Raw genomic sequence first — 57,671 nt, 5'->3', positions numbered from 1 at the left:
TCGATACGTCCAATGTCCTATTCATTTGTGGTGGAGCATTCGACGGAATTGAACAAATCATCAAGCGCCGTTTAGGTCAAAAGGTCATCGGATTTGGTTCTGATCCTAAAAACGCTGATGTGAAAGAGGATAAATCCCTACTTTCTAAAGTTGTTCCTGAAGACTTATTGAGATTCGGATTGATCCCGGAATTCATCGGTCGTTTACCGGTCATTTCAAGCCTTGAGCCTCTTGATGAAGAAGCACTGGTTGAAATCCTGACTAAACCTAAAAACGCATTGGTAAAACAATACCAAAAAATGCTTGAACTGGATGATGTCGAGCTTGAGTTCACAGAAGATGCCCTGCTTGAAATCTCTAAAAAAGCAATTGAGCGTAAAACAGGTGCACGTGGACTGCGTTCCATCATCGAAACCATGATGCTCGATGTGATGTTCGATCTTCCTTCACGTGATGATATTAAAAAATGTATCATTACGAAAGAGACGATCCTTGAAGATGCAGCTCCTCACTTAATGCTTGAGGATGGCACCATGATCGATCCGAACGAAGAAAAGACATCAGCTTAATAGCTTAACGTAAAGCCGGGAATGATCCTTCATTCCCGGCTTTTTTTACGACTGAAGTGATAGAAAGGAGATGGGACGGTTGGACAATAAGAAAACCAAGGTGGCCATTAGCTGGAGTGGCGGGAAAGACGGGTGTCTGGCTTTGTATCGTACTTTAAAAGCCGGCAAAAAAGTAGAGTGTCTTGTTTCTATGGTTTCAGAAAAATATGAACGGAATCATGCTCACGGTCTCAGATTGGATATTCTCGAGCATCAGGCAAAAGCCTTGGGTATTCCGCTGGTACTTGTGAATTCCGGAGATGATTATGAGCGTTCCCTCATCGGGGCATTATCAGATTTAAAGCAGGATAGGGGTGTGGATGAAATCGTCTTTGGAAGCTTATATGCAGAAGAAGATCGAAAGTGGAATGAAGAAGTGGCAATGAAAGCGGGTTTGAATCCCTCATTTCCCGTATGGATATCGGAGGGAGAAAGCAGTCGATTACTGAAAGAATTCATCACACTAGGATTCTCTTCAGTCATATGCAGGGCTTCAGACAAAGTATTCGATCCATCATGGGCCGGCAGAATGCTCGATTGGGAATTTTATGAGGACATTCACAACAAGCAAGACTGCTGCGTCATGGGAGAAGCGGGTGAATACCACACCTTCGTCCTGAACGGTCCAATCTTCTCAAAAAAAATTCACCTAGTAAAATCAGGAGTAGTCTTAAACTCAGGACTCTGGTCTTTGGATATAGAAGATTGTCAATTATTAGAGAAAAAAGGTGGAATTGACTGTATTAGTTAATGAAATATCCCTTTTTGAACCATCTCATCACCGAATTTTTTTGTTTATTCCCACAAGGTCAAGGAGATACTAACCGATAACAACTTGTATCTACTTGGAGGGAGACGAATGAGCTTTACAAGCATCGCTTTATTCATCCAATTATTCTTCGGAATCATCATTGGATTGTACTTCTGGAATTTGTTGAAAAACCAGCGAACGCAAAAAGTTTCCATTGACCGTGAATCAAAAAAGGAGATGGAAGAACTCCGAAAGATGAGGTCCATTTCACTGACTGAACCCCTTGCCGAAAAAGTAAGACCCTCAAGCTTTGAAGATATTGTCGGACAGGAAGATGGCATCAAAGCATTAAAAGCAGCGATATGCAGTCCGAATCCACAGCATGTCATCATTTACGGACCTCCCGGTGTCGGAAAAACGGCAGCAGCCCGTTTGGTACTGGAAGAAGCAAAGAAAAATATGAAATCCCCATTCAGATCTTCTGCCGTTTTTGTTGAATTGGATGCCACCACGGCACGATTCGATGAACGGGGGATTGCCGATCCGCTGATTGGTTCAGTCCATGATCCCATCTATCAAGGGGCAGGAGCCATGGGACAAGCCGGGATCCCGCAGCCGAAACAAGGGGCTGTGACGAATGCCCATGGAGGCGTATTGTTCATTGATGAAATCGGGGAATTGCACCCCATTCAATTGAATAAGCTCTTAAAAGTGTTAGAAGATCGCAGGGTGTTCCTTGAGAGTGCCTATTACAATGAAGAAAATCATCAAATTCCCACCCATATACATGATATTTTCAAAAACGGCCTTCCGGCTGATTTCCGCTTGATCGGTGCCACGACCCGTACACCGAATGAATTGCCTCCGGCGATCCGCTCTAGATGCATGGAAGTTTTCTTCAGGGAGCTTGAGCATGATGAAGTGAAGAAGGTAGCGGCAGGAGCCGTTGAGAAAGTAGAAATGACGATCAGTGACAAAGGTCTCGAGACCCTCGCATCTTATGCACGTAACGGACGTGAAGCAGTCAATATGGTTCAGATAGCCGCCGGGGTTGCCATCACAGAAAATAGAAAAGAAATTTATGATCATGAGCTCGAATGGATCATTCAATCCAGTCAGCTTTCCCCCCGCTATCAGAAAAAAATCAATGAAGAGGCAACGATTGGTCTGGTCAATGGGTTAGCCGTGACAGGACCGAATACGGGTTCTCTACTTGAAATTGAAGTCAATGTGATTCCGGCAGTTGATAAGGGCACCATCAATGTGACGGGAATCGTGGAAGAAGAGAGCATCGGTGATCGGAGTAAATCCATCAGAAGAAAAAGTATGGCGAAAGGATCGATCGAAAATGTGATCACCGTCCTTCGTTCCATGGGAGTACCTGCCGATCAGTATGATATCCATGTGAACTTTCCAGGCGGGGTGCCGGTCGACGGTCCTTCTGCAGGGATTGCCATGGCTCTTGGGATCTATTCGGCCATTTACCGGATTCCCATCAAGCATACGATTGCCGTCACAGGTGAAATCAGTATACATGGATCTGTTAAGCCTGTCGGTGGGGTATATCCTAAGGTGAAAGGTGCGAAGCTAGCCGGTGCGACCGTGGCCATCATTCCTTACGACAACCAACAGGCGATGTTAAAAGAGATAGAAGGAATCGAAGTGGTCCCGGTCAAACAGCTCAAGGAAGTTCTTGATCTCGCCTTGATGAAGGATCACGTATCGTCACCCGATCTCGCACCTGAACAAAATAAGAAAAGTGTATAGACTGTTGACCGATTCGGGTCTATCCGAATCGGTTTGTTTTTGAATGGGGAGAGCAGGAATAAGAGCAGCATGCCTTGAATAAAGTTGTAAATACCTATTTAATAGACACTCCCTAGTAAATAAGTTAGAATTGTACAAAGACTAGAGAAGCATAATTCGGAGGTGTTATATGTGGCAAAACAAAATAATTTAACGGTTCCCCTCCTTCCATTAAGAGGCTTACTCGTGTATCCAACAATGGTCTTGCATTTAGATGTTGGACGTGAGCGCTCCGTTCAAGCTTTAGAAAAAGCGATGATGGATGATCATTTAATTTTCTTAACGACTCAAAGAGATATGAATATAGATGAGCCAACACAGGAAGATTTTTACGAAATGGGAACATTGACAAAGGTTAAGCAAATGCTTAAACTGCCAAACGGGACCATCAGGGTGTTGGTTGAGGGAATGAATCGGGCGTCCATCACTTCATTCACTGAGCAAAAAGATTTCTACGAAGTTACGGTGAAGGAATTTCATGATTCTGAAGGGAAGGAATCGGAAACAGACGCCTTGATGAGGACGTTACTCAATTATTTCGAACAATACATAAAGCTATCAAAGAAAGTATCAGCCGAAACGTATTCAACCGTTTCAGATATTGAAGAACCGGGAAGGCTTGCGGATATCGTCGCATCCCATCTGCCCCTAAAGATGAAGGAAAAGCAAAACGTCCTGGAAACACTCGATATTAAAGAGCGGCTTCAAATGGTGATCGAAACGATCAACAATGAAAAAGAAGTGCTGAGCTTAGAGAAAAAAATCGGGCAGCGTGTCAAACGTTCGATGGAAAGAACCCAGAAAGAGTATTATCTTCGTGAGCAAATGAAAGCCATTCAAAAAGAGTTGGGTGACAAAGAAGGTAAATCGGGTGAAATTGAAGATTTAACTGCTAAAATCGAACAGGCCAATATGCCTGAAGAAGTGGAACTTACGGCATTAAAGGAGCTCGCACGCTATGAGAAGGTGCCTTCAAGTTCTGCTGAAAGCTCTGTGATCCGAAATTACATCGAGTGGCTTGTCTCTTTACCATGGTCCACGGAAACAGAAGATCAATTGGACATCAAGCGTTCTGAACAGATATTAAACCGGGATCATTACGGTCTTGAAAAGGTCAAGGAAAGGGTTCTTGAATATCTTGCCGTTCAGCAGCTGACTCAATCCCTGAAAGGACCCATTCTGTGTTTGGCCGGACCTCCAGGTGTCGGGAAAACGAGCTTGGCCCGTTCCGTGGCTGAATCACTGGGGCGGAATTTTGTACGCATCTCCCTTGGAGGCGTCCGTGATGAATCCGAAATCAGGGGGCACAGACGTACGTATGTAGGCGCCATGCCCGGCAGGATCATACGCGGGATGAAAAAGGCAGGTACGATCAATCCTGTGTTCCTTCTCGATGAAATCGATAAAATGTCCAGTGATTTCAGGGGAGATCCTTCTTCTGCAATGCTTGAGGTACTGGATCCCGAACAAAATTCTAACTTCAGTGATCACTATATTGAAGAGACGTACGACTTATCAAAAGTGATGTTCATCGCAACGGCCAATGACCTATCCACCATACCGGGACCACTCCGGGACAGGATGGAAATCATTACGATTGCCGGTTATACGGAGCTTGAAAAGTTAAACATTGCGAAGCATCATTTACTGGAAAAGCAAATCAAAGATCATGGTTTGACCAAATCCAAGCTTCAGGTGAGAGATGAAGCGATCGTTGATATCGTCCGCTATTATACCAGGGAAGCCGGTGTAAGGAGCCTGGAGCGTCAGCTGGCTGCTCTCTGCAGAAAAACGGCGAAGATCATCGTTTCAGGTGATAAGAAGAGAGTCGTGATCACGTCAAGCAATATAGAAGAGTTCCTCGGAAAGAGGAAATTCCGTTACGGCCAGGCAGAAATAGAAAATCAGATCGGTGTATCTACCGGTCTTGCCTATACGACGGTCGGCGGGGATACCCTTCAAATCGAAGTATCCCTTGCACCGGGTAAAGGGAAGCTTGTCCTGACCGGGAAACTGGGAGACGTCATGAAGGAGTCTGCTCAAACAGCCTTCAGCTACGTACGTTCGAAGGCGGGGGAACTTGGGATCGATGAGAATTTCCACGAGAAACACGATATTCATATCCACGTTCCCGAAGGAGCAGTCCCGAAAGACGGGCCTTCAGCCGGGATCACGATCACGACGGCACTCGTATCTGCCCTGACAGGGAAATACGTGAACCGTGAAGTGGGGATGACAGGAGAAATGACCCTGAGAGGAAGAGTCCTTCCAATCGGCGGAGTGAAAGAAAAAACATTAAGTGCTCATCGTGCCGGAATTAAAACGATTATCCTTCCGAAAGATAATGAAAAGGATATAGATGATATTCCTGAAAGTGTGAGGGGAGAATTAACGTTCATCCTTGTATCCCACATCGATGAAGTCTTAGAGAAAGCATTAGTAGGTGAAAAGAAGTGAAAGTAAATCAAGTTGAGCTAGTCATCAGTGCGGTCAGGCCTGAACAATATCCTGGCGATATCCTTCCTGAGTTTGCCTTAGCGGGGCGCTCGAACGTAGGGAAATCCTCATTCATCAATAAAATGATCGGCAGGAAGAGCATGGCGAGGATTTCATCCAAGCCTGGTAAAACCCAGACGCTGAACTTTTATAAAATAGAAGAAACCCTCTATTATGTAGATGTTCCCGGTTACGGTTTTGCCAAAGTATCCAAAACGGAGCGGGAAGCTTGGGGAAAGATGATTGAAACCTACATCACTTCCCGTGAGCAGCTAAGGGCGGTCATCCTGATCGTGGACCTTCGTCACGCCCCGACCAAAGATGACGTGATGATGTATGATTTCCTCAAGCATCACGGGCTTCCATGTATCGTCATTGCCACCAAAGCGGACAAGATCCCGAAAGGCAAATGGCAGAAGCACCTGAAAGTCACAAGAGAAACCCTGAACATGGACAGCGAAGACGATCTTATCTTGTTCTCTTCTGAAACAGGCCTTGGAAAAGACAAAGCCTGGGACGCCATCAAATCGTATTATAAATGATCTTGTAAAGAACCGATTTCCATTTATGGAGGTCGGTTCTTTTTTTTTTGAAAAGTAGTCATAAAGAAGGTCTACCGAAGTCCGTATAAGGTTTTTTGGCCTATAGGACGAAAGGATATGAAAGGAAATGAAAGGATAGGGACGCATATGTATCCATATCAAAGCTGAATGGGGTTCATCCACCAAAATGGATAATTATAAGCTGTGGAAGCTATATTTGAATTTTGAGAATTTTCTCTTTTGTTGATAAAATTATGAAAGATTAAAAATATTACAAGCTACATAAGGGGGACTCTAGACAGTGAAGAATTTGAAAAGCCTGGTCTTATTAGTACTTGCTGCACTTCTTCTATCCGCTTGCGGAGACAAAGCTACTACAGAGAGTGGTGCGAAGTTAGTGGAGGAAGGCAAATTCGTTTATGCAGCTTCCGGTGAATTCAAGCCATTCAGTGTGACGAATGACGATGGAACCATGTCAGGTTTCGATATTGAAGTGGCAGAAGCCGTTGCGAAAGAAATGGGTCTTGAACCCGAGCAGAAGAAATTTAAATTTGCAGGAATTGTAGAAGGGGTCAAATCCGGACGTTTCGACGCGGCAGTCGCCAGTCATACGATCACGGAAGATCGTTTGAAGGAAGTAGACTTCTCAACTCCTTATTATTATTCAGGTCCACAGATTTTCGTCCGTAAAGACAGTGATGTTGAAACCCTGGATGATTTGAAGGACAAAGAAATTGCTGTATCAAAGGGATCGACGTACTCAGATACTGCAAAGGAAGTAACGGATAAAATTCAGGCATATGATAGTGACGTTGTGGCACTTGAAGCGTTAAACAAAGGAAAACATGATGCCGTCATCACAGACTTCATTACAGGTAAAGAAGCGATTGCTTCAGGCCTTAACATCGAAGCACGTGAACTGATCGGACGCAGTGAGCAGGCGATTGCCGTCAGTAAAGATAATGAAAAGCTATTGAAAGAAGTCAATCAAGCTCTTGAAGCATTAAGAGAAGACGGTACACTGAAGAAAATCAGTGAAAAATATTTCAAAACAGATATTACATCAGATCCCGAGAAAGAGTAAGAGCAGCATGACACAGAGCGAATGTGCTTCTATGCGCATTCGCTTTTTGTCTTAAAGTGGAAAAAATCGAACGGAGGGAAGTCCATGCACTTTTTAGAAACCTTTGCAGGTACATATGATGTTTTTCTGAAAGGGATGCTGTTAACATTCCAGTTAACCTTTGTTTCTGTCCTGATTGCGATTGTGATCGGTCTGTTTTTCGCTTTCCTAAAGATTTCAGGGATCAAGCCTTTGTCCCTGATTGCGGATTTATACATTTTTGTTGTAAGGGGTACACCATTAATCGTTCAAATCTTCATTTTCTATTTCGGTTTGACCTCATTGAATATTTCAGGCTTCTGGTCGGTCGTCATGGGTCTTGCTTTCCATAACGGGGCTTATATCGCAGAGATCTTCCGGGGAGCCATTCAGTCCATCGACAAAGGGCAAATGGAAGCCGGGCGTTCCCTTGGGATGTCCCTTGGATTGTCCATGAGAAGGATCATCCTTCCTCAGGCATTCAGGCGTGCCCTGCCGCCCCTGGGTAATCAATTCATCATTGCATTAAAGGATTCATCCCTTGCTTCATTCATCGGGATGTTCGAATTGTTCAGCGTGGCAACGACACTCGGATCGAATAATTTTGATTATATGACCTATTTGCTCGTCGTAGCAATCTATTACCTGGTTCTTGTTTTACTATTCTCAACGATTGTCAATGTAATTGAAAAACGTATGTCCATCAGTGATTAAGAATGACGCAGGAGGGATGAGTATGAGTCAGGAAATGATTAAAGTAGAGAAACTAAATAAATCCTTTGGTGATTTGCACGTATTAAAGGACATTGATATAAGCGTAAGGGAAAGTGACGTGGTTTGTCTTATTGGGGCCAGTGGATCTGGGAAGAGTACACTGCTTCGCTGCTTGAACTTCCTTGAGCTGAAAGATAATGGGAAGGTTGTCATCGAAGGCGATGAAGTCAACCAGGATACCCATGATTTGAATAAAATCCGTCAAAAGGTAGGGATGGTGTTCCAGCATTTCTATCTATTCCCCCACAAGACCGTATTGGAAAATGTGATGGAGGCACCGGTCTACGTAAAGGGTGTCTCTAAGGCGGAAGCAAGGAAGGATGCCAAAGAACTGTTAAAGAAGGTCGGGCTTGGGGATAAAGAAGATGTCTACCCGTCCAAGCTTTCCGGGGGACAGAAGCAGCGTGTCGCCATCGCCAGGGCACTTGCGATGAAGCCGGATATCATGCTGTTCGATGAGCCCACCTCTGCACTTGATCCGGAATTGGTCGGTGAGGTACTCGCTACCATGAAGGAGCTTGCTTTAGAAGGGATGACGATGGTCGTCGTGACACATGAAATGGGATTTGCCCGTGAAGTGGCCGACTGGGTCGTCTATATGCATGATGGACGCATCGTCGAAGTGGGACCCCCTCAGGAATTATTCCATTCTCCAAAAGAACAGAGGACGAGAGAATTTTTGGACTCGGTTCTCTAATAAATGAAAAAAAGCCCGGATGCGATTCCGGGCTTTTTCACGTTTTGCCTACTTTTTTCTTACAAATAATAAATAGACACCGATACCGATAATGATAATGGGCCAGAATTCCCACGCGCTTCCCACGCTTCCTTCAATGAAACCGAACCATCGCACCACTTTATCAGAGAATAGGAGAATGATAGAGAGTGTCAGAAAGAGCACTCCTTGAAATAAGCCGGCGCGTGTCTTCTGATATCTGAGAAGAAAACCGAGGGCGATGATGAGGATGAAGGTCCCCATATGATCCGGCCAAATGTCAAGCTTGTTGACCACATGGAAATGCAGGCCGAATCCGACCAGGATCGTACCGGGAAGGATGGCTTCATAATCCCTTCCCCCGTATCCCTGACCGAGAAACGCGAGTCCGACAATGATAAGCAAAGTGGGCCACGTGAAAAATTCCTGAAATAATACAATGTTCGCTTGTTGTAAGTAAAAGTAAGCTCCAAAGCCAATTAAGATGATTCCGGGGAATATTCGCTGCTGTTTCATTCTTTTCCTCCTGAAAATTAGTGAAATTTCGGTTTTAATTCCTATTTTTTAAGGGAAAATGACACATAATATGAAAAATCGATCCCTTTGTTCCGATGAATCGTGAGAAAGCTTTCCATTACTTGATTCTTTAGGCTTGTTTTGGTACCCTACATTAGTAGGCAAATGTCGAAATATAAAAGATTTAAGAAGAATTGAAAATGCTTTCAAGCTTCTTTCTTTCTTCTACTTAAATGTAATGATGAAAGTGATGTTTCGCAAGTCCCGGAAGAATCATTCGATTCTACCCCCTTAACTGTAGCACAGGTTTCAATTTCTGTTCACATTTCAGGGCCAGAGGACTTATTTGGACATGTTATAATAACAGTAATGATTTTACTTGGGGGTGTAGTGCATAGCATGTATACAATAGTCGTTGGTTTAAATTATAAAACGGCCCCTGTAGAGATTCGTGAGCGTTTATCTTTCAATGAAACTGATCTTCCTTTAGCCATGAAAACCCTAAAGGAAAAGAAAAGCATCCTTGAAAATGTGATTGTTTCTACATGTAATAGAACGGAAGTTTATGCGGTAGTGGATCAGATTCATACAGGTCGTTATTATATTAAAGAATTTTTATCTCAATGGTTTGATATAGATAAAGAGGAGTTCACGCCTTATCTGTTCATTTATGAACAAGAAGGAGCTGTCGAACACCTGTTTAAGGTTGCCTGTGGATTGAACTCCATGGTCCTCGGGGAAACCCAGATCCTTGGTCAAATCCGTTCAAGCTTCCTGAATGCCCAGGAGTCGGGAGCGACGGGTACCGTATTTAATCATCTGTTCAAGCAGGCGGTGACGGTTGCGAAAAAGGGTCACTCAGAAACAGAGATTGGTTCCAATGCGGTATCAGTCAGCTATGCAGCCGTTGAATTGGCTAAAAAGGTATTCGGCAGCCTGGAGGGTAAGCATGTCCTCATCCTTGGTGCAGGGAAGATGGGGGAACTTGCCATCAAGAATCTTCATGGCAGTGGAGCCACCAAGGTGACCGTGATCAACCGTACGTATGAAAAGGCCCAAACCCTGGCAGAGCGTTTCAGCGGTAATGCGAAAACGATGCAGGAGCTTCAATGCGCCCTTGTAGAAGCGGATATCATGATCAGTTCTACAGGAGCAAAGGATTTTGTCATCACGAAAGAAATGATGTCCCATGTGGAAAGCATGAGGAAGGGCCGTCCCCTATTCATGGTGGACATTGCCGTACCGAGGGATTTAGACCCGGCGATCGGCCAGCTCGAGAGCGTATTCCTTTATGATATCGATGATCTGGAAGGCATCGTCCAGGCAAATCTTGCTGAACGCAAAAAGGCGGCTGAGCAAATTGAAATCATGATTGAAGCGGAAATCGTTGCGTTTAAAGAATGGTTGAATATGCTCGGTGTGGTTCCGGTCATCTCTGCCCTTAGGCAGAAGGCGCTCTCCATCCAGGCAGAAACGATGGAAAGCATCGAACGTAAAATGCCTGATTTAACCGATCGTGAACGCAAAGTATTGAATAAGCACACGAAGAGCATCATCAACCAGTTATTAAAAGATCCGATCCTCCAGGCAAAGGAATTTGCCGGGCTGCCGGATGCTGAAGATAAGCTGGATTTATTCATCAACATTTTTAACATTGAACAAGAAGTGATAGAGCAGAAACAAGTGAAAGCAGCCAACGAAAAGACTGAGAGCGATCATAGCTTTACACCACAACCCTCTTTTCAAGCATAAGTGAGGTTAATGTCGATGTTTGAACAAACGATGACTAGGCTGCACGAACTTATGATTGTTCTGTATGCTATTAGTATTCTCTTTTATTTTATAGATTTCTTAAACAAAAACCGGAAGGCGAACCTGTTTGCCTTCTGGTTACTTGCGATTGTTTGGGTCCTTCAAACAATCTTTTTATTTCTTTACATGATGAATACAGGCAGGTTTCCGGTCCTCACCATCTTTGAGGGACTTTATTTTTATGCCTGGGTGCTCATCACATTGTCCCTGATTATCAACCGATTGCTAAGGGTGGATTTCACCGTCTTCTTTACAAATGTACTCGGTTTCATCATCATGGCAATCCATACATTTGCGCCCGTTCAGGTCGAGTCCCAGGCAATGGCAGAACAGATGGTATCGGAGTTACTGCTGATTCACATTACGATGGCCATCCTGTCATATGGGGCCTTCAGTCTTTCCTTTGTGTTTTCCCTTCTTTATCTCCTCCAGTTTAAATTATTGAAGGAGAAAAAATGGGGGCAGAGGTTATGGAGAATCAGTGATTTGTCCAAGCTTGAGAAGATATCTTATATCTCTAATTCCATCGGGGTGGCGATGCTTCTGTTGAGCCTGATATTGGGGCTGCAATGGGCATACATCAAGCTCCCGGAATTTCTATGGTATGATCCAAAGATCGTGGGATCATTCATTCTATTAATTTTATATAGCATGTATTTATACCTTCGCATTAAAAAGAATGTCTTTGGTAAATCATTAGCGTTTCTTAATGTTGCAGCCTTCTTGATTATATTAATCAACTTTTTCCTAGCTAGTCGGTTGTCTTCATTTCATTTCTGGTATTCATAAGTTTTCAGGAGGTCATTATGAGAAAAATCATTGTTGGTTCAAGACGAAGTAAATTAGCCCTTACCCAAACCAATTGGGTGATCGATCAGTTGAAGGCAATCGACCCTTCTTACGATTTCGAAGTAAAGGAGATTGTGACGAAAGGGGATCAGATCCTGGATGTCACCTTATCCAAAGTGGGCGGTAAAGGATTATTTGTAAAAGAAATCGAGCAGGCGATGCTGGATAAAGAAATCGACATGGCCGTTCACAGTATGAAAGATATGCCGGCTGTTTTGCCAGAAGGACTGACCATCGGAAGCATCCCGGTTCGTGAGGATCACCGTGACGCGTTCATCAGTAAGAATCATGTTGCCCTCAAAGACCTCCCTGGCGGAGCGATCGTCGGAACGAGCAGTCTTAGAAGAGGAGCTCAAATCCTGTCAGTGAGACCGGATCTTGAAATCAAGTGGATCCGCGGCAACATCGATACCCGCCTTTCTAAACTTCAAAATGAAGATTATGATGCCATCATCCTGGCAGCGGCGGGACTATCGCGCATGGGATGGACGTCGGATGTCGTAACGGAATTCCTTGATCCGGACCTTTGCTTGCCGGCTGTCGGTCAAGGGGCCCTTTCGATCGAGTGCAGAAATGATGACGATGAAGTTCTTGAACTGCTAGAGAAGTTCGCGTGCGAAGAGACAACGAGTACAGTGACGGCTGAACGAGCTTTCCTGCATAAAATGGAAGGTGGCTGTCAGGTGCCGATTGCGGGATTTGCCGAGCTGAAGGACAATGGAGATGTTGCATTGACCGGACTTGTCGCTTCTCCGGACGGACAGATGATCTACAAAGAATACATGACGGGTCCAGATCCGAAAGAAGTTGGAGAAAAAGTGGCTGAAAGTTTAACAAAACAAGGGGCAAAAGCCTTGATCGACCAGGTGAAAGAGGAGCTGGATCAATAATGAAGGGTAAGAGGCCTTTAGAACAAGTAAAGGTTTTGATTACTCGTGGCAATGAGGGATCCAGTGAAACCGGGTCGCTCATTGAAAGCGAGGGAGGGGTGCCGATCTTGGTGCCGCTCCTTCATTTTCACCCCCACATAGATCCGTTGGAGGTATCGCTTCATACTTCCCTGCATACATACGATTGGATTATTTTCACCAGTAAAAATGGGGTGAAATTCTTCCTGGAAGCATTAGAAAGACTGGGTATCCCTTTATCCTCATATACGGGAAAATTCGCTGCCGTCGGGACCAAGACGGAGCAGTACTGTCATAAATTCGGCATACCGATTTCATTTGTCCCGGAAAATTTCACAGGTGATGACTTCGCCGAGGAGTTCATTTCTAAAGTGAAGCCTGATGGTCACGTTCTGATTCCAAAAGGGAATCTGGCAAGGAATGTGATTGCGACGGAATTGGCCACAGCGGGAGTCAGCTGTCGGGAATGGATCGTCTATGAAACGGTCCTTCCGGAGAACAGCATCGTGCAGTTGAAAACAATCATTGAAAAAGAACAAGTGGATATCATTACATTTACGAGTTCATCGACGGTCCATCATTTTATGAAGATCATCCGTCAGTATTCCCTCTATGATCACATCAGGGACGTTCCCATTGCGTGTATCGGCCCGATCACAAAAAAAACCGCGGAGCAATACGGATTACATGTAAAAATCTGTCCAAGCGTTTATACTGTAAATGAAATGGTGAATGAGATGAAAGAGTTCATCTCTGCCTGTTAGCTATCAAACATTAGGAGGCTTTTATTATGAAAGACCTGCAATTTAATCGACACCGCCGCTTACGTCAATCGGAAACGATGCGTGCGCTCGTGCGGGAAACACATCTAAGAAAAGAAGATCTAATTTACCCGTTGTTTGTCGTGGAAGGGGAGAACATCAAGAATGTCGTTCCATCCATGCCGGGTGTTTATCATATTTCACTCGATAATTTACAAGCAGAAATGGATGAAGTGGTTTCACTCGGGATCAAGTCCATCATTCTTTTCGGTGTTCCTGCTGAAAAAGACGAGCTGGGAAAACAGGCGTATCATGACCATGGAATCGTCCAGGAGGCAACGCGTTTTGTGAAGGAACGTTACCCGGATCTTGTGGTCATCGCCGATACGTGCCTCTGTCAATATACCAGTCACGGTCACTGCGGGATCGTCAAAGACGGGAAAGTCCTGAATGATGAAACCCTTGATCTGTTGGCCAAAACAGCGGTCAGCCAGGCTGAAGCTGGTGCAGACATCATCGCTCCGTCCAACATGATGGATGGATTCGTAGCAGCCATCCGTCACGGGCTGGACGAAGCAGGCTATCATGATGTGCCGATCATGTCATACGCTGTGAAATATTCATCAAGCTTCTATGGTCCTTTCCGTGACGCGGCTCACTCAACACCTCAATTCGGAGATCGCAGAACGTATCAAATGGACCCGGCGAACCGCATGGAGGCACTAAGAGAAGCGCAGTCTGATATGGAAGAGGGTGCCGACTTCCTTATCGTGAAACCGGCCCTTTCGTATCTGGATATCATGCGTGAAGTGAAAGACCGTTTCAATGCACCGGTTGTCGCCTATAACGTAAGTGGAGAATACAGCATGGTGAAAGCAGCGGCTCAGAACGGCTGGGTAAATGAACAGGAAATCGTCATGGAGAAACTGACCAGCATGAAACGTGCAGGGGCAGATCTCATCATCACGTATTTTGCAAAAGACGTAGCAAACTGGTTATCCTAATTGGTGGAGAATTCCTGTCAGGATGACTGAACGATCACTAAAGGAGGAACCGATATTGCGTTCATATGAGAAATCGAAACAAGCATTTAAGGAAGCTGTAAACCTCATGCCCGGCGGAGTGAACAGTCCCGTCCGTGCATTCAAATCCGTCAAGATGGATCCGATTTTCATGGAAAGGGGAAAAGGATCGAAAATCTATGATATCGATGGGAATGAGTACATCGACTATGTCCTTTCCTGGGGTCCTCTCATTCTTGGTCACAGCAATGACCGGGTTGTGGAATCCATTAAAAAAGTGGCTGAAAACGGGACGAGCTTCGGTGCTCCGACAGAAATTGAAAATAAACTGGCTCAACTGGTGATCGACCGGGTGCCAAGCATCGAGATCGTCCGTATGGTGTCTTCAGGTACGGAAGCGACGATGAGTGCCCTGAGGTTGGCCCGTGGATACACCGGCCGCAATAAGATCATCAAGTTCGAAGGCTGTTACCACGGCCATGGGGACTCCTTATTAATTAAAGCGGGCTCGGGTGTCGCGACACTCGGATTACCAGACAGTCCCGGTGTTCCTGAAGGGGTTGCAAAGAATACGATCACGGTGCCTTACAATGATCTGGAAAGCATCCGTTATGCCTTCGACCAATATGGTGATGACATTGCCGGTGTGATCGTCGAGCCTGTAGCCGGAAACATGGGTGTCGTCCCTCCACAACCGGGCTTCCTGGAAGGCCTGCGTGAGGTAACGGAAAGTCATGGTGCACTATTGATCTTCGATGAAGTCATGACGGGCTTCCGTGTTGGCTATGGCTGTGCACAAGGCTTTTACAATGTGACGCCTGACTTAACCTGCCTGGGGAAAGTCATCGGCGGGGGACTTCCTGTCGGGGCATATGGCGGAAAAGCGGAAATCATGGAAAGGATCGCGCCGAGCGGACCGATCTATCAAGCCGGAACCCTTTCAGGGAATCCGTTAGCCATGACCGCTGGATACGAAACGCTGAGCCAGCTCACTCCAGAAACGTATACCGAGTTTGCGCGCAAAGCAGATCTACTGGAGGAAGGCTTGAAGAAAGCTGCGGAAAAATACAACATTCCTCACAGAATCAATCGTGCAGGCTCCATGATCGGGATCTTCTTTACAAATGAAGAAGTTTCGAACTACGAAGGTGCCAAGTCATCCGATCTTGAGATGTTTGCCGACTACTACCGTGAAATGGCCCATGAAGGGGTATTCCTGCCACCTTCACAGTTTGAAGGACTTTTCTTATCGACAGCCCACAGTGATGACGATATCGAAAAGACGCTGCAGGCAGCGGAAAGAGCGTTTGAAAAAATCAGTAAGAAGTAATGGTAGAAGCCGATCCTTTTGGGGTCGGCTCTTTTTTATGGATTTTCGTTTTCCTATCATATTCCTCCTTTCCGTTTCATAAAGTGATAATGGCATTGTTTACTATTTCTTTGTTTGGAACCTGAAAGGAGGAATTTTCTTTGTCACAAGAACAACAATCGTGCTTACGATTTTCTTTGGAAGAATCAATTTGGTTCAAAAAAGGACAGGAAGTTGAAGAATTGCTATCTATCTCCTTAGATCCTCATATAACGATACAAGAACAAGAGCAGTACGTACTTATCAGGGGCAGCCTCGATTTGACGGGTGAGTATTTACCGACATCACTTAGAGAAGAAGAGGAAGATGAGTTCGAAGCAGGCGGGAAGTTCGTGCAGACAGTGGAAAAGAGGGAGAAGGGTGAATATGAATTTGTCCATAGGTTCCCGGTGGATGTCACAATCCCGAAAAATAGGATCGCGAACCTGGGGGATATTGATGTATTCGTTGAGTCATTTGACTACATCGTCCCTGAAAATGCCTGTTTAAAGCTGAACGCTGACTTGACCATCACCGGCATCTACGGTGAACAGCAGGCTCACACTCCTCTTGAAGCAGAGTATGAAAGAGAAGAAGAATTCGAGCCTCTTTACCGCTCAAGTGCCGTAGCCCAAGCAGAAGAAGTGGAAGAGGCGGAAGAAGAAGTCGAAACCGAAGAAGAAGAAAGAGAAGAAGTGTACGAATACGAAAACTATCATGAAGAAGAAATCACGGGTTATGCTGAAGAAGGCGAGGAAGAAGAGGACCAGGATGACGAGTATCAGCCGTTTAATCTTGAGGGAAGGACTCCACCGGCTGAGCAGGAAGATGAAATTCCTGTCCAGATTCAATACGATACACAGCCGGCTCCTTCCTATGAAGAAGTCGACTACCGGAAAGAGAATGTATTTCAGCTTCCTCAACATGAGCTGAGTGAGTCGTCTGAGGAGCAGCCTGCTGAACCGAAGCCCGCTTATACGCCTCCTCCAGCACCTAAGTACAAGGAGCAGGAGATGGAAGAAGAAGAGTCCTCCTCATCGGCCGTAGAAGCAGAGATGGAAGAGGAAGAAAAGGAAGAAAAGAAAAAGACGAAGGGCAAAAAGAAGTATGAATCCATTTCATTGACTGATTTCTTTGCCCGGAAAGAAGAAGAACGGGGAGCGACTCTTCGTGTATGCATCGTCCAGGAGGGAGAAAACCTGGATTATATAGCGGAAAAATATGATTTGACCATTCCACAGCTATTAAGGGTGAACCAACTCGAAGCGAATCAGGACGTATATGCCGGTCAGGTTCTATATATCCCGAACAGCGAATTCGTTTTCAAGGGATAAAGGAAAATAGCAAGGTCACTCCCATCAGAGGACCATAGAAGCGAATCAAAGTATCATAGTGGAAATGACGGGGCTGACACCAAATTCATTGGGGTTGGTCCGTTTTTTTTAGAAAAGTAATCGTAGAAGGTGAGAGAAATGGCGCAAACGCTGGAGGGATTGAAGCCTGTCTTGCAACCTTATGGGGTCGAACCTCATTTTGTTGAAAGTTACGGAAGGATTTCGAAGGTATTTTCAAATAAAGGCACTCTGGCCGTCAAACAGCTTCCAGCCCAAAATGGCGTGGACTTTGTCCGGAATGTACAATTGCTGTTTCAGCGGGGCTATAATCGGATCGTCCCGATTTATCCCACCATGGATGGCCGCTATGCTGTGTGGAATCAGGGAGATTTATATTACGTCATGCCGTGGCTGATGAACCAGGAAAGAGAAGATCAGTTTGAAAAGCATCAAAAGATGTTCAGGGAATTGGCGAGGCTCCATACTCTTTCCTCCCACGAAGTGAAAATCGATAAGGAAGAGAGAGAGTCCCATTATGAGCAGCTCACGTCAAGATGGGATAAAGAGCAGGCGTTCCTGGATGAATATGTGGAAGCTTGTGAAAAGACCACCTACATGTCCCCTTTTCAATTTCATTATTGCATGTATTACAAAGATGCTTCACAAGCGTTGAAGTTTTCACGAAAAATGCTGGATGAATGGTACGAGGAAACAAAGGAGCTTGAAAAGGTAAGGACCGTGATCACTCATGGAAAGGTTTCGACGGAGCATTTTTTATTCGATGAAAGGGGCTTGGGGTATTTTCATAACTTTGAGAACTCCAAGATGGCGTCGCCGTTTCATGATCTGCTTCCGTTTTTGTCGAGAACCTTGAAGACCTATCCAAAATATTATGAGGAATGCATTGAATGGCTCACCACCTACTTTCAGCATTTTACCGTCCGGAATGAAGAGCGGCTCCTGTTCATGAGCTACCTCGCCTATCCGAGCTCTGTCATTGCCGTTGTGGAAAAATACTTCCATACCCCGAAGGATAAGCGGAATGAACGGAAGTCCCTGAAGAAACTGCAACGTCACTACTGGCTCTTGAAGAATACTGAATACGTGGTCATGCGTCTCGATGAGATGGAGAAGCAGAAGAAAGAGCAGGCCGAACAGGCTGAATAAAAAAAGGACTGACGAATCCACTTTTCGTCAGTTCCTTAAATCCAATCAAAGTATATGGCGAGGCCGATACCGATAAACAGGGTTAACAGAAGGACGTCAAACGTGGTCGGGAGCAGAATCGTGCGGATGCCTTGGAAGATGGTAAAGGGTATGATGAATTGCTTACATATTAATCGGGCGTTCCCCATCCATTTCTGTAACGTGTACTGGTTGATTTTTTTCATCATCATCCACTCACTTTCCTGGGTGTATTCACTACTTTATCTTATGAAACCGGGATGGAATGGTGCCTATGTATGGGCAAAATGAATATTTTTCAATGAAAATGCCAATAATGATTGACGAAAGTTTATCTTATCCTATACTATAATGAGTAAATAAATAATCATGAAAAGCAATGAACAGGAAGAGTACATTGATCCTTACGTTCAGAGAGGAAAATCGTTTGCTGAGAGATTTTCTACGATAAGACATTGGAAGGTCGCCTGTAGAGCTGTTTCTATGAAATGAGAGTAGTAGAAGCCGGTTAAAAGCCGTTATAATCGTCGAGAGTTCAGGAGTCTTCTTTCTCCTGAGAAAAAAGGTGGTACCGCGAATGGAATCCTTCGTCCTTTTCACAGGACGGGGGATTTTTTTATTTTTTTTAGAACGATATAGGAGGAAATCACATGGAAACTCAAGATCAACAATTATCAATGCCGACAAAATATGATCCGAATGCCATTGAACAGGGCCGGTACAAATGGTGGCTCGAAGGCAAATACTTCGAAGCGACAAACGATAAGGAAAAAGAACCTTACACCATTGTCATCCCTCCACCGAACGTAACGGGGAAACTTCATCTTGGCCATGCCTGGGATACAGCATTACAGGACATCCTGACAAGAATGAAACGTATGCAGGGGTACGATGTACTATGGCTGCCGGGTATGGACCATGCCGGGATTGCCACACAGGCAAAAGTGGACGAAAAACTCCGCAGCCAGGGGATTTCACGCTATGACCTCGGTCGTGAGAAATTCGTGGAAGAAACGTGGAAATGGAAAGAAGAATATGCCGAGCACATCCGCCAGCAGTGGGCGAAAGTCGGGCTGGGACTCGATTACAGCCGCGAGCGCTTCACACTTGACGAAGGTCTGTCCGATGCCGTTCAAAAGGTATTCATCGATCTTTACAATAAAGGATTGATCTACCGCGGGGAATATATCATCAACTGGGATCCTGCGACAAAGACGGCACTATCCGATATCGAGGTCATTCATAAAGATGTACAGGGTGCATTCTATCATATGAGATATCCATTGGCTGACGGAAGCGGCCACATTGAAATCGCCACAACCCGTCCTGAAACGATGCTTGGGGACACGGCGGTTGCCGTACACCCTGAAGATGACCGCTACAAGCACCTGATCGGAAAGAACGTCATCCTTCCAATCGTAGGCCGTGAAATCCCGATCGTCGGTGACGATTATGTGGATATGGAATTCGGTTCCGGAGCGGTGAAAATCACACCTGCCCATGACCCGAATGACTTTGAAATCGGTAACCGACATAATCTGGAACGCATCCTTGTGATGAATGAAGATGGTACGATGAACGAGAAAGCTGATAAATATAACGGCATGGACCGTTTTGACTGCCGCAAGCAAATTGTGAAAGATCTACAGGATTCCGGTGTATTGTTCAAGATTGAAGAGCATATGCATTCGGTTGGGCATTCGGAGCGTAGCGGGGCGATTGTCGAGCCTTACCTTTCAAAACAATGGTTCGTTAAGATGGATTCACTGGCGGAAAAGTCCATTCAACTTCAAAAAGAAGAAGACAAAGTAAACTTTGTTCCGGACCGTTTTGAAAACACATATCTTCGCTGGATGGAAAATACACGCGATTGGTGTATCTCCCGTCAGCTCTGGTGGGGACACAGAATTCCTGCCTGGTATCATAATGAGACAGGGGAAATACATGTAGGAGAAGAAGCTCCTGAAGATTTGGAAAACTGGACACAGGAAGATGACGTACTGGACACATGGTTCAGTTCTGCACTATGGCCATTCTCTACATTAGGCTGGCCGGATACAAACGCAGAAGATTTCAAACGTTATTATCCGACAAGTACCCTTGTTACAGGCTATGATATCATTCCTTTCTGGGTTTCACGGATGATTTTCCAAGGGTTGGAGTTTACTGGAGAGCGTCCTTTCAAAGATGTATTGATTCACGGATTGGTTCGTGACGCTGAAGGAAGAAAAATGAGTAAATCTCTTGGCAATGGTATTGACCCGATGGATGTCATCGAAAAATACGGTTCCGACTCCCTTCGTTACTTCCTGACAACGGGAAGCTCACCAGGACAGGATCTGCGCTTTTCATTTGAAAAAGTGGAGTCGGTTTGGAACTTCGCGAATAAGATCTGGAACGCATCCCGATTTGCCCTGATGAACATGGATGGCATGAAATACGACGAAATCGATTTATCAGGTGAGAAGTCTGTAGCGGATAAATGGATCCTCACCCGATTAAATGAAACGATTGAAACGGTGACGCGCCTGGCAGATCGTTATGAGTTCGGTGAAGTTGGACGCTTACTATACAACTTCATCTGGGATGATTTCTGTGACTGGTACATTGAAATGGCGAAGCTGCCTCTATATGGCGAAGACGAAGCGGCGAAAAAGACGACCCGTTCCATCCTGGCTTACGTTCTCGACAACACAATGAGACTGCTGCACCCATTCATGCCGTTTATTACCGAGGAAATATGGCAGAACTTGCCGCATCAAGGCGAATCGATCACTGTAGCGGCCTGGCCGACGGTTGATGATAAGCTGACTGATAAAGGGGCGGCAGAAGAGATGAAGCTTCTGGTTGATATCATCCGTGCCGTACGGAATGTTCGTGCAGAGGTGAACACGCCGATGAGTAAACAGATCAACCTGATGCTGAAAGCCAAGGATGCACATACCCTGACGATCATCGAAAAGAATCAATCGTATATCGAGAAATTCTGTAATCCGGAAAAGCTTGAAATGGGAACGGATGTAGAAGTACCGGAAAAGGCGATGACGGCAGTCGTGACAGGCGTGGATCTGTACCTTCCACTTGAAGGACTGATCAATATCGAAGAAGAAATCGCACGTCTTCAAAAAGAACTGGATAAATGGACGAAGGAAGTATCCCGTGTCCAAGGCAAGCTTAACAATGAAAAGTTTGTAAGCAAAGCCCCTCAGAAAGTAGTCGACGAGGAAAAAGAGAAAGAGAAAGATTATTTAGAGAAACAAGCGACTGTAAAAGCGAGGATCGAAGAGCTTAAATCGCTTTAATGGTACTGAATAAATAGAAGGTAGGGAAGAGGGCTTTAAAATCGGGTCTGATTGACAGGGGGGAACCCTCATCATTCAGGCCTAATTGGGCCCTTTTTCTAATGAAGCCTATGTGGGAGTGAAAAAAATGATGAATTATGAACAAGCTGTCGCGTGGATCCACTCAAGACTCAGACTTGGAATCAAACCGGGATTGATGCGGATGAATCACCTGTTGGAGGAACTCGGGAACCCTCACCAAAAGCTGAAAACCGTCCATATTGCAGGTACGAATGGAAAAGGGTCCACGGTTACCTATTTAAGGAATGTGTTACAGGAATCAGGCTATACAGTCGGAACGTTTACCTCTCCTTATTTTGAACGCTTCAATGAACGGATCAGTATGAATGGAGATCCCGTCAGCGATGGGGATCTGACGCTGCTTGTCGAAAAGATTAAGCCTATCGCGGAAAAGATGGAACAATCGGAATGGGGTGCGCCTTCTGAATTTGAAGTCATCACGGCCATGAGCTTCTATTATTTTGCCGAGTTACAGCCCGTCGACCTCGTCCTTTATGAGGTTGGGCTCGGGGGAAGACTGGATTCGACGAATGTCATCATTCCCATGGTTTCCGTGATCACGAGCATCGGTATGGATCATATGCAGTTTCTTGGGAACAGATTGGAAGATATTTCATTTGAGAAGGCAGGAATCATCAAGCACAGTGTACCTGTCATTTCAGGGGTCCATCAACCAGAAGCAAGGAACGTCATCAAAGATACAGCCCTTGAAAAGGAAAGTGAGCTATTCCAACTTGGGCAGGATTTTACTGCCGAGCGTGTCGCCTTATTGGATAAAGGGGAAAGATTCGAGTATCAATCTCCCGTGCAGCATGACGAGTTCGATCTTTCCATGATCGGAACCCATCAAATCAATAATGCAGCCCTTGCCATCAAAGTCGCCGAGCTCCTTATGAAAAATCAGGAGATGAAAATAGAACCGGAACACATCAAGACAGGATTAAAGAAGGCATCATGGCCGGGGAGGATGGAGGCATTATCCGCTACATGTGAGATTTACATTGATGGTGCCCATAATCCAGAAGGGGTGGATGCCCTTGTGAAGACGATCAACGAACGCTTCCTTCATAAAAAAGTGACCGTCCTTTTCTCGGCACTTCACGATAAAAAGCTAAGACCGATGATCTCTCAATTGGAAGAAGCCGTGGATGAGATCGGATTTACGACCTTTGATTTTCCAAGAGTGGCATCGGTTGAAGAACTTTACGAAGCTTCCGCGCACCCAAAAAAGGCAGAAGTCCATGATTGGAAGAAGTATCTTGAAGAGAAAATCGCCGTCATGGAAGAAGATGAAGTCCTGCTCATAACCGGCTCCTTGTACTTCTTATCGGAAGTGAAACCATATTTACTCCCTTTATTGGAAAATTACAGAAAAAAGTAAGTGACTTTATTCGGGTGCTTTGATAAAATATTCTTAAACTTGTGACTATTTAACTAGTATAGTATGATCAGACTATATAAAATTCATTGTAAACCTATGGGGGATAGATATGACGTTACCATTGAAGAAAAAGCTGTACATATTGCTGGCATGGCTTGCAGTTGTACCGGCTGGTTTATATTTTACATATCAATACTATCCTCCTGAAAATATTGCAGGGAATGAGCTTGAGTTTATAACATTGGTGCTATTTGCCACTTTCATCCCCCTCATGCCCATCGTGATCAACGGTGCGACCATCTTCTTCATCCAGTGGGTGACACTCGTCGGCTTCATCAAGTATGGGCTATTTATTGAGATTGTACTGATGCAGTTCTCGATTATCCCCTTGCTCATAAGGCTCCGGGTGACGAAAAGCGACTGGCACAGGATCCCATTGAATTCACTGATGTTCTTTTTGGTTTCATATATCAGTGGGCTGATCTATTTTATGGTGGGAGGGGAAATCGCCGAAAGGGAACTCGGTCAGTTGATCTTACCGATCCTTTGTTACCAGATCGTATCCATTATGATCAATCAGGTCCTCCTCCTTCTCTACCATCATTATGTGGCTAACAATGACGTGCGTTTTTACAGTAAGGACTTTGTATGGGATTTCACCGCCAATATGATCATGTTCCCTCTTTCTCTCTCACTCTACTATTTGACATTTGAACTGGGGGCGTTTGCCTCGTTGCTGATTGGAGTCCCGTTCGTGAGTCTCTCCATCATCTTAAAGCTCTATAATTCATCTGAGAATATCAATGAATACCTTCAAAAAGCAGGGGAAATCGGTCATCAACTCACAGAAAGCCTAAAGGTCAAAGAAGTCCTGGATATTTTCATCGAGAAAATCATCGAGACCCTCCCTGTCGAATATGCGTATATCCTCGATTGCCATGAGGAGGGGTTGATACTTCTCAGACGTTTTGAAAATGGGGAAATGAAATCGAATAACCTTCGTCCCCTCAAGAAAAACCAGGGGATCAGCGGAGTGGTGTGGGAAACGGGGAAATCCGTCCTGTATACGTCACGGTCGGAATGGACCGATATCGCAGAAGGGTATATGCCTGAGGATGTGGAAAGCGTGTTATGCGTGCCCATCGTCAGGAGCCAGAAGGTGAGGGGAATCCTCCTTCTCGCTTCCTCCAAAAAGAAAGCGTATGAGAAATTCCAATTGATGATCGTCGATATCCTATGCTCCTATTTCGGGATAGCCATAGCCAATGCAAGGCACCATGAGCGGACGAAACAGAACAGTGAACGATGCGCACTTACTGGCCTATACAATTACCGCTACTTCGAGGATCTTCTTTCCATGGAATACAATAATCTCGAGGCAGGAAATAGAAAGAACCTGTCCCTTATCATGCTGGATCTTGACCACTTCAAAGTGATCAATGATAACTACGGTCACCAGAGTGGTAACGAAATCCTGATACAACTGGCGGAACGCTTACGTGCATTGATTTCCACTAAAGGAACCGTGGCAAGATACGGCGGGGAGGAATTTGTGATCCTCCTTCCCGACACGGAACGGGAAGAGGCACTCCACATCGCAGAATATGTCAGGGGCACGATCGCCAATCAGCCGTTCACGCTACATGACAGCCTGGACGAATCCAACAAGCAGATGATGGTAAGAATTACGGCGAGCATCGGCGTATCGACTGCTCCACAGGATGCAGACGACACCATGGCCCTTATCCGTCATGCCGACCGGGCGCTGTATACTGGAGCGAAGCAGGCGGGGAGGAATCGGGTGGCGCAGTATGTGAAATAAGGAAAAGGATGTCTAAAGTAATCGTGGACATCCTTTTTTAATTGAAAATACCATTATGTGAGTATTAAGTCCTATTAAAATAGTTTGAAGATTGATATAATAAATGTATTATAGGATAGCCAAAATGAGGGATATTATGAGAATACAGCCAAAAGTTCCATTCCTGTTCTTCCTGTTTCTTACACTCCTAATGAGTCCGACCATATCATTTGCTAAAGGGAATGCTGATTTACATGTGGATTTTAATGTAACACCGTCACAAAGTGTGATCGTAAAGCCTGCAGAAGGGAATGCAAAAGCGTCATTAGACTTCAATATTATTCCGGCAGGAGAAGTGAAGGAGGCAAAGCGTCCTCCTATTGATGTCGTCTTTATCTTTGATAAATCAGGCTCGATGAATAGCACGAGGGATAAAATGCAAAATGCAAAAGACGGCCTGACCAGTGCTGTCCAATTCTTTGAAAAAAACAAGCAGGAAAATGACCGCTTTTCTCTCATTACCTTTTCTTCCGAGATTGAAACGATCCTTCCGTTAAGCAATGACCTCGATTCTATTAAAACATCTATGTTACATACCACGGCATATGGAGGGACAAATTATACCGATCCATTGCGTGCTGCCAAGCATATGCTGAGAGATTCCAACAACGAAAAGTATATTGTCTTCCTGACCGATGGACAGCCTATGATTGCAACCGCCGTTGAAAAAGTAAAAAAAGAAGAATGTACAAGGCCATTTTGGTTTTTTTGCGGTGAAACAGATCTTGTTGAGAATGATCAACAAGTGATATATGACTTCCAAAACAGATACTCTTATAATAGATGGCTCCATAAAATATATTCCCCGGATACTAGCAAATTGAAGTCATTATGGATTCCTTCTGACTTTTCTATGGATGGCACTTCTTTAAAGTCAGGTTGGTACAATCCAGGGGAGTTGGAAACAAATAGTCAGCAAATGCAGGCGCTTATCAAACAAAAAGGCCTGGAGGTTTCCAAAGAATTATACAACTCGAACATCACGATGCATACACTTGGATACGGTGAAGGTGATCTTGACGACCGATACCTTCAAATGCTGGCAGAACAGACTTCCGGCAGCTTCATCAAAGCAAGTGAGGGAAGTGTCTCGGATGCATTTGAAAAGCTGGCGAATAAAATAAACTCCGTTAAATTGGAAGGGGAAGCAGCCGTACCTTTACCTGCAAACGCAACCGTCGACCGTAACCAATACAAAGTGGTCAATAATACGGTGTATTTACCGTTTTCCACCGTGTATGAAGTGGGCCAGGGATCTCCGTCGCCCATAACCCTATCATTACCTGTGGAATTTACGACAAAGGGTACCTACACCTTTAACCCTTTGAAAATTCAATATAAAACAGCAGAAGAAACGGCATGGAGGAGTACCAATAATAAATCGGTCACGATCCAGGTGAAGGATGATGCACCTGCATCTGTTACAGGAAAGCTTGAACTGAATAAAATCAATCAAGAATTATTCAATTTAATTATTGAGCAAGGAAAAGATACCAACTCATTTACGGGTAAGTATCAGCTGGAGTTCGGAGGCCTGGTAAATCCAAATGCGAAGGGGAACGTAAGTGATATCACCATCTACCAGCCGTTACCTGAAGGGGTGGAAGTCGAAGCCGGCAATAACCTTTCAATAGAAAATGTGAATGGTCAACGAACGGCTGTCATGAGATTGACTCAAAGGATAAATTTTGAGAACGGAAAGTTTTCTCAAACCTCGCTTTCCGCCAATATGAAGATAAAGGCCGTATGGGCCATCAATAATGTAAAGATGCCTCAGCCAAAGGTATCTTACGTTGATTCGAGATATGGTACAGCAGTGGTCAGTAATTTGACCCCAGATCAAAATGAATTAAGTGCTAAAGTAAGAACCCGAAAGTATGATAATCAAAAAGAATATGCCTATGACGGTTTTGCTAACGGAACAATAAAAAAAGTATTGATCTCAGGACAGTGGGAAGCGACTGTCGCTGTTCTGGAGCCGGGCATTAATAACGGCTTCACGAATAAAGCGGTAAAGGGATTAGTGGCTGATCCAACTCAATTAACGATCACCTACAAAGACGGATCAACCGCGGTATTATCATTTATTCCTGCACTGACTGTCAAGGATGCCGTTACCAATAAAGTATTGGAAGATGGGGATTCCATTTCCAATCAGGCTGAATTTTATCTATCTACCGGGGTTCCCGGCAATGATGTGAAGTATCAATATCGGATGTTGAATGAGGATGAAGTGATAGAAGGATGGAATAACATCGACCTTCAGGAAATGAAAACCCTCGACACATTCGGAAAGAATGAAGTACAGGTAAAAGCAAGCGGAGGATTTGCCGTCGATGATCATATTATTGGGAAAACCATCTGGATCGAAGGAGACGAATTAATACGAGTTCCTTCCCTGATTGAATTATACGTGGGTGAAACGAAGTCTTTCGATATCGATGTCTTCCCTTTTGGGAAACCAAATAATAATTATAATGTCCTGGTGACTCAAGGGAACGACGGGGTAATCAACTCTGAGTATACTCAAGTCCGTTCTACCAAGGAGAATAGAATGACAGGTTTATCCCCTGGTGAAGATAACGTTATTGTAGAAACGAAAAATGGGAAGTTTAAAAAGACTATCCGCGTCATTGTGAAGTCTAAGTTCATAGATCTTGAAAGCATGGATTTCACTAAATCGAAATATACTCTGCTTCTGGAGGGGAACGATTTCGACGTTCATTCAAACTTGATCTTTAATCCTCATGATGCCACCAATAAAAATATTAAGACTGTCACTGATACAGGGAATGGCATAGTCGAGATAACAAGGGAAAATGACGTATGGAAAATAACCCCGAAGAGTAAAGGTTTGACGACCATCACTGTAACTTCCGATGAAGACCCCGATATTAAAGCCACAGCCATTTTTGAGGTGGTTTCAGAAGAAGGTGGAAATCCGGGTACAGAAAATGGAAGTATCGATGGCAGATGGTAAAATGAAAAGCGAAGCTATGAGCAATCATAGCTTCGCTTTTTTTACTCCACAATTATTTCATCACCAATTAGGGAGAGGGAGTCCACCTTGGGAAGATCATCCAATTTGGAGAGCAGTACATCTTTATTATAATGAACGATGAATCGCGATAATTTCTTTTCCTGGTTAGAAAAGAGATCACTTTGTATCGTATCCATGCTGTCAACATCCCCACGTACGGCGTTTACAGTCAGGTTTCCCTTCGAAAAGACGCCACCGTTCACATAAAAGAGGGAGCCGACACCATATAATGTTGCGTCACTATCGGTGTATAAGAAAGCCTGAAGAGGCTTAATATTTTCTGATGCATCAGGCAAAAGGTCAGCCTCTCTCTTTTCTTCTTCATCCGTATAGTATTGGAATTCATTCATCCTTGTGACTAATAGTTCTCCTTTTGAAAGTAAAATCAATTGACCCCGTTGATTGGAATTACCAGGATTATCTTTACCGGTAATATTCAAATTCGAAATACTTGTCTTTCCTTTTGCGTAAATGACAGAATCAAATTCAATTTCATCGTTTTCGTCGTCGGGATCATTGGCGTCACCCTGTATCGTTAGGTTACGTCCCGAGTAGATGTTCCCTTCAATGGAAGATGTAGAGTTTTGGGACTGAAACAACACATCATCAAAACTGACTATATTCTTTTTCAGAATTACCGGGGCATTTGCTTCAATCGATACCTTTCCGGCAGCGACAATATTTCCGATTGACATCTCCCCTGTTGCGTTCGATATGGTTACATTTCCGGTAGAGATGATATTCCCAATATCCATTTTGGAATTTGCAAGAATGTTTACATCACCTTGGACAATCAGGTCTACGCCGTGATGTCGTAACCCTTTTACCGTGATACTTTGATCCGCTTTTACAGTCCCCTGTACATTTTCACTCAATATTCCATTTACCAAAGGGAAGAAAAGGGGGCTGTCGGTTAGATAGTTGGCCATTATCGAATTCCTTATATTAGCCTTGGTCAACGCCTGATCAAGTGAAAGCCCAAGAGAGTCCAATACTTTCCCAACCTCCTCCCCGTACGTTCGATCGAAGGAGATGTCAGTGAATTGGCTGTCCTGCTTTATGTCCGGGGGTGGCAGGTGCGGGTAAAACTGACGGGTGTCCACCAGGGATTTCATGTGGTCATAATTCACTTTGTCGTAGCTTGTATACAAATCTCCGACAATGGAAGGGAATGGTGCACTCACTTTCTTGTCATCGAGATTGGACAATTGATAGTTTGCATCTTCACTGATTCCGAGTGAGTGAGCATAAAGGTTTCCGACCAGATGGGGTGAACCGTTCAACTGTAGCTGTTCACGGGAACCTAACGTATACTTCAGGAAGCTTGGAATGGGGGAAAGGATGATTCTCTTACGAACGATTTTTTCAACCTTTCCTTCCTCGGAATCAGGATTTTTCGTATTGACGATAATCTCATATACCCTTGTAAGGTTCGTGTCGAGAAAATCCATGCCGAATGTTTGATACTGAAGGGTATTGGCTTTCCCGCAATGGGCTCCCAGTAAATTCGAAGCTTGATTGCCGCTGACATCCACAATCGTAATGCATTTGATCGTATCAGAAGATTGGTAGGATGGGATGATCTCTGTTTGAATGAAGTCCCTTACTTTTGAGTTCATATTTACAGGAGATAATTGGTTGATTTCCAACTGTTTAGTGGGCTGCAATTGGAATGCAAGCTTGGCAGAGATTTCTTCAACCGCTTTTAAGCCTTCGTATGTAATATCAATATCTGTTTCCCTGACTTCTGTCCGCTTGGCTCCTCCTATCGTTGAACTCATGATGGCCATGCCGATCGTCACCATGACAAGGGAGGTGATTAAAACGGTCAGCAACGCATTTCCTCGTTGATTTGTTAACAAATGATTCCCTCCCTTCTAGAAGCCGAAGCGACTCTCTAATTGAAGTGTTTTATTGAATTGTGGATGAGTCACTTTATATGTCATTTGAATCATCGCATCCGTACATGGATCAGACGTACAGCTCGTTGAAACCGTGGATCCTGAAAAGTCGGATGTAGTAGCCAGTATCTCACCGTCGAAGCTCCATTGCGCTTTCCCGTCAATGGTTATCAGCTCCAATGCCTGTTCATCATGTGAAACGTCTTCATCTCTCACGTCATAGAAGGATTTTCCGGAGTAGGAAGATACACTTTTTTCAGTGTTATTCACGAATTTAATGCATCCTGTTTGCTCAGGGGTACATTCTTCGACGCTGTCAAAGGGGTAGGAATATAAATGTTTCATTACCATGGAAGAGACATAATCAGCATCTTCACGTAGCTGGGCATCTATCGATACTTTTTCATAGACTTTATAACCAGTGATCAAGGCGCCATATGTAACGGGCAAAAGAATAGCCGATATAGCTAGGGTGATCAACAATTCAATCAAAGTGATCCCTTTATTATCGAATATCTTCACTTTTAACTTTTCCATCAACACTCGTGCTGTAAGCTTTATCATTCATATTCCACCTCACTTTAACTGTAATCGGAGTATAGTAATCCATTTCTTCAGGAGGGGATACTTCATCGGAAAAGATGGTTGCTTCATATTCTAATCCATTAATCGTAATCTGCTTCTTGCCGGGACAGGTGTTATGTATTTCAGATTCAGAGAACAGTGTATATTTCTCTTCACAAATGAGTAATGTTAGGTATTCAGCATCAGGGGACTTATCACCTATATTCACATCATGAAAAAAGTTCCTGACTTCGAGGAAGTTCTGCTTTTCCATGAACATGAGGACATTCCTGGCTACATTGACTCCTACCGTCTTCTTTTGATTGGCATTTGTATATGTACTGGATTGAAGGAAGAAATTCATGAATGACAGCAGGACGATTCCCAGTATGGTGATGGAAACCAACAGTTCTATCAACGTGAAGCCTCTATTATTTTTTACTATTTTTGTGCGTTTCACCCCAACACCTGCTTTCAATCTACCTAACTTTATTATACAATATTTAATAGTCGAAACTTGTTAAAAAAAGTCTAATTTATAAGAAATATATCATAGGGAGGAGCTGAATGTAAGATGATTTACCTATTTTCGTTACTGGCACTTATTCTGCTGTTGCCTATTTTATATTTCATTCCAATCGGGATCTCCCATGGAGGGAAGCTATTGATCGCAGGCGTATCATTTGGGTTGACGCTATTGGGGTTAGTCGCATCTGCCCAATACCCGATGTGGTTAATTGGTCTGATGTTACTTGCTTTGCTGGCCATCCTCTCATACGTCATGGAACAGCGTTTTAGCGGGCTATTGGTAGTGTCTGCAGGTCATGACCAGGATGTGAAAGAAGAACAATGGCACGAAACTCCTGCAAATGTTGAATTTGAATTCAAGTCTGACTTACATAGTGACAAAGAAGTATCAAATGAAGTTTCTGAAGTGAAAGATGTGGAAGAAATCGCTGCGGTTGAAGAGTTTGTTAATGAAAGAGAGTCTGAGGATCATAATCAAGAGGATATGGTGCTAAGAAAAGAAACGCTGGAAACCTTTGAAGACATCGAGCCTTTACAGGAACAGGAAGAGGTAATGCCCGTACATGCTGTTCAAGAAACAGCCTCAACACAGGTTCAGGAAGACGAGAGTGAATGGTTTATAGAAAATGCAAACGAATTGAATGAAGAACCTGATGTGACCGAAGAGGACTTCGAGTTGTTTGAGGGTGATTTGAGTGAGATTGAAAGCATGATCAAAGACCCGGAAGAAATAGCAGTAGAGGAAACGGAAGAAACAGAGGTATACATGGGAGAGTTAGCTGAAATAATCGATGAAAGTGATGAACCGGTTTTTGAAGAGATAGAGGAGCCTGTGAATGCAGGGAAAGAGGCAGTTCTTGAAGATTCCATCGATGGGGAAGACGAGTTGATCGATCATAATGGTGCAGAAGGTGACGACTTTATAGACGAACTTCCAAAGCGCAGCAGAATCATGAGAGAAGTAATGAAGACCATGATTGAACAGATCACACTTTCCAAGAGTCTGTTATCCGATGACCAGATGGAAAATATGATAAAGCATTATTTACATCCAAGTTTACACGATCAAGATTACTATACATTTGCAAGGATATTAATGGATCATTACATATCAACGAAGCAATATGAAGATTTGGATATCTTCATTAAAGGGATCGAAGAGAGATTCAGGGAGTACCCTTATATCATAATGGATCTGGAACATACAAAGGAATACGCGTGGGAAATGACACGAAACTAAATTGATGGAATAGGTGAGATGACATGAAGAAAAGTGCAGAAATGAAAGCTTTACCGATTATCAGTATTAATGATGGAAGTGAAATAGGGAGAGTGAAATCCCTTGTTATAAATCCGGAGAAAGGCTCAGTCGACTTCTTGACCATCGAACATGAAGACTGGCAGGTGAGTGTGAAAGCCATCCCTTTTAAAAAGGTAGTCGGGATCGGGGAATATGCTGTGACCGTCGAAAACGAGAATGCGGTCATTGATTTGAATGAAATTCCTATCGCAAATCAGCTGGTGAACAAGAAGATTAAGATCAATGATACCCGTGTCATGACCCGTAAAGGACAAATGATCGGTAGTATCCAGGAATTTTATGTGGATGATGAAACAGGGGCCATCGTTTCATTGGAGTTACAGTCGAAGGACAATACTTATTTCCTTGCAACAGAACATGTACTCACTTTCGGGAAAGATATCCTCATCGTTAACGAAGATGCTGTAGAATATTTTAAAGATTCATTGAATCAACTCAGAGATCCTCTACCTGTGGTCGAAGAAGTGGTCGAAGCCACACCGCAACAACAGGGACTGGAAACAATCAAATCGAAACAGACAGAACTATTGGCGGGTAAAAGCGTGACGGAAGATATTTACAACTTAGAAGGGGATTTGTTGATCGCCAAGGGTTCCTCTTTATCGGAATCAGACATCAAAGCCGCTCAAGAAGCGGGACCATCTGTATTTGTTGATTTAACGATGAATATTAAGTAGGGAATAGCAGGAAGGAGCGCCTGATGTGAAAAAAGGTCTGCTTGTAAAGTTGATGGCCGTTTTATTCTTTTCTACGTTTTTTCTCTATGGTTTTTCTCATTTAGGCGTGTATGCTTATGAATCATTCTTTGTTCAGTCACTCAATCTATCAAAACATGCAGCTGTTGCATCTGTTAATCTTGGGGGAGCAAACAAAGAAGAAGCAGTAAAGATACTGGAGGGGAAAATAATAGAGTGGAAAGGGAATCAAAACATCATGCTTGAATTCAATGGGGAGAGTGCAAGGATCGATTCAGCACTCTTTCAATTCCACTTGGAAGAAAGTATAGAAAAACTCGATGACAATGGAAGTTCGAGTTTATTGGTTACCTTGGATGATCAAGCGTTGGATTCATTTCTAACCGATCATTTCCCTGACTTTAGCCGTGATGACATAAACGTGGGTTCTTTAAAGAAGTATGTCCTATCTTTAGCGGGAAATCTCAACAAAGGTGAGACCATTCACGTGTACGATTATATTGATAAAAATGCATCGACACAGATTTTATTTGAAGCTGTATCCAATGAATTGAACATTACACCTACGATCAAGGGCTTCATAGAAAACTTTCCCTCCATTCTCATTGCACCCAATTCTCAGTTTTCGTTTTCGGACTTCTTGGAAACGGAAGGATTTGTTGTTGAATCACAGGCTGACTTAAGTCCGGTTGCATCATTACTCTATCAGATTACGTTGCATTCCAATTTTTCCATCATTGAACGTAATATAAGCAAAGAGCTTCCGGATTATGCGCCCCTGGGCTTTGAAGCAAAATTCAATCCTATGAATAATCAGGACTTTGTCATCACGAATCCGAACGCGACGGAGTATGTGCTGAAGCTTGCCATTCAAGATAATCGAATTAAGGCACAGCTCGAGGGGATTCCCTTTTCAAGCACGTATAATGTCCGATTGTCTGAAAAGGAAACATTCTCTCCCCGTGTGATTAAACAATTCAGCCCTTTTGTTGAAAAAGGAAGCGTCGATATTCAGCAAGAAGGGAAAGACGGGGTTTTGATCAGGGTCTACAAACAAAAGCTTAGCACTTCAGGAGAGATCCTTTCAGAAGAACTGATCAATGAAGATTTTTATGCGCCGCAGAATAAAGTTGCGGTATATCCATTGCAGGAAGCACAGGAAGCACCGAGCGAAACATATGACAATGTAACGGATGGGACGGATGAGGTAGACGGTGAAGTAACAACGCAGGATAAAGTAAATGAGGAAGAAAAGGAAGCCCCCACTTCACAGAACGGAGAAGATAAGACGGACACTTCTACCGATCAGAAAAGTGAGGACCCGTCCAAACGGGATTCTTCACCAACATCATCTGACGATAAATCAAAACCACAGAAAAAAGATTTTAAATAAGGCTTAAAAGCGGGTGATAAGGTGACCACCATTAGAAAAAGGCTCGGAGACCTGCTGGTAGATGCAGGGATCATATCCGAATCCCAGTTGCAAGATACCCTGAAAGATAAGGCCAAGGGTCAAAAGTTAGGGGATGCACTGCTTCAAAGAGGATATATTACGGAACAGCAGTTGATAGAAGTGCTGGAATTCCAATTAGGGATCCCACATGTCAGCTTATATCGGTATCCCTTTGAAACAAATTTATTCCATCTCATCCCTAAAGAGTCTGCAAAAAGGAACTTGATGATCCCACTTAAGAAAGAAGGGGATAAGCTTTTTGTCGCCATGAGTGATCCTTTGGATTTTTATGCCATAGAGGATCTCCGTCTGGCTACGGGCTTTCAGATTGAGACAGCGATTGCAACGAAGGATGACATCCTGAAGGTCATCAATAAATTCTATGATCTGGAAGATGGATTTGAAGATCTCTTTCAAGAAAATCGGAATCAAAATAACGTGGAAGAAGAAACGGTGGTGGATTCCGATTCTCCCATCGTTCGCTTAGTGAACGGGATCCTTTCGAATGCCGTCACCCAAAAAGCCAGTGACATACATATTGATCCGCAGGAAACAAAAGTGGTCATCCGTTACAGGGTGGATGGGATCTTAAGAACCGAAAGAAATCTTCCGAAACATATGCAAAGCATGTTGATTGCCCGGCTTAAAATCATGGCAAACCTTGACATAACCGAATTCAGAGTGCCACAGGACGGACGAATCAAAGTGAATATCGACTTTCACCCGATTGATCTGCGTGTATCGACATTACCGACGGTGTATGGTGAAAAGATTGTCCTGAGGATCCTGGATTTAGGTTCCAGCCTGAATGATCTTACAAAACTGGGGTTCAACAAGGTGAATCAGCAGAGGTTCATGAAAATGATCCAACAGCCGACAGGGATTGTCCTCATAACAGGACCAACCGGTTCAGGGAAGTCTTCCACTTTGTATGCAGCTTTGAATCACCTCAATAGCGAAGAAGTGAACATCATTACAATCGAAGATCCCGTTGAGTATCAGCTGGAAGGGATCAACCAGATCGGTGTGAATCAGAATGTAGGATTGACATTCGCAAAGGGACTTCGGGCCATTTTGCGTCAAGACCCCAACATCATCATGGTAGGGGAAATCCGGGATCGGGAAACGGTTGAAGTGTCCATACGTGCTTCCCTGACCGGTCACCTCGTCATGAGCACCATCCATACCAATGACTCCATCAGTACAGTGACCAGACTTCTGGATATGGGGGTCGAGCCGTTTTTAGTGGCTTCTTCACTGAGCGGGGTCGTGGCTCAACGGCTGATCAGGAAGGTGTGCCGTGACTGTAAGCAGGAAATGCCTGCGACCAAACGGGAAGTGGAGATATTCGCCAAAAGAGGAATGAAGATCGAGACCATCACAAGGGGGCGGGGATGCTCATCTTGTAACATGACCGGATACAAGGGCCGGATCGCCATTCATGAGGTCCTCGTCATGAATGATGAAATGAAGAAGGTCATCCTGAACAATGAACCATTTTCGAAGCTAAGGGAGCATGCTATCCGAAATAAAACCATTTTCCTGGTAGATGACGGTTTGCTGAAAGTAAAACAGGGATTGACCACGACCGAGGAAGTATTACGAGTAGCCATATCAGAGTAGGTGAATGAATTGAAAGAAAAAGTTGATTATCTTCTTAAATCTGCTTACGAGCTGGGGGCATCGGATATCCATTTAACTGTGGGTTCGCCGCCTATCTTCCGCATACACGGGGACTTAAAAAGATACGGGAAAGAGAACCTGTTGCCCGATCATACAGAGTTAATGGCAAAAGCCATCATTTCAGAAACGATGTATCCTGCTTTTGAAGAAGTGGGTGAGCTGGATTTTTCATATGGGATTCCCGGCGTGTCAAGATTCAGGGTGAATGCATTTAAGCAGCGATCATGTGTATCTTTGGCTATACGTGTGATTCCGACTTCCATCCCAACAATGGAAGACCTGTTTCTTCCACATGCATTGAAGGCCATTGCAGAAAAACCTCAGGGGCTGTTCCTCGTAACTGGGCCAACGGGCAGCGGGAAGTCGACTACACTCGCTTCCATCGTCGATTATATGAACCGGAAGATGAGGAAGCATATCATCACCCTGGAAGATCCAATCGAGTACCTGCACAAGCATGGTGCATCGATCATCGATCAGCGGGAAGTAGGGTTTGATACAAGATCTTTCTCAAAAGGATTGAGAAGTGCCCTGAGGCAGGATCCGGATATCATTCTTGTAGGAGAGATGCGTGACCTGGAGACCATCCATACGGCCATCACGGCAGCTGAGACCGGTCACCTTGTACTTGCGACCCTTCACACTTCCAGTGCACCTGCCACCATCGAGCGGATCGTAGACGTTTTCCCTCCGGAGCAACAGTCGCAAATCCGTGTTCAGTTGGCATCGGTCCTTGTCGGGATTCTTTCCCAAAGGCTCTTTGCCACAGTCGATAAAAAAGGGAGAAGGGCCGCGACGGAGCTCCTGATGAATAATGCGGCGATCGCCAATTTGATCCGTTCTGAAAAGGTCCACCAGATTCAAAATGTCATGCAGACATCCAAATCGTCAGGTATGCACATTATGAGCGACAGTGTGATGAGACTATATGAGAGTGGCATCATATCTAAGGAAATGGCGTTTCCTTACAGCAGAGAGGAGATTCCTCAATAGATGGGACGGTATAAGTACACAGGCAGGGACCAAAAAGGGAAGAAATCAGGGATTGTCACGGCTTCATCGAAAAAAGATGCACTCATTCAGTTGAAAAAGCAGGAAGTAAGGGTCATAGACATCCTGGAGATGCCGGAAACGCTTATGACGAAAGACATCGCGATCGGCAATCCTGTGAAATTGCAGCATCTTGTCATATTTCTGAGACAGTTTGCCACCCTGCTGCAAGCTGGCGTCACGGTCGTGGATGCCACTCATATTTTGTCTGAGCAGACAGAGAGTAAGGCACTCGGTAAAGCCTTAAAGGAAATCGAGGATCAACTTAGGGACGGGAATCCGTTGTCGGAAGCCTTTTCCCGTCATAAGAAAATCTTCGAACCGCTGTTGATCAATATGCTGAAAGCAGGTGAAGCATCAGGTAGCCTGGATGAGACGTTGGAAGGGCTCGCCACCCATTATGAAAAGCAGCATATCACGAAACAGAAAATCATATCGGCTCTTGCATACCCGATGGTTGTTGGCGTCATCGCCATCGGTGTCGTGATTTTCCTCCTTGCTGCCGTCGTCCCTACATTCGTGAATATGCTGAACGATTTCGGCGGCGAACTGCCTGCCATCACACAGTTCGTCATTGCATCAAGCGACTTCATGCAAAAGTTCTGGTATATCATCATTTTGTTCTTTGTATTCATTTCGATCACCTTGGCCATGTTAAGAAAAGACAAGCGCTCCAAATATTACTTAGACTATGCCGTCCTAAGGATTCCGATCTTCGGAAAAATGCTGCAAAAAGCGGTCCTTGCGAGGATGACGAGAACGTTAAGCTCCTTGTTTTCCAGCTCCGTCCCCATCTTACAGGCGTTGGCCATCGTGGAAAAAGTGGTGGAAAACGAAGTGGTGGCACGGGTGATCGGCGAATCCCGGAGGTCTTTGGAGAAAGGGACCTCCCTTACGGACCCAATGAAGAGGCATTGGGCTTTCCCTCCACTTGTGACGCAGATGATTGCAATAGGGGAAGAGACAGGTTCCCTTGACTCAATGCTTGCAAAGGTTGCGGACTTCTATGAAAAGGAAGTGGAAAGCGCCACGGACCGACTGAAGTCATTGATCGAGCCGCTCATGATCGTCATGCTGGCAGGTTTAGTCGGGACCATTGTGACTTCCATCCTAGTCCCGATGTTCGAAATCTTCAACAGTGTTCAGAACTATTAGAAAATACCTAGTATTTTACAAAAAAGTTGATTTTTTTGTCGATTGGTTGTTGTATACTAGTACTAGATTACTAGTTTTTGCAAAAAGATCATTAAACAGGAGGAATTACCATGTTAAAGAAAATCGGTCAAAGATTGAAAAATGAGCGCGGATTGACGCTTATCGAATTACTTGCGGTTGTTGTTATTTTAGGGATCATTGCGGCGATTGCGATTCCTAGTATTGGCGGGTTGATTAATAACTCGAAGAAGGATGCTCACATTGCGAATGCTCAGCAGATGGTGAGTGGGGCGCGATTAGCGGTAACAGCTGATCAAGCTGCAGTAGGTTCTATTAAAATGGAAGAACTTATCGATAAAGGATATTTAGAAGAGTTTGAAAACCCTTCAGATTCTAAGGGATACAACCAAAAGACCAGTATTGTTACAATTACTAAAGATGCAGATACTGGTAACTATTCTTATGTGGTTACTCTTATTGGGAAATCGAGTTCTACTGAACATATTAACGGTGACCCTGATAAAGTTAAGCGTGACGATGTAAAACTATAATATGATTCAAGTATTACTAGTCCTCTACGGTCTCCTCCTAGGCTCCTTCTACAACGTAGTCGGCCTACGGATACCGCTCAAAAAATCAATCGTCAAACCGAGATCAGCCTGTCCTTACTGCCGGCACACGCTGACGGCCAGGGAACTGATCCCGGTAGTTTCATATATTATACAAGGAGGAAAATGCGCTCGGTGTAAAGGGCGCATTTCTCCTCTTTATCCGTTAATGGAATTATCCACGGGACTACTATTCTTACTTTCTTATACGTTAATAGGCTTACAGGCGGAGCTGATTGTCGCTCTGACCCTTGTTTCCCTGTTCATGATCATCACCGTCAGTGACCTGATATATATGGTCATCCCCGATAAAGTGCTGCTGTTTTTTTCGGTGCTCTTTATCATCGAACGCATATTCATCCCGTTGAATCCCTGGTGGGACAGCATAGCGGGTGCACTGACAGGCTTTTGCCTGCTTCTCCTGATTGCCATCATCAGCAAAGGGGGAATGGGAGGCGGCGATATTAAATTATTCGCTGTCATCGGCTTTGTCGTGGGAGTCAAGGTGATGCTGTTTTCCTTTTTTCTCGCCACGCTTTTGGGGGCGGTGGCAGGTATTACCGGCCTGATTCTAGGTGTTTTCAAAAAAGGACAGCCCATCGCGTTCGGTCCGTATATCGTATTGGGCACACTCGTCGCATACTTCTTTCATCAGCCAATCCTGTATTGGTATTTTTCTTTATACAGCTAAAAGGGGTCATTAAAGATGTTATCACGTCTCTTCAATAAGAATAAAAATAAAATCAATATCGTCATCAGTGATCAATGGATTCGTTTTGTCGAATTGAAATCAGTTTCTCCTTTACATATCCATGATTATGGAGAGATGCGTATAGGAGACGGGATGATTTCCGATGGCAAAATCATTGAAAAAGAGGCGTTTCAAGCCTTTTTGGATGAGTGTGTCCTGGATTGGGGCCTGAAAAAGAGGGAAGTTCAATTCATCGTCCCGAACACACAGATGATCATCAGGAAGATGGCGATTTCCCCTGATATTGAGGACGATGAGGTAAAGAGTCACTTATTCCTTGAAATCGGGACAAGTATCCATCTCCCTTTTGAAAATCCGGTTTTTGACGTAGTGGTGGTTGGGAATAAAGGGGACAAGAAAGAAATCATCCTGGTTGCTGCACCGGAAGACATTGTGATGGAATATCAACAGATGCTGACAGATGCCCACTTAAAGCCCGTTGTAGCGGATATCAGTCCACTTGCCTACTACCGTTACATCCATTCATTGGACCTTACTCATAGTGAAAACCATGAAATGCTTCTTTACTTTAATCCTTCCAATGTGACCGTATCCATCTTCCATGATCACCAGCCCGTCTTTTTCAGGCCGATCAGTTTAGGGGAGGAACGGGAAGTGATGGATGAGAGAAGTGTTCATGATGAATTTCATTCCCTCCCATTTGATGATGTGATGAAAGAGATAGACAAAGTGCTCAGCTTTTATCGCTACACGCTGACAAACGATGAATCTGTGATCAATAAGGTATATGTAGCCGGTGATCACCCCATGGTCGGGGACATCCATACCCTTTTGGCAGACAGGTTTGAGATTGACACCATCAAGGTGCCTTCTCTAGCACGGGACCCCTACACCAACCAAGAACTACCGTATGAGTTCCTGCTATCCGTTGGTTTAGGATTAAAAGGGGTGATATAGTGCTCGTCGATATCAATCTATTACCTCAAAACGAAAAGAGAAGCCGGCAGTGGCTGTATGTGGTCGCTGGGGTTATATCACTTGGCATTCTTGCTCTGATTCTTCTATTCATCCTTGCCGGGAATCTCAGTAAAGACGTGGACGCCCTGACTGCTCAACTTCAAAGTGAAAAGCAGCTTAGGGCTGAAAAAGAACAAAGCATTTCTGACTTTGAATCTTCTGATGCATGGGTACAACTGGAGGGAGCAGTGAGCTGGGTGGAAGACTATCCGATCGATACGATACCGGTCTTGGATCATCTCGTGGAATTGCTTCCGGAACGTGGATTCTTAAAGGATTTCACTTATGCAGACGTTGGGAGTATCCAACTCTCGATTCAATTCGATACAAGCAGTGAAGCAGCCTATTATTTAACTCATCTGAAAGATTCCAAGTACATTCAGGATGCAAAACTATCATCCCTTGCCACTGAATCCGTCATGGAGAATGAACAGGCGGCTGTTAATACTGAACCCGTCCTGCCAAGGTACGTCGGCCAGTATGAAGTCATATTAAATAGAGATAGCATCAAAAAAATCGAAGCTGAATCCGATGAGCAAGGGGGCGATTCGGGATGAATGTACAATTCGATAAAAAAGAATGGTTTCTGATTGGAACCTCAACCATTTTAGTATTATTTCTTGTCTTTGGAGCTGTTTGGTTTTTCTACTTACCGGTGAAGAATCAAAAAGAAAGCCTGCAAAGTGAAATTCAAACGGAAACGAAGCTAATTAATGCTTTGGATTCGAAAATTTCTTCCATCCAACAGGATTCATTTGAAAACTCGAGTTCCCTTCAACAAAAAGTTCCGGTGAAACCCATGACACAGCAGCTGCTTATAGACCTTCAAAAGGCGGAAATCGTCTCGGATAGTCTTATTACGAGCATAGAATTTACTGAAGGAGCGATGGCGCTGCCTGTAACCGGTGAAACAACCGGGACTACCATCGAAGAGACAGCCGAGCCGACGAATGATGGGACATCTTCAACCAATTCGGATGGAGCGGTCGTGTCCCTCCCGCAGGGCCTGCAAAAATTGACTGCCACTATGTCTGTTGAAGCCAAGAGCTATTTCGAAATAGAAGGATTCATCAAGAAACTGGAAGAGCTGCACCGCATCGTAGAGGTTGAACAGATTTCTTTCAGCGGGCCACCGGAGATACAGCAATATCAGGATGCTGTAGAGAATATTCAATTGAAGATTGTGGTATCCGCCTTTTATTTGCCTGGTTTAGTGGAACTTGAGAAGGAACTGCCTAAACTGGATGCTCCTCTTCCTTCAAACAAAAAGAATCCTTTTCAGCAGTTCCCTGAACAAAAGTCAGAAGAACAAGATAATAATGTAAGGTCTGATGAATGATGACTGAAAATGAGAGAGGCTACACCCTTGTCGAATTACTGGCGGTGATTGTCATCCTCGGGATCATCGCCGTGATCGCCGTGTTGGCGATCAATACGATCATCGAAAAATCCAAGCAGCAGGCATTCGTGGCAAATGCCCTTACAATGAAGAGCTCTGCCGAGTACTATGCGAAAGACGCCATGCTTCAGGAGCGGCAAATCGATAAGGTCACCTATAAAGAATTGGTAGACGCCAACCTGATCGAACCGATCCTTGATCCCCATTCCAAAACAGTCATGACACCGGATGATGACTCCTATGTTCTGGCTGATGGTGAAAATGTCTTATCCATTTGTTTAATGGGTGATGAGTACAATCTTTGTACAAATGATGAAGGTGATAGAGAGGAAATCCCCTATTCTTCTCTATCAATCGAATCCCTGAAGAAGAACTAAAAAATTTGACGAAAACCTATTAGGACAAGACGACAAAAGTCTTGTTCTTTTTTTTATGGGATGTGATAGCATGGAAAAAAATAGATGAAGGAGGGTGGCGATGATGGGCGATCGTGGGAAAAACGACAAAAAGATTTCTATTAAAATCAATGGGGAAAAAACGAAGTTCGATGAAGATCTCCTTGTGTACGATTGGAAGTTGGGGGAATCGGAAACGGCTGCCGGGGAAGAGGCGAAGGATGACGGATTTGATTGGATCCTTCCCGATGAAGAAGCCGAGCCTCCACAGGAATATAAAAAGATCCACTATGTGTCTGGAAGTAAGAAGAAGAAAAAATCGTTTATTAACCCGTTTCAGGATTCGGTCAACTTGGTCATGTCTTTGATTGGGGCGATCGTTGTGGGGGCGGTCCTTGGTTTCGGGACCCTTAAGGTGATCACGACGACGGATGGCCCGGCTACACCTGCCGCAACCTTGCAGGAAAATACATCAACAGGGAAAACGGGCGACCAGCAGGCGGTTTCTGCTGTCGAATTAAAGGATTTTTCTACCTCCATCCTACAGGGCGGTGTGTTTTCGACAGAGGAAGCGATGAAGGCCATGAAGGATAGTTTAGAGGCAAAAGGTCTTCCTGGTGCATCTGTGGAGAAAGACGGCCAGTTCTTTTTATTGCTCGGAGTTTCGGGTGACCTGGAAACGGCCAAAACCCTTGGCGGGAAACTGAAGGATCAAGGGGTGGACGTTTACGCAAAGGATTTTGTGATTGGATCCAAAGGGATCAATGCGTCAAAAGAAGAAAAAACGTTCCTTGAAAAAGGGAATGCCCTATTCAGCGCTATAGCCCAGGCCAGCAGCACTGGAATGACCGGGGGGACTGCGGATGAGGCAACGATCAAAACGATTCAATCCGGAGTGAAGGAATTGGAAGGGCTCAAAGTGGGTCAGGATTCCATCGCCTCCATGAAGAAATCATTGATGGATGCAGGGAATCTGGCAGCGGCAATGAAATCCCCAGAAGATGCACAAAAAGCTCAAGAAGGACTATTATCTTATCTTCAACTATATAGCGGGTTATAATTTCGACTGAATTAGACTATTTTCTAGGAAATAATGATCTGTGAGCTGTCTAAGTACATGGGATTCTTCCATTGGCGCGTACTGAGGCAGCTCTATTTTCACTTGTTTAGTCAGGGTGGATTTGGTAGTATATTCTTGTATCTCCCAATTTGCACTCTGAAAGGAATGGTATGGTGTGTCCAACCTCATACTTGCTTCACAATCCCCCCGACGAAAAGAACTTCTCGAACAAATCCAACTCTCTTTTTCCATTATGGCCTCCAGTGTGGATGAAGCCTTTTCTCCTGATTTATTGCCTCACGAAGTCGTCATGTTTCTCGCAAGGAAAAAAGCCAGGGTAATATCGAACCGACACCCTTCTCACTATGTGATCGGCTCTGACACCGTTGTGACAAAAGACGGTAAGATCCTGGGGAAACCGGAATCGAAAGAGGAAGCGAAGGATATGCTTCTGATGCTTTCCGGTTCTTCCCATGAGGTTTACACCGGTGTCGCGATCGTCCATGGTGAGGAGGAGAAACTCTTTTATGAAAAAACGGATGTTACGTTTTGGGAGTTGACCTCTAAAGAGATCGATGACTATATCGCAACAGAAGAGCCATTTGACAAAGCGGGTTCATATGGGATCCAGGGAATCGGTGCGAAATTCGTCAAGGAAATCAAGGGAGATTATTTCGCGGTTGTCGGTCTCCCGATCTCACGTGTGAATCGTGCGCTACTCGAAATGGGCTATCTTCCTTCAGAATGACTCCTTCACGTAAGAATAGGAGGAACCAATGGTAAAAACGATGCCCCATCAGGAAGAAAACCGTCTGATGATCAGGGATTTCCCTCAGGATGAGAGACCGAGGGAAAGAATGATCCAAAGCGGAGCAGCCAGTCTGTCCAATCAGGAACTGCTCGCCATTTTACTCCGGACCGGAACCAAATCCGAGTCCGTTCTTCAACTATCCAACCGTCTCTTAACTCAATTTGATGGATTGAATCTACTAAAGGATGCGTCCCTGGAAGAGATCACGAAAACGAAAGGGATCGGTCTTGCCAAGGCCGTTCAGATCATGGCAGCGGTGGAATTCGGCCGGCGCATCAGCAATCTGGCATTCGATGACAGATATTCGATCCGTTCCCCAGAAGACGGGGCCAATTATGTCATGAATGATATGAGGTTTTTGGCCCAGGAGCATTTTGTCTGCTTATACCTCAACACAAAGAATCAAGTACTCCACAAGCAAACCATCTTCATCGGAAGCCTCAATGCCTCCATCGTACATCCCAGGGAAGTCTTCAAAGAAGCTTTTCGCCGCTCCGCCGCCTCCATCATTTGCATCCACAACCACCCATCCGGGGACCCTACCCCGAGCAGGGAAGACATAGAAGTGACAAAAAGATTGGTGGAATGCGGTCGAATCATTGGTATTGATATACTCGATCACCTTATAATAGGGGAGAAGAAGTTTATCAGTTTAAAGGAAAAAGGGTATTTATGACACTATGATTTTTTTCCTGGTTACGATATAATAAAGCTTATGATTTTTACAAACAATATCGTGATTCAATATAACGCGGGCTTACTGAAATAAGAGAGTCATTCTACAAGGGAATGAGTCTTTTCGTTATGCATGAACGAAGCATTATTGTGACGAAAATTAAGAGGTAGAGAGTGATTGGACAACTCTCCTATGAAAACACATAAACCTTTATAAAAACCAGCCAATTTGTATCAGAAAGGGAGATACCATTCATGTTTGGAACGAAAGATTTAGGGATTGATTTAGGAACTGCTAACACATTGGTGTACGTGAAAGGCAAGGGGATTGTCGTTCGCGAACCTTCTGTTGTGGCACTTCAAACTGATAATAAGCAGATCGTTGCAGTGGGGAATGACGCCAAGAACATGATCGGCCGTACACCGGGGAATGTCGTGGCCCTCCGTCCGATGAAAGATGGAGTGATCGCTGATTACGAAACGACCGCCACAATGATGAAGTACTACATAAAGCAGGCGACACGAAATAAGGGCGCTTTTTCACGAAAGCCTTATGTCATGGTATGTGTACCTTCAGGCATTACAGGGGTTGAGGAAAGAGCGGTCATCGATGCGACCAGACAAGCTGGGGCACGGGACGCTTATACGATTGAAGAGCCTTTCGCAGCAGCGATCGGAGCGAATCTACCGGTATGGGAACCGACAGGAAGCATGGTCGTGGATATCGGTGGAGGAACGACGGAAGTGGCGATCATCTCTTTAGGGGGAATCGTGACAAGTCAATCGATCCGCGTTGCCGGGGATGAAATGGATGATGCGATCATCAACTATATCCGTAAGACATACAACCTGATGATCGGGGACCGTACAGCGGAGACCATCAAGATGGAAGTGGGTTCTGCCGGGGATTCTGAAGGCATCGAAGCGATGGAAATCCGCGGGCGTGATCTTCTGACTGGACTTCCGAAAACGATTGAAGTGACGGCTGTGGAAATTGCATCCGCCCTTCATGATACCGTCTACACGATTGTGGATGCCGTTAAGAGTACGCTGGAGAAGACTCCACCGGAACTTGCAGCGGACATCATGGACAGAGGGATTGTGCTGACCGGTGGGGGAGCACTTCTTCGTAATCTTGATAAAGTGATCAGCGATGAAACGAAGATGCCGGTGCTCATTGCCGAGGAACCACTGGATTGCGTGGCAATCGGGACAGGAAAAGCCCTTGACCACATTCACTTATTTAAAACACGTGGAAAATAATAATTGATCGTAAGAGGGGACGTTTCCTTAAGGATGCAAGGGCAGCCTTAAGGCCGGCCCCATCTTTTTTCGAAGAACCATGAATATTTTGACGAATGATATCAAATATAAACGATTTTTGATATAGTATTTACTAGAATGAGAAAAGGTTGAGGTGTACATCATGCCACAATTCTTCCTGAATAAACGTTTGATCATTCTGCTCGTCAGTGTCATTGTCCTGGTGGGATTAATCGGATTTTCTTTGCGGGACCGGGATAGTATCAGCTGGCCGGAGCAGTTTGTGAAAGATATGGTAGGATTCGGACAATCGTTGGTTTCAAAACCAGTCAATTATGTAGCCGGAGTTGTTGATAACGTTCAAGATCTTCAAAATACATACACAGAAAACGAAAAACTGAAAACGCGTTTGGATGAGCTGATCAAGCTTGAAACAAAAGTGAAAGACCTGAAGCAGGATAACGATGAATTACGGGCGGTCCTGGATAAGAAGGAGAACCTCCGTGCTTATAAAACGGTTCAGGCAACCGTCATTGCACGAAATCCGGATCAATGGCAGGAGCTCATCACCATCGATAAAGGGGAAGTGAACGGAATCCAATCGGATATGGCCGTCATCTCTTCAGCCGGATTGATCGGAAAGATTAAAAGTGTCAATGAATTTTCATCTACGGTCGAATTAATTTCGACAAATAATACAAAAAACCGCATTTCCACCGTCATCCAAAGTAAAGACCAGGATATTAACGGTTGGATTGAAGGATACGACAGCAAGAAAGAAGAAATTCTGGTGAAGCGGATTTCCAACGATATGAAGGTCGAAAAGGGATCCAAAGTGATGACCTCTGGCCTCGGTGGCGTGTTCCCTAAAGGATTGGTCATTGGTGAAGTGAAGGAAGTCAAACCGGATCAATATGGACTGACGCAAACGGCATATGTGAAGCCTGCTGCTGATTTCTATCATTTAGAGCATGTCATGGTCATCGACCGTGAAATCCAAGGTGTGACGGATGAGGACGCGGTTGAGGAGGAAGAGCAATGATCAGCAGGCTCCTCCTTCCTTTCATGACCTTGCTTTTCTTCTATAGCGAAAGTTTATTTGTCCATCTTTTCCCCAGTGAAGAGTGGTTCGATCAGAAAATGATCGTTCCCCATTTCCTGGTCATCGTTTTGTTCTTTATATGTGCGTTCTATCAATACCGGACAGCACTTCTTTATGGATTCATCTTTGGCTTCTTATTTGATATTTATTACACTGAAATCAACGGGATTTACCTGGTGTTATTCCCGTTCGTCATCTTTCTGTCCCATCAGATGATGAAGGTGTTACATAATAACCTCTTTGTATTAGGGATCATAACCCTTGTGAATATTTCTGTTTTAGAGTTTTTGGTATACGAGATCAACCATATTATCAATAGGACGGATTTGACGTTCATGCAGTTTGTGGACTGGCGTTTATGGCCGACTTTGGTCCTGAATGCCCTGTTTTATATCATTCTTGCATTTCCATTTAGAAACTACCTTCTGAATAAACGGAAAGAGTGGTTGGATGAATAAATTCCATTAGTAATTTTTTCATATAAAGAGGAAATGACACTGCTTATGTCGAATTTATAGACGACTGAGGTGAAAAATTACGACATGAATAAGAAGCCAAATGTGATGATCAAGGGAACCAAAGAAGGACTGACCCTTCATCTCAACGATCAATGCTCGTTTCAGGAATTAAAAAAAGAGCTGGACGATAAGCTGTCTGCCCAATACAGGGAAACAGAAGGAACCCCTCTTTTGACGGTCAATATCCAAACAGGCAATCGTTACCTGGAAGAAGATCAGGTGGAAGAGTTGAAGGATATTGTAAGACAAAAACGCAATTTAGTGGTAAACGAAGTATGGAGTAATGTCATAACCAAAAATGATGCTGAGAAACTCATAGATGAACGAAATATCGAAACCCTCACAGGGGTCATCCGTTCGGGACAGGTAGTGGAAGTGTCCGGCGATATCCTCATAGTGGGAGATGTCAATCCCGGGGGGAAGGTCCTCGCCGGGGGGAATATTTACATATTAGGTTCATTAAAAGGGATTGCCCATGCCGGCTGCAATGGTAACGATGGGTCGGTCATCGTGGCTTCGAAAATGGTCCCATCCCAGCTTCGGATCGCGGATTCCCTGAATCGTGCACCTGACCGGGTGGAGGAAGAGGATGACCGCGAGATGGAATGTGCGTACGTGGATGAAAGTGGACAGATCGTTGTCGATCGATTGCAGGTTTTGAAGCATCTTAGACCAAATATTACTAGTTTTAAAGGAGGAAGCTAATGTGGGTGAAGCCATAGTTGTTACTTCAGGTAAAGGTGGAGTGGGAAAGACGACTACTTCTGCCAATGTTGGTACAGCATTAGCTCTACAAGGCAAAAAGGTTTGTCTGATTGATACGGATATCGGCCTCAGGAACCTGGACGTGGTGATGGGCCTAGAAAACCGGATCATCTATGATTTAGTGGACGTAGTGGAGGGCAGATGTAAAATCCATCAGGCCCTTGTGAAAGACAAGCGTTTCGAAGACAAACTATTCTTATTGCCTGCTGCTCAGACGAGTGATAAATCCGCTGTCAATCCTGAACAGATGAAAAAGCTGGTACTGGACTTAAAGCAAGACTATGATTATATCATTATTGACTGCCCTGCAGGAATTGAGCAGGGGTATAAAAACGCCGTGGCAGGAGCGGATCGCGCGATTGTCGTGACAACGCCCGAGATTTCCGCTGTACGGGATGCGGACCGGATCATCGGCCTTCTGGAGAAGGAAAACATCGAACCTCCGAAATTGGTGATCAATCGTATCCGTAATCATATGATGAAAAACGGTGAGATGCTGGATGTGGATGAAATCACTTCCCATCTTTCCATCGATCTTCTTGGAATCGTCGCCGATGATGACAACGTGATCAAATCATCGAATAAAGGGGAGCCGATCGCTCTCGATTCGACAAGTAAAGCGTCGATCTCTTACCGGAATATTGCGAGGCGGATCCTGGGTGAATCGGTCCCGCTTCAATCCCTGGAAGAAGAAAGAACGGGCGTCTTTATGAAAATTAAAAGATTATTTGGTGTAAAAGCCTAATGATATCGCCGGTCCCGGCAGGTCGCATGATGCGTCCTGCCGGGACTTTTTGTGTTCTTCATGAATATTCCCACGGGACAAGTCATACATTGTAGCAAAACATGTGTAATGGAATCTTGGTATGGATCTGACACCCGTTTGCCCATCAGCAGGAATGGACCAAGCCAATCACTGGTTATGAAACAATACCTTATAAAAAGGAATGATGTACATGGGGAATCGAGCGGATGAAATACGGAAGCGGATAGCCAAACGAAAAAAGATGGGTGGAACAGGTTCCGGTACGAATCCATCGTACTTTTTGCCGTCGGATGAGGAGCGCTATGGAATGGAGCGGCAGACAAGCTTTGAAGGCGGTCCTCCACCGGAAGGGGTCCATCCTCTTTTTAAGAAAGAAACCTTCATGCTGAAAATACTCGGGGCGGGGATCATGGTATTGGTGACGGCCATCCTGTTCAAAAGCCCTTCTCCCTCATTCGATGATGCAAAGTCCGTTGTCATGAAGACGATGGATACGGAGTTCCAATTCGCCGCCATTTCCACCTGGTATGAAGATCAATTCGGAAAACCGCTTGCGTTGTTGCCTGCAAGTGATTCCGGGAAAGAATCCGCGGCGGAACCTAGTGCTGAATATGCAAGGCCTGCTTCAGGGAAGGTCGTAGAAAATTTCAAGACCAATGGGCAGGGGATCATGCTGCAGACGGTCCTTGGTGAGGATGTAACGGCCATGAAGGGAGGTTTGGTTCTATTTGCAGGAAAAAAGGAGGAGTTGGGGAATACTGTGGTCATTCAACATGCGGATAAATCAGAATCGTGGTACGGAAATTTGGAATCGATTGATGTGAAGCAGTATGAATCAATCAAGAAGGGCTCTCTTGTAGGGAAGGTTTCATCGAGCAGTCAGGACGAAGCAACGGGTGAGTTTTATTTCGCGATTAAAATGGGGGATGAATTCATCGACCCGATCCAGGTGATGTCATTTGACTAATCTCATATCACTTTTGAAGAAATTTTACGTTCATCCCTTGCTGTGGCTTGTGATCGGGATTGCCATCATGACGGCCCACTTCTTTGAACTGATCCTGCTCCTCGTCATCATTACGATCCATGAACTGGGCCATGGGATGATGGCTCAATCCTTTTCGTGGAGGGTGAAGAAAATCGCTCTGTTACCCTTTGGGGGCGTCGCTGAGATGGATGAGCACGGGAACCGCTCCTTGATGGAGGAGTTCTGGGTGGTGGCAGCCGGTCCCTTGCAGCACGTCTGGCTCATTGCAGCCGGCTTCGGTCTCTTGGAGTTTGGCGTGATCAGTCAGGATACATTTTCACTTTTTTTTCAATTGAATATGATGGTGTTGCTGTTTAACCTCCTGCCTATTTGGCCATTGGATGGGGGGAAGTTGGTTTCCCTGCTCCTTGCGACGAAGTTTAATTATTTGAGAGCGTATGAATACACGCTCCTCTTTTCATTTGGATTATTATTATTGTTCCATCTGATTGTACTCATAACCGCTCCCCTGCATTTGAATCTGTGGATCGTCCTTTCCTTCCTGTACTTCTCCCTATGGGTCGACTGGAAGCAGAGGAGATATGCGTTTATGAAGTTTTTATTGGAGAGATATTACGGGAAGAGTCATCAATTTGTGCAACTGAGGCCGCTACCAATCGAAAGTGAAGAATCCATCATAACGGTGGTGGAAAGGTTTCAGAGAGGCGTCAAGCATCCCCTCGTCGTATTCGACAAGGGTGTTGAAGTGGGGAAACTTGATGAGAACGAGCTGCTCCACGCCTTCTTTGCGGAAAAGATGACATCCGCAAAAACGAAGGATCTTCTCTACCTTTATTGACGAATAGAGACGAACTGTATAAAGTAAGGGCATACTGGTAAAAAAGGGTTGGAACCAACCCTTTTTTCTTATGAGTTTTTCTGTGGAAAAGAGGTTTTGGGTATGGAAGAAATGATTGTACACAGTAAGGGCAGGGAAAAGCGGTGGGTACACCGTTCACATAATGAAATTATTGGTTTATATACATATCCCCCTGGAGAAGAAAGCTTAACGGGCAATATTTACCTGGGGCGGGTCATCAAGGTCCAAAAGGGACTCGGGGCGGCGTTCGTCGATTTTGGTCAGGGAAAGAATGGGTATCTCCATGAAAAGGACTTTCCGCAAAATGTGAAAGCGTATCATGAGGGGAGCGATCCAACCCCGATCGGAAACCTTGTCCATGAAGGAGAAAAAGTCATCGTTCAGGTCTTAAAGGATGAGATGGGGACGAAGGGTGCCAGATTGACCGCTGTCATCGAGCTGAAGGGTGAACATCTGGTGTACATGCCAAAGGGGTACTATGTGGCGGTTTCCAAAAAAGTGGATGATGAAAATCGCAAGGTGTTGAGGCGGTTAGCTCATGAGTGGAAACAAGGGGGAGAAGGCATTGTGATGCGCACCAACGCCTCCGGGGTCAAAGAGGCAGTATTACAAGAAGAGGTCATCTCCCTCAGGACGCGCTATGAAGGTCTTGAGAGGGTGTCCTTGAGGGCGAAGTGTCCGTCCCTCCTATCCCGGCAGGATACCTTCTATGAGGATCTCCATGAGTACCTGAAAAAAGGTGGGGGCGGGAAGGTCGTATTTGATGAGTATGACAGCCTTCTTCAAGTTGAGGAAATGAGCGGTGAGGGAATCAGGAAGAAGTGGAAGTTCGAGCTTTATCAGGGCAGCGAAAATATTTTTAAACATTATGACGTTTCCTCTGCATGGGAAAGCGCACTGAAAAAAATAGTGTGGCTGCCGAACGGAGCCACGCTTATCATTGAAGGAACGGAAGCGATGACGGTGGTGGATGTCAATTCCGGAAAATTCACCGGGAAAGACAACCTGGAGCAGACGATACTGGAGACGAATAAACTCGCGGCGACAGAAATGGCGAAGCAGCTTACCATCCGGAACTTAAGCGGGATGATCCTGATCGATTTCATCGATATGAAAAAGGACAGCCACCGCCAGGAAGTGATGGACGCTCTTTCAGAAGCCCTCATTTCAGACCGGCAGCGCACAACGATCGTAGGGTTCACCAAACTCGGGATCCTGGAATTGACGAGGAAGAGGACCCGGCAGCCCCTTGCAGCGTCCTTGACCCGGCCGTGCTCGGTATGTCATGGTACAGGGAGGGAAATGAGTCCGGAGACGATGGCATTCAAGCTCGAACGGGAGCTGTGGGAATGTGAAGGGATGGACGGCTCACGGATTGAAGTGGAAGCGACCCGTGATGTGGCGGATAGTTTTGTTGGAAAACAGGGCATCCATATCGAAAGACTCCAGAAAGTATTGAATAAAAAGATCTTGATTCAGGAAATCACTCACACCCATCCTTATTTCAGGATAACAAAGATTCTATGAATTTCTTGAATGTTATTGACAGTCCATCGATTTTTGTGATAGGATTCTAATGTTATTGATTGTAGCACCCGTGCTACAACCGCTCATTACAGGTACAAAAGCTTGGAGCATACCAACACCTGTCATTGGCGAGTCTGAGTTTATAAGGAGGTGCGATTATGTACGCAATTATCGAAACAGGTGGTAAGCAAATCCGTGTAGAAGCTGGTCAAGCAATCTACATCGAAAAGCTAAACGCTGAACAAGGCGATACGGTAACTTTTGACAAAGTTCTATTCGTTGGTGGTGACGATGTGAAAGTAGGAAGTCCTTTAGTGGATGGAGCTACTGTAACAGCGAAAGTTGAAAAACAAGGCCGCGCGAAAAAGCTTGTAGTATTCAAATACAAAGCGAAAAAGAACTACCGTCGTAAGCAAGGTCACCGTCAACCTTACACTAAAGTTGTCATTGACGAAATCAACGCGTAAGGCGTGAGATCATGATTAACGTTTACGTAGAGCGTTCCTCCGGGAAAAGAATCCGTTCTTTCTCCATGGATGGACATGCTGATTTTGCCGAAAATGGGCAAGACATTGTCTGTGCAGGTGCTTCTGCTGTTTCATTCGGCAGCATTAATGCCATTATGGCGTTAACCGGTGTAGAACCGTCCATCGAGCAATCCTCTGATGGTGGATTCCTTCGCTGCGTCATCCCTGATGATCTTCCGGAAGAAACGGAGAGCAAGGTTCAGCTGCTGCTTGACGGCATGTTGATCAGCCTCCAGACGATTGAAAGAGACTATAGTGATTTTATTAAAATAACCTTCAAAAAGTAGGAGGTGGAACAGATGTTAAGATTAGACCTTCAGTTTTTTGCGTCCAAAAAAGGAGTAGGTTCGACTAAGAATGGTCGTGACTCTATCTCAAAGCGCCTTGGTGCTAAGCGTGCAGACGGTCAAATGGTTTCTGGTGGATCAATTCTTTACCGTCAACGCGGTACGAAAATTTATCCAGGCCTAAACGTCGGCCGTGGCGGCGACGATACACTTTTCGCTAAAACCGACGGTGTTGTTCGTTTCGAACGCATGGGTCGTGACAAGAAAAAAGTGAGCGTATACCCAGTTGCGAATGAAGCTTAATCGCATATCTTTAACGAAAACTCTAACCGACTTTCGGTTAGAGTTTTATTTTTATCAAGGGTATATGACTATTTCTATCCGATTACCATTCACATACACCAATTTCACAGAAACAATATACGCACGACGCCCATCTTTGATATACTTACAGGTAGCACTTAAGTATAGGAGTTAGATTATGAGCGAAAATTGGGGTGTAGTCGAGGCGTTGAGGCATGCCCGCCACGACTGGATGAATGATTTGCAATTAATTAAAGGGAATCTGGACCTTGGCCGTGTGGAGCGGGCGAAACAGGTCATCGAGGAAATGGTTCTCGTTGCGCAAAATGAATCAAAGCTTTCGAATGTGAAGCTGCCATTATTGGCAGAATGGATATTAACCTATAATTGGTCAAGACATTTGATTAAGCTGGATTTTGAAGTCCTTCGACTCGAGCCTCACCGGCTTGAAGACAAAAGGCTTTACAATTGGTGCAAGGAGTTTCTGGAATTCCTTGAATCAAATGTAATGAACAATGTAGAAAATCAATTATCCATTATACTTGACATTACTAAAGAACAATCCCGTTTTATATTTGATTTCACAGGTATACTAAAGAGTACAAGCTTAGTGGAAGACTGGATCAAAAATCAACTATCAAATGGAGAAAATATAGAATTAGAACAACTTCAAGAAGAGGTTCTTGTCGTTCATGTTATCGCTGAATGATTGAAGCGATTGCAGTGATAAGTTAGGAGTGAAAGTATGTTTATAGATCAGGTCAAGGTTTATACAAAGGGCGGTGACGGCGGTAACGGTATGGTTGCCTTCCGTCGCGAGAAATATGTACCAAAAGGTGGTCCCGCAGGGGGAGATGGCGGTCACGGAGCAGACGTCATTTTCGAAGTGGACGAAGGCTTAAGGACGTTGATGGATTTCCGTTATCAACGTCATTTCAAGGCACCTCGCGGAGAGCACGGGATGAGTAAGAATCAGCATGGCCGCAATGCAGAGGATATGGTGGTCAAGGTGCCACCTGGGACTGTTGTGAAGGATGATGACACAGGTGAAACGATCGCCGACCTTGTACAGCATGGTCAACGTGCGGTGATCACGAAAGGTGGACGCGGCGGACGCGGGAATTCCCGATTTGCAACGCCTGCGAATCCTGCACCGGAGCTGTCTGAGAAGGGTGAGCCGGGTCAAGAACGTTATATCGTGATGGAATTGAAGCTTCTTGCTGATGTGGGATTGGTCGGATTCCCTAGCGTAGGGAAATCAACACTGCTTTCCGTTGTTTCAGCAGCGAAGCCTAAGATCGCCTCCTACCATTTCACGACAATCGTACCGAATCTTGGGATGGTGGAAACGGGAGATGGAAGAAGTTTCGTCATGGCCGATCTTCCAGGATTGATTGAAGGTGCCCACGAAGGTGTGGGGCTAGGACATCAATTCCTTCGCCACATTGAACGTACCCGTGTCATCGTGCACGTCATCGATATGAGCGGAATGGAAGGAAGAGATCCATACGAGGATTACCTGACGATCAATGAAGAGCTTAAGCAATACAATCTTCGTTTGACGGAGCGTCCTCAAGTCATCGTTGCGAATAAGATGGATATGCCGGATTCAGAAGAGAATCTGAAGGTCTTCAAAGAGAAACTTCAGGAGGATTACCCTGTGTTCCCTATCTCCGCGGTCACAAGACAGGGTCTCGCCGAACTGTTGTATGCCGTTGCGGATAAGGTGGAAACAACAGAAGAATTCCCGATCCATGAAGAAGAAGAAACGGGTATTCACCGCGTTCTTTATAAGCATGAAGAGGAAGAAAAAGAGTTCGAAATCACCCGTGACCCTGATGGCACATTCGTCGTCAGCGGTGCGAAGATCGAGAGATTGTTCAAGATGACGGATTTCTCACGGGAAGATTCGGCAAGACGTTTCGCCAGACAGCTTCGTTCGTATGGTGTGGATGATGCCCTTCGTGAACGTGGTGCCAAAAATGGCGATACGATCCGCTTAATTAAATATGAGTTCGAATTTGTAGATTAAGTTTCATCCTTTATCTATTCAGACGAATTGACAGGTGGTGGCTGAAATCTGCCGTCACCTGTTTTACAATAGAGAGCGAAAGCGGTTTTATTCGAACCTCTACAGCTGGACAATTGGAGGAATAGTCATTGGGGAAAAAATTTCAAGAAGGCAAGTTTTATTTGGTGCGTGAAGACGTGCTGCCGGAAGCGATGAAGAAAACCCTGGATGCAAAAGAATTGATTGAAAGAGGCAAGGCGGATTCCGTATGGGAAGCGGTCCACCGGGTCGATTTGAGCCGGAGTGCCTTTTACAAATACCGGGATACGGTCTTTCCTTTCCACACCATCGTGAAGGAAAGGATCATTACCCTGTTCTTTCATTTGGAGGACCGGTCAGGGACACTGTCTCATCTATTAAGTGAAACAGCCAAGCATGGTTGCAATATATTAACGATCCATCAGACGATTCCGCTGCAGGGAAGGGCGAATGTCACCCTCTCCTTAAATGTGACAGACCTCACGATCGGATTGGAAGACTTGCTCTCAAAGCTCCGTCGTTTGGAATTTGTGGAGAAAGTGGAAGTGTTGGGTTCCGGAGCCTGACGCTTCTTTTTTTATGGGAAAACCTTTCCCTTTGATTCCATACGTGTTAGAATGTTCAATAAATTTCAATAGAGTGAGAGGAAGATCAGAGTGAAGATAGCATATTTAGGACCACAGGCTTCCTTTACAGATTTAGCCGTCAAGAAGGCTTTTCCCGAAGAAGAAACGGTTTCGTATGTGACGATACCCGATTGCATCGAGGCAGTGATCGAGAGTGAAGTGGATTACGCCGTGGTGCCTTTGGAGAATGCCCTGGAAGGCTCGGTACATATTACGGTGGATTATTTGTTTCATGAAGCGAACTTAGCGATTGTCGCTGAATTGACGTCCGCCATTCAGCAGCACTTAATGATTCATCCCGCGTGGAGTGACAGCGAAGACCGGATCGGGAAAGTCCTTTCCCATTCCCACGCATTGGCGCAGTGTCATAAATTTTTACATAAGCAGTTTCGCGGAGTGCCGCTGGAGCAGACGACGAGTACGGCTGCCGCTGCTAAATTCGTAAGTGAGAATCCGGATTCATTCCTCGCGGCGATCGGGAACGAGCTGGCAGCAGAAAAATACGGGTTGAACATCCTGCATGAAAACATTCATGATTTTGCCTATAATCATACGAGGTTCATCGTCTTGCATAAGACACCGGATCCACTGACCCTGTCTCAGGAAAAGAGCATGGAGAAGACAACCTTGATGGTGACTCTTCCGAAAGACCGTTCGGGGGCGCTTCATCAGGTATTGTCCACGTTTGCCTGGAGACAGCTGAATTTAAGTAAAATCGAATCAAGACCCCTGAAAACGGGGCTCGGAGATTATTTCTTCTTGATCGATGTGGCCCATGAAATGGATGACGTCCTCCTTCCCGGAGCCATCAGTGAAATGGAAGCCCTCGGATGCACGGTGAAAATGATCGGGACATATTCTTCTTATTTATTGGATAACTAAAGAAAAAA

55 protein-coding genes and 2 other annotated features (1 of these 57 running past the window's edge) are annotated in these 57,671 nt (G+C 44.7%); of the genes, 50 read left to right on the top strand and 5 right to left on the bottom strand.

The genetic code is table 11. The features are described from left to right. The 8 genes from clpX to BVI01S_RS11430 all read left to right on the top strand — a co-directional run. On the top strand, positions 1-569 hold the end of the coding sequence (gene clpX / locus BVI01S_RS11465; protein ID WP_061810226.1) for an ATP-dependent protease ATP-binding subunit ClpX. It extends 703 nt beyond the left edge of the window; the window shows 569 of its 1,272 coding nt (coding positions 704-1,272); its start codon lies beyond the left edge, outside the window; the stop codon is at positions 567-569. Positions 570-648: 79 nt separating this feature from the next. Then, the gene (locus BVI01S_RS11460) at positions 649-1,359 is read left to right on the top strand and encodes a Dph6-related ATP pyrophosphatase (protein WP_061810225.1); all 711 of its coding nucleotides are present in this window, start codon (positions 649-651) and stop codon (positions 1,357-1,359) included. A gap of 108 nt (positions 1,360-1,467) precedes the next feature. After that, positions 1,468-3,126: an ATP-dependent protease LonB gene (gene lonB, locus BVI01S_RS11455; RefSeq protein WP_061810224.1), complete on the top strand. Its 1,659-nt coding sequence runs from the start codon at positions 1,468-1,470 to the stop codon at positions 3,124-3,126. A gap of 171 nt (positions 3,127-3,297) precedes the next feature. Beyond that, a complete protein-coding gene (lon, locus tag BVI01S_RS11450) occupies positions 3,298-5,622 on the top strand; it encodes an endopeptidase La (RefSeq protein ID WP_061810223.1) in 2,325 nt (774 codons plus the stop codon). Next, on the top strand, positions 5,619-6,203 hold the full coding sequence (gene yihA, locus BVI01S_RS11445; RefSeq protein ID WP_061810222.1) for a ribosome biogenesis GTP-binding protein YihA/YsxC: 585 nt from the start codon (positions 5,619-5,621) through the stop codon (positions 6,201-6,203). The genes lon and yihA overlap by 4 nt, the downstream gene beginning before the upstream one ends. A 301-nt stretch (positions 6,204-6,504) precedes the next feature. After that, positions 6,505-7,287, top strand: a complete 783-nt coding sequence (locus BVI01S_RS11440; RefSeq protein ID WP_051758187.1) for a transporter substrate-binding domain-containing protein — start codon at positions 6,505-6,507, stop codon at positions 7,285-7,287. An 84-nt stretch (positions 7,288-7,371) separates the two neighbouring features. Continuing rightward, entirely contained in the window at positions 7,372-8,019 is a 648-nt protein-coding gene (locus tag BVI01S_RS11435) for an amino acid ABC transporter permease (RefSeq protein ID WP_034757145.1), read from the top strand. A gap of 22 nt (positions 8,020-8,041) precedes the next feature. Then, positions 8,042-8,776, top strand: a complete 735-nt coding sequence (locus tag BVI01S_RS11430; RefSeq protein ID WP_034757147.1) for an amino acid ABC transporter ATP-binding protein — start codon at positions 8,042-8,044, stop codon at positions 8,774-8,776. 48 nt (positions 8,777-8,824) lie between these two features. Here the strand turns inward: BVI01S_RS11430 and BVI01S_RS11425 are convergent, their stop codons facing one another. Further along, positions 8,825-9,310: a LiaI-LiaF-like domain-containing protein gene (locus BVI01S_RS11425; RefSeq protein WP_061810221.1), complete on the bottom strand. Its 486-nt coding sequence runs from the start codon at positions 9,308-9,310 to the stop codon at positions 8,825-8,827. Positions 9,311-9,709: 399 nt separating this feature from the next. Between BVI01S_RS11425 and hemA the strand changes: the two genes are divergently transcribed. The 8 genes from hemA (at position 9,710) to ysxE (ending at position 18,511) form a co-directional block, all read left to right on the top strand. Next, entirely contained in the window at positions 9,710-11,062 is a 1,353-nt protein-coding gene (hemA, locus tag BVI01S_RS11420; RefSeq protein WP_061810220.1) for a glutamyl-tRNA reductase, read from the top strand. Positions 11,063-11,077: 15 nt separating this feature from the next. After that, positions 11,078-11,911: a cytochrome c biogenesis protein gene (gene ccsA, locus BVI01S_RS11415; protein ID WP_034757155.1), complete on the top strand. Its 834-nt coding sequence runs from the start codon at positions 11,078-11,080 to the stop codon at positions 11,909-11,911. Between the two features lie 17 nt (positions 11,912-11,928). Continuing rightward, positions 11,929-12,861, top strand: a complete 933-nt coding sequence (gene hemC, locus BVI01S_RS11410) for a hydroxymethylbilane synthase (RefSeq protein WP_061810219.1) — start codon at positions 11,929-11,931, stop codon at positions 12,859-12,861. Beyond that, positions 12,861-13,643, top strand: coding sequence for a uroporphyrinogen-III synthase (locus tag BVI01S_RS11405; RefSeq protein ID WP_061810218.1), 783 nt, complete (start codon positions 12,861-12,863; stop codon positions 13,641-13,643). Before hemC ends, BVI01S_RS11405 begins: the two co-directional genes overlap by 1 nt. A 26-nt stretch (positions 13,644-13,669) precedes the next feature. Further along, positions 13,670-14,644, top strand: a complete 975-nt coding sequence (gene hemB / locus BVI01S_RS11400; protein ID WP_034757163.1) for a porphobilinogen synthase — start codon at positions 13,670-13,672, stop codon at positions 14,642-14,644. 55 nt (positions 14,645-14,699) lie between these two features. After that, positions 14,700-15,992 (top strand): glutamate-1-semialdehyde 2,1-aminomutase, encoded by a 1,293-nt coding sequence (gene hemL, locus BVI01S_RS11395; RefSeq protein ID WP_061810217.1) that lies wholly within the window; start codon positions 14,700-14,702, stop codon positions 15,990-15,992. 140 nt (positions 15,993-16,132) lie between these two features. Continuing rightward, entirely contained in the window at positions 16,133-17,344 is a 1,212-nt protein-coding gene (spoVID, locus tag BVI01S_RS11390; RefSeq protein WP_061810216.1) for a stage VI sporulation protein D, read from the top strand. Between the two features lie 138 nt (positions 17,345-17,482). Beyond that, positions 17,483-18,511, top strand: a complete 1,029-nt coding sequence (ysxE, locus tag BVI01S_RS11385; RefSeq protein ID WP_061810215.1) for a spore coat protein YsxE — start codon at positions 17,483-17,485, stop codon at positions 18,509-18,511. A gap of 35 nt (positions 18,512-18,546) precedes the next feature. Here the strand turns inward: ysxE and BVI01S_RS11380 are convergent, their stop codons facing one another. Continuing rightward, positions 18,547-18,738 (bottom strand): YszA family small membrane protein, encoded by a 192-nt coding sequence (locus BVI01S_RS11380; RefSeq protein WP_491571934.1) that lies wholly within the window; start codon positions 18,736-18,738, stop codon positions 18,547-18,549. A 161-nt stretch (positions 18,739-18,899) separates the two neighbouring features. After that, positions 18,900-19,127: a binding site (T-box leader), on the top strand. 52 nt (positions 19,128-19,179) lie between these two features. Here BVI01S_RS11380 and BVI01S_RS11375 point away from each other — a divergent pair. The 4 genes from BVI01S_RS11375 (at position 19,180) to BVI01S_RS11360 (ending at position 28,113) form a co-directional block, all read left to right on the top strand. Then, positions 19,180-21,831 (top strand): valine--tRNA ligase, encoded by a 2,652-nt coding sequence (locus BVI01S_RS11375; protein WP_061810214.1) that lies wholly within the window; start codon positions 19,180-19,182, stop codon positions 21,829-21,831. A 127-nt stretch (positions 21,832-21,958) separates the two neighbouring features. Beyond that, positions 21,959-23,272: a bifunctional folylpolyglutamate synthase/dihydrofolate synthase gene (locus BVI01S_RS11370; protein ID WP_061810236.1), complete on the top strand. Its 1,314-nt coding sequence runs from the start codon at positions 21,959-21,961 to the stop codon at positions 23,270-23,272. 109 nt (positions 23,273-23,381) lie between these two features. Beyond that, positions 23,382-25,094, top strand: coding sequence for a sensor domain-containing diguanylate cyclase (locus BVI01S_RS11365; protein WP_082804716.1), 1,713 nt, complete (start codon positions 23,382-23,384; stop codon positions 25,092-25,094). Between the two features lie 136 nt (positions 25,095-25,230). Then, positions 25,231-28,113: a vWA domain-containing protein gene (locus tag BVI01S_RS11360; protein ID WP_061810213.1), complete on the top strand. Its 2,883-nt coding sequence runs from the start codon at positions 25,231-25,233 to the stop codon at positions 28,111-28,113. A 41-nt stretch (positions 28,114-28,154) separates the two neighbouring features. On the opposite strand, the gene BVI01S_RS11355 is transcribed toward BVI01S_RS11360, so the two are convergent. Genes BVI01S_RS11355 through BVI01S_RS11345 form a run of 3 tightly spaced genes read right to left on the bottom strand, consistent with a single transcriptional unit; the run spans position 28,155 to position 31,098 of the window. Continuing rightward, positions 28,155-30,035 carry a polymer-forming cytoskeletal protein gene (locus BVI01S_RS11355; RefSeq protein ID WP_061810212.1) on the bottom strand — a complete coding sequence of 627 codons (1,881 nt, stop codon included), beginning with the start codon at positions 30,033-30,035 and terminating at the stop codon, positions 28,155-28,157. Between the two features lie 15 nt (positions 30,036-30,050). Further along, positions 30,051-30,638: a PilW family protein gene (locus tag BVI01S_RS11350; protein ID WP_079532479.1), complete on the bottom strand. Its 588-nt coding sequence runs from the start codon at positions 30,636-30,638 to the stop codon at positions 30,051-30,053. After that, entirely contained in the window at positions 30,580-31,098 is a 519-nt protein-coding gene (locus tag BVI01S_RS11345; protein WP_167562114.1) for a type IV pilus modification PilV family protein, read from the bottom strand. Before BVI01S_RS11345 ends, BVI01S_RS11350 begins: the two co-directional genes overlap by 59 nt. A gap of 114 nt (positions 31,099-31,212) precedes the next feature. Here BVI01S_RS11345 and BVI01S_RS11340 point away from each other — a divergent pair, with 114 nt between their 5' ends. The 30 genes from BVI01S_RS11340 to pheA all read left to right on the top strand — a co-directional run bounded on the left by BVI01S_RS11340 (position 31,213) and on the right by pheA (position 57,663). Then, positions 31,213-32,406, top strand: coding sequence for a hypothetical protein (locus BVI01S_RS11340; protein WP_061810209.1), 1,194 nt, complete (start codon positions 31,213-31,215; stop codon positions 32,404-32,406). Between the two features lie 23 nt (positions 32,407-32,429). Continuing rightward, complete coding sequence (locus BVI01S_RS11335) at positions 32,430-33,164, top strand: PRC-barrel domain-containing protein (RefSeq protein WP_061810208.1); 735 nt, start codon at positions 32,430-32,432, stop codon at positions 33,162-33,164. Between the two features lie 25 nt (positions 33,165-33,189). Then, positions 33,190-34,575 (top strand): VanW family protein, encoded by a 1,386-nt coding sequence (locus tag BVI01S_RS11330; protein ID WP_061810207.1) that lies wholly within the window; start codon positions 33,190-33,192, stop codon positions 34,573-34,575. A 21-nt stretch (positions 34,576-34,596) separates the two neighbouring features. Next, entirely contained in the window at positions 34,597-36,258 is a 1,662-nt protein-coding gene (locus tag BVI01S_RS11325; RefSeq protein ID WP_061810206.1) for a GspE/PulE family protein, read from the top strand. Positions 36,259-36,267: 9 nt separating this feature from the next. Then, a complete protein-coding gene (locus BVI01S_RS11320) occupies positions 36,268-37,311 on the top strand; it encodes a type IV pilus twitching motility protein PilT (RefSeq protein WP_061810234.1) in 1,044 nt (347 codons plus the stop codon). After that, positions 37,312-38,523, top strand: a complete 1,212-nt coding sequence (locus BVI01S_RS11315; protein WP_061810205.1) for a type II secretion system F family protein — start codon at positions 37,312-37,314, stop codon at positions 38,521-38,523. Between the two features lie 110 nt (positions 38,524-38,633). Then, a complete protein-coding gene (locus tag BVI01S_RS11310; protein ID WP_061810204.1) occupies positions 38,634-39,074 on the top strand; it encodes a type II secretion system protein in 441 nt (146 codons plus the stop codon). Position 39,075: 1 nt separating this feature from the next. Next, positions 39,076-39,822, top strand: coding sequence for a prepilin peptidase (locus BVI01S_RS11305; protein WP_061810203.1), 747 nt, complete (start codon positions 39,076-39,078; stop codon positions 39,820-39,822). A 15-nt stretch (positions 39,823-39,837) separates the two neighbouring features. Then, entirely contained in the window at positions 39,838-40,800 is a 963-nt protein-coding gene (gene pilM / locus BVI01S_RS11300) for a type IV pilus biogenesis protein PilM (protein ID WP_061810202.1), read from the top strand. Continuing rightward, positions 40,800-41,417: a PilN family protein gene (locus BVI01S_RS11295; protein WP_061810201.1), complete on the top strand. Its 618-nt coding sequence runs from the start codon at positions 40,800-40,802 to the stop codon at positions 41,415-41,417. The genes pilM and BVI01S_RS11295 overlap by 1 nt, the downstream gene beginning before the upstream one ends. Next, positions 41,414-42,199 carry a PilN family protein gene (locus BVI01S_RS11290; protein ID WP_061810200.1) on the top strand — a complete coding sequence of 262 codons (786 nt, stop codon included), beginning with the start codon at positions 41,414-41,416 and terminating at the stop codon, positions 42,197-42,199. The genes BVI01S_RS11295 and BVI01S_RS11290 overlap by 4 nt, the downstream gene beginning before the upstream one ends. Continuing rightward, positions 42,196-42,636, top strand: coding sequence for a type II secretion system protein (locus tag BVI01S_RS11285; protein WP_061810199.1), 441 nt, complete (start codon positions 42,196-42,198; stop codon positions 42,634-42,636). Before BVI01S_RS11290 ends, BVI01S_RS11285 begins: the two co-directional genes overlap by 4 nt. 100 nt (positions 42,637-42,736) lie before the next feature. Further along, on the top strand, positions 42,737-43,714 hold the full coding sequence (locus tag BVI01S_RS11280; RefSeq protein WP_061810198.1) for a hypothetical protein: 978 nt from the start codon (positions 42,737-42,739) through the stop codon (positions 43,712-43,714). 175 nt (positions 43,715-43,889) lie between these two features. Continuing rightward, positions 43,890-44,462, top strand: coding sequence for a Maf family protein (locus BVI01S_RS11270; RefSeq protein ID WP_061810196.1), 573 nt, complete (start codon positions 43,890-43,892; stop codon positions 44,460-44,462). A gap of 28 nt (positions 44,463-44,490) precedes the next feature. Beyond that, positions 44,491-45,201 carry a RadC family protein gene (gene radC, locus BVI01S_RS11265; RefSeq protein ID WP_269146685.1) on the top strand — a complete coding sequence of 237 codons (711 nt, stop codon included), beginning with the start codon at positions 44,491-44,493 and terminating at the stop codon, positions 45,199-45,201. 254 nt (positions 45,202-45,455) lie between these two features. Then, positions 45,456-46,463: a rod shape-determining protein gene (locus BVI01S_RS11260; RefSeq protein WP_061810195.1), complete on the top strand. Its 1,008-nt coding sequence runs from the start codon at positions 45,456-45,458 to the stop codon at positions 46,461-46,463. Between the two features lie 163 nt (positions 46,464-46,626). Further along, entirely contained in the window at positions 46,627-47,505 is an 879-nt protein-coding gene (gene mreC, locus BVI01S_RS11255; protein ID WP_034757210.1) for a rod shape-determining protein MreC, read from the top strand. Further along, positions 47,502-48,023, top strand: coding sequence for a rod shape-determining protein MreD (mreD, locus tag BVI01S_RS11250; RefSeq protein WP_051758188.1), 522 nt, complete (start codon positions 47,502-47,504; stop codon positions 48,021-48,023). Before mreC ends, mreD begins: the two co-directional genes overlap by 4 nt. 84 nt (positions 48,024-48,107) lie before the next feature. After that, on the top strand, positions 48,108-48,788 hold the full coding sequence (gene minC / locus BVI01S_RS11245; RefSeq protein ID WP_034757213.1) for a septum site-determining protein MinC: 681 nt from the start codon (positions 48,108-48,110) through the stop codon (positions 48,786-48,788). A gap of 1 nt (position 48,789) precedes the next feature. Beyond that, positions 48,790-49,593 (top strand): septum site-determining protein MinD, encoded by an 804-nt coding sequence (gene minD / locus BVI01S_RS11240; RefSeq protein WP_034757216.1) that lies wholly within the window; start codon positions 48,790-48,792, stop codon positions 49,591-49,593. Positions 49,594-49,804: 211 nt separating this feature from the next. Next, positions 49,805-50,581: a M23 family metallopeptidase gene (locus BVI01S_RS11235; RefSeq protein WP_034757218.1), complete on the top strand. Its 777-nt coding sequence runs from the start codon at positions 49,805-49,807 to the stop codon at positions 50,579-50,581. Continuing rightward, positions 50,574-51,440: a site-2 protease family protein gene (locus BVI01S_RS11230; protein WP_061810194.1), complete on the top strand. Its 867-nt coding sequence runs from the start codon at positions 50,574-50,576 to the stop codon at positions 51,438-51,440. Before BVI01S_RS11235 ends, BVI01S_RS11230 begins: the two co-directional genes overlap by 8 nt. Before the next feature lie 102 nt (positions 51,441-51,542). Further along, on the top strand, positions 51,543-52,988 hold the full coding sequence (locus BVI01S_RS11225; protein ID WP_061810193.1) for an Rne/Rng family ribonuclease: 1,446 nt from the start codon (positions 51,543-51,545) through the stop codon (positions 52,986-52,988). Positions 52,989-53,055: 67 nt separating this feature from the next. Then, positions 53,056-53,134, top strand: a sequence feature (ribosomal protein L21 leader region). A 12-nt stretch (positions 53,135-53,146) separates the two neighbouring features. Next, positions 53,147-53,455: a 50S ribosomal protein L21 gene (rplU, locus tag BVI01S_RS11220; protein WP_034757222.1), complete on the top strand. Its 309-nt coding sequence runs from the start codon at positions 53,147-53,149 to the stop codon at positions 53,453-53,455. 11 nt (positions 53,456-53,466) lie between these two features. Further along, positions 53,467-53,802, top strand: a complete 336-nt coding sequence (locus BVI01S_RS11215; protein WP_034757225.1) for a ribosomal-processing cysteine protease Prp — start codon at positions 53,467-53,469, stop codon at positions 53,800-53,802. 12 nt (positions 53,803-53,814) lie between these two features. Beyond that, positions 53,815-54,105, top strand: coding sequence for a 50S ribosomal protein L27 (rpmA, locus tag BVI01S_RS11210; RefSeq protein ID WP_034757227.1), 291 nt, complete (start codon positions 53,815-53,817; stop codon positions 54,103-54,105). Between the two features lie 178 nt (positions 54,106-54,283). Then, positions 54,284-54,814: a Spo0B C-terminal domain-containing protein gene (locus BVI01S_RS11205; protein WP_034757231.1), complete on the top strand. Its 531-nt coding sequence runs from the start codon at positions 54,284-54,286 to the stop codon at positions 54,812-54,814. A 36-nt stretch (positions 54,815-54,850) separates the two neighbouring features. After that, complete coding sequence (obgE, locus tag BVI01S_RS11200; protein WP_034757233.1) at positions 54,851-56,137, top strand: GTPase ObgE; 1,287 nt, start codon at positions 54,851-54,853, stop codon at positions 56,135-56,137. 128 nt (positions 56,138-56,265) lie between these two features. Further along, complete coding sequence (thrR, locus tag BVI01S_RS11195) at positions 56,266-56,721, top strand: transcriptional regulator ThrR (protein ID WP_034757235.1); 456 nt, start codon at positions 56,266-56,268, stop codon at positions 56,719-56,721. 90 nt (positions 56,722-56,811) lie between these two features. Continuing rightward, positions 56,812-57,663, top strand: coding sequence for a prephenate dehydratase (gene pheA, locus BVI01S_RS11190; protein WP_034757238.1), 852 nt, complete (start codon positions 56,812-56,814; stop codon positions 57,661-57,663). The last annotated feature ends 8 nt before the right edge of the window (positions 57,664-57,671 follow it).

Source organism: Rossellomorea vietnamensis NBRC 101237 (assembly GCF_001591825.1).
Taxonomy (GTDB): Bacteria; Bacillota; Bacilli; order Bacillales; family Bacillaceae_B; genus Rossellomorea; species Rossellomorea vietnamensis.
The sequence above is the reverse complement of the archived record's forward strand: the minus strand, read 5'-3'. Positions and strand labels throughout refer to the sequence as shown.

Excerpts from the sequence above, each read along its gene's own strand:
- hemC (WP_061810219.1), top strand. The coding sequence starts at position 11,929 with ATGAGAAAAATCATTGTTGGTTCAAGACGAAGTAAATTAGCCCTTACC.
- BVI01S_RS11235 (WP_034757218.1), top strand. The coding sequence starts at position 49,805 with ATGGGGAATCGAGCGGATGAAATACGGAAGCGGATAGCCAAACGAAAA.
- BVI01S_RS11285 (WP_061810199.1), top strand. The coding sequence starts at position 42,196 with ATGATGACTGAAAATGAGAGAGGCTACACCCTTGTCGAATTACTGGCG.
- rpmA (WP_034757227.1), top strand. The coding sequence starts at position 53,815 with ATGTTAAGATTAGACCTTCAGTTTTTTGCGTCCAAAAAAGGAGTAGGT.
- BVI01S_RS11360 (WP_061810213.1), top strand. The coding sequence starts at position 25,231 with ATGAGAATACAGCCAAAAGTTCCATTCCTGTTCTTCCTGTTTCTTACA.
- pilM (WP_061810202.1), top strand. The coding sequence starts at position 39,838 with ATGTTATCACGTCTCTTCAATAAGAATAAAAATAAAATCAATATCGTC.
- BVI01S_RS11305 (WP_061810203.1), top strand. The coding sequence starts at position 39,076 with ATGATTCAAGTATTACTAGTCCTCTACGGTCTCCTCCTAGGCTCCTTC.
- BVI01S_RS11350 (WP_079532479.1), bottom strand. The coding sequence starts at position 30,638 with ATGATAAAGCTTACAGCACGAGTGTTGATGGAAAAGTTAAAAGTGAAG.
- BVI01S_RS11260 (WP_061810195.1), top strand. The coding sequence starts at position 45,456 with ATGTTTGGAACGAAAGATTTAGGGATTGATTTAGGAACTGCTAACACA.
- lonB (WP_061810224.1), top strand. The coding sequence starts at position 1,468 with ATGAGCTTTACAAGCATCGCTTTATTCATCCAATTATTCTTCGGAATC.
- minC (WP_034757213.1), top strand. The coding sequence starts at position 48,108 with ATGAATAAGAAGCCAAATGTGATGATCAAGGGAACCAAAGAAGGACTG.
- BVI01S_RS11435 (WP_034757145.1), top strand. The coding sequence starts at position 7,372 with ATGCACTTTTTAGAAACCTTTGCAGGTACATATGATGTTTTTCTGAAA.
- BVI01S_RS11380 (WP_491571934.1), bottom strand. The coding sequence starts at position 18,738 with ATGATGAAAAAAATCAACCAGTACACGTTACAGAAATGGATGGGGAAC.
- obgE (WP_034757233.1), top strand. The coding sequence starts at position 54,851 with ATGTTTATAGATCAGGTCAAGGTTTATACAAAGGGCGGTGACGGCGGT.
- ysxE (WP_061810215.1), top strand. The coding sequence starts at position 17,483 with ATGGCGCAAACGCTGGAGGGATTGAAGCCTGTCTTGCAACCTTATGGG.
- BVI01S_RS11280 (WP_061810198.1), top strand. The coding sequence starts at position 42,737 with ATGATGGGCGATCGTGGGAAAAACGACAAAAAGATTTCTATTAAAATC.
- BVI01S_RS11425 (WP_061810221.1), bottom strand. The coding sequence starts at position 9,310 with ATGAAACAGCAGCGAATATTCCCCGGAATCATCTTAATTGGCTTTGGA.
- BVI01S_RS11335 (WP_061810208.1), top strand. The coding sequence starts at position 32,430 with ATGAAGAAAAGTGCAGAAATGAAAGCTTTACCGATTATCAGTATTAAT.
- rplU (WP_034757222.1), top strand. The coding sequence starts at position 53,147 with ATGTACGCAATTATCGAAACAGGTGGTAAGCAAATCCGTGTAGAAGCT.
- radC (WP_269146685.1), top strand. The coding sequence starts at position 44,491 with ATGGTAAAAACGATGCCCCATCAGGAAGAAAACCGTCTGATGATCAGG.
- mreC (WP_034757210.1), top strand. The coding sequence starts at position 46,627 with ATGCCACAATTCTTCCTGAATAAACGTTTGATCATTCTGCTCGTCAGT.
- BVI01S_RS11405 (WP_061810218.1), top strand. The coding sequence starts at position 12,861 with ATGAAGGGTAAGAGGCCTTTAGAACAAGTAAAGGTTTTGATTACTCGT.
- BVI01S_RS11215 (WP_034757225.1), top strand. The coding sequence starts at position 53,467 with ATGATTAACGTTTACGTAGAGCGTTCCTCCGGGAAAAGAATCCGTTCT.
- ccsA (WP_034757155.1), top strand. The coding sequence starts at position 11,078 with ATGTTTGAACAAACGATGACTAGGCTGCACGAACTTATGATTGTTCTG.
- BVI01S_RS11370 (WP_061810236.1), top strand. The coding sequence starts at position 21,959 with ATGATGAATTATGAACAAGCTGTCGCGTGGATCCACTCAAGACTCAGA.
- BVI01S_RS11375 (WP_061810214.1), top strand. The coding sequence starts at position 19,180 with ATGGAAACTCAAGATCAACAATTATCAATGCCGACAAAATATGATCCG.
- BVI01S_RS11205 (WP_034757231.1), top strand. The coding sequence starts at position 54,284 with ATGAGCGAAAATTGGGGTGTAGTCGAGGCGTTGAGGCATGCCCGCCAC.
- hemA (WP_061810220.1), top strand. The coding sequence starts at position 9,710 with ATGTATACAATAGTCGTTGGTTTAAATTATAAAACGGCCCCTGTAGAG.
- BVI01S_RS11430 (WP_034757147.1), top strand. The coding sequence starts at position 8,042 with ATGAGTCAGGAAATGATTAAAGTAGAGAAACTAAATAAATCCTTTGGT.
- BVI01S_RS11365 (WP_082804716.1), top strand. The coding sequence starts at position 23,382 with ATGACGTTACCATTGAAGAAAAAGCTGTACATATTGCTGGCATGGCTT.
- BVI01S_RS11315 (WP_061810205.1), top strand. The coding sequence starts at position 37,312 with ATGGGACGGTATAAGTACACAGGCAGGGACCAAAAAGGGAAGAAATCA.
- BVI01S_RS11310 (WP_061810204.1), top strand. The coding sequence starts at position 38,634 with ATGTTAAAGAAAATCGGTCAAAGATTGAAAAATGAGCGCGGATTGACG.
- mreD (WP_051758188.1), top strand. The coding sequence starts at position 47,502 with ATGATCAGCAGGCTCCTCCTTCCTTTCATGACCTTGCTTTTCTTCTAT.
- BVI01S_RS11340 (WP_061810209.1), top strand. The coding sequence starts at position 31,213 with ATGATTTACCTATTTTCGTTACTGGCACTTATTCTGCTGTTGCCTATT.
- hemB (WP_034757163.1), top strand. The coding sequence starts at position 13,670 with ATGAAAGACCTGCAATTTAATCGACACCGCCGCTTACGTCAATCGGAA.
- BVI01S_RS11290 (WP_061810200.1), top strand. The coding sequence starts at position 41,414 with ATGAATGTACAATTCGATAAAAAAGAATGGTTTCTGATTGGAACCTCA.
- BVI01S_RS11225 (WP_061810193.1), top strand. The coding sequence starts at position 51,543 with ATGGAAGAAATGATTGTACACAGTAAGGGCAGGGAAAAGCGGTGGGTA.